A 46,130-nucleotide genomic window follows, 5' to 3' on the forward strand; every position below is an offset into this window, starting at 1 on the left:
ACAATAGCGCTCCGGGGCGATTCCGAAAGTCCACCTACCCATCTGGTTCTACAGCGATGGAGTTTAGGGCGCCTGACGCTCGACACAGACATGCACCAGATTATGGCCAAGGTGCAAGGGCGGTGGACTGGTGCCTTGTATTCCCGAAATTTCGAGAGTCATTGTGGTGTGCCCTATGCGTTCCTCGGCCGCCATCGCGTCCTCATCAAGCAGGGATCGAAACTGCATGAGCACTGCAGGGTGTTGGCCGAGCAAAAACGCTTCGTCAAGCTGGCGGATCTGGTCGACGACCTCCAACTGCATTCCCAAGGTTTCGATCCTGAATCGGTACGCGGCCTGGTCTAGATCAGCCAGGAAGGTAGGCGCCGAAGTCGGTAGCAGACTCTTGCCAATACTCGCTTTTGCCGCCGAGAGGAGACTTTTTCGAAGTGCAATCGAAGGGCTTCACTCATCCTGATCAGGGTATTCTGGCCTTAATGCAAGTTTCTGTCGTTGGTGAAATTGTGAGACTGAGCTCCATAAAGCGGTCGACAGTCCATTTCGATGCAGCTCTTGCTCTCATGCGCCTCTTCTTGGCATGGCATTGGATAGCAGCCAATTTGCAATCAGTTATTGCATAATGATGTTTTCTAATTATTTATGATCGAGTGGGAATAACCACACCGTTAGCACCCGCCAGTTTTTAGCCCGCGTTGAGCGGGCTTTTTTGTCTCTTCATCTTTATCAGGTGCGCACAGGTTTGCCCACGCACTACCAATACCCAGTATGCCGGCTGGCACGTCATAGGGAAACCACAAAAATCACTTAAAATAAAAAGCTTTGACAGCAATTACCTTTGCCGAAGAAATATTGTCAAATGCACCAAAAAAGATACAAATCTATTTGGCACAGCTGAAAAGGGAGGTGATAATTCCAAAATCACGACTTCTTTGGATCAATTATGTTTTCCTCCGGTTCACACAAACTCAAGCCTCTGTTATTGGGTTTTGTCTTGTCAATGATTGTGTTGCTGCTAGCGCAGTCTTGGGGGATTAGTTATCAACTCTCTAAAGTGGCGCAAATCAGTCAACACGAACACCAGTTCGCCAATGCTTTGATTCAAAACATGAAAGACGTACGTTTTCATGTGGTTCAAATTCAGCAGTTTCTAACTGATGTCAGTGCAACAGGCGACCGCGATGGCTTTTCTGATGCCAAAGAACACTACGGCAACGCCGTGAGTAAATTGCAGAAGCTCGCAGAAATCGACCCTCAACACGCGAATCAAGCCACAGAAGTGCAAAAAGCCTTAGACATCTTTTACCAAACAGGCCAAAAGATGGCCGAGGCTTATATTACCCAAGGTCAAGCAGCCGGCAATTCTTGGATGAAGCAACCACAAAGTGGATTTGACGACCGAGCAGAGCAACTCACCAAACATTTGGAAACCCTGCAAGCAGGCGTAGAAAAAGAAACCGAAAAGATCATTCAAGAGAGTCAGTCAGAGATTGAGGCTTCTCGAAACCTACTTTTAGGCAGTAATGTCACGTTGATCGCCTTGGTTTTGCTCGGTGGTTGGCTGCAATATCGCCGCGTATTTCACACCTTGGGCGGTGAACCGATTGATGTCATGCGCCGCACGGCAGACATTGCCGCCGGTGATTTGCGCCAGCCAACTGGGCAGTCAGAATACCAACAAAAAGATACCTTATTTGCCGCCCTATTTGACATGCAGACACAACTGCGCAAGATGGTTGGCCACATTGACGGATCCTCCAAAGACATGCGAGAACACGCCGACGTGTTAAGCAAATCGGTTTTTGCCGTTCAACAAGCCAGCCACACCCAAAGCGAAGCCTCGCGCGGCATTGCAGTAGCGGTAGAGGAGGTGTTGCAAAGTATCACTCAATTAGCGAATCAAATGCACGCTGTGCAATTGGAAGCACAAGACGCGGATAATGCGGTGGAAACCTGTGCTGGTTTCATTTCTGGAACAGCCGGTAATGTTCAGCATTTGGCCGAGGAAATTTTGGCATCGAGTCTCACCTTGGACAATTTACAGGCACAGGCCAACACAATTGTGAGTATTACCCAAACGATTCACGATATTGCCGACCAAACTAATCTGCTGGCGTTGAATGCAGCGATTGAATCAGCTCGTGCGGGTGAGGTGGGGCGAGGGTTTGCAGTGGTGGCTGATGAAGTAAGAAAACTGGCGGAAAAAACCAGCTCGGCGACGGTGGACATCAGCCGGCAAATTCAGGTCTTACAATCGGGTATCAGCCGAGTCGTCAGCGAGATGAAGAATAAGGTCAGCGTCACCGAAACAAGCGTAGCCCAAAGCCAACAAGCCACTCAATCTATTCTTGGGGTGAAGCAGAATGCTGAAAGTATTCGCGTACATCTAGACAGTATTGGTTTTACGCTCACCGAGCAAAAACAGGCAATTCAAGACATTGCGCAGCGAGCGGAGGTTATTTCGACGATGACTGAATCTAATCAGATGAGCATCGATCAAACCGCACAAGGGGCGAACGCACTCAATCAAAATGCCCAAAGTTTGCAACTCGCCGTTTCAGCTTTCAAACTTTAAAAAATCCAGCGGTATCATCCCCGCGCTAATTAGCCCGCGTTAAGCGGGCTTTTTTGTGTCCTTATTAAGGTGGACAAAATTTTGCTCGGATTTCAGCGACTTGTTATAAGATTTGCAATCACCTTAGAGTAGAGTATTACCCCACAAATTAAAAGATCTGAAACACCAAATTTATGCTGTGCGGTTTCGAAGTGCATGATCATTTTTTCAATCTCCTCTTTGCTATAATCCTTTGCACTCCTCAATTTCTTTAGCTCATCAGCAGATAGATTGTTTATATAGGATATTTTGATCTCAAAGGTTTCTTCTGGTTTCGATCGAAACGCTACATTTATTTCTTTTTCTGACAAGAAACTTTCTGCAATATGCACGTTATAGTTTCTGAGCATTTTCATTATGTGAAATAATGGGTTCGGCTGTTTATAAATAATGTAATTTTCGCGCTTTAGTTGTTTGAAGTTTTGCTCTATAAACTCATCTATTCCAGCAAACTCTGCTAGGGCGGCTCTAGTGTAGCCAGTTGATGATTGCACACCTATGTTTGAAGCCATATAAATAGCCGAGCAAAATCGATCATATAGATCACTGAATTCTTTTAGCCCCTCATCTGGTGTTGGAGTGCAGAGATAGCCATATTCCATTTTTGGAAATAGCGAATAGTCTAGATTCATGGCTTATAAAGTTTGAATTCACCGACCTGCACGGTTTTTCGCGCAGCTCCGGTGGAATGATAGATTAGAGATAGGATTTCTAAATTTGGAGCCAGCATTGCGTAGGGTGCATCACCCTGAAAGGGCGATGCGCCAATTACCCCAAATCAATCAGCTATGACCATCAAGAATGTTGGTGCGTCGCCCCTTTGGGGTGACGGCACCGTACAGGTAAATTAACCAATCTTACAGCTTTTAAGTAATTTTAAACTCAGCCACCACTTCACGCAGTCGGCTGGCGGTGTAGTCGAGGTGGCTACAGCGTTCTGCCGCTTGTTGCGCGGCATGAGTGTTTTGTTCACTTAACACACTCACCTCCTCAATTCGGTTCGCAACATCTTGGCTGGCTTGTGCCTGTTGCCCTGCGGCAGTCGCAATCCGTTCTGCCTGAACCGCGACCTGATCGGCAGCCGCTTCCACCTCATCCAACCCCGCGACACTGCTACGCATATTGCTCATGCCATCATCCACTTGCTGCACAGCAATTTGCATCATCTGTACCGCACGCTCCGTCACGGTTTGGATTTCGTCCACCATGCGAGTGATGTCTGCCGTACTGACCCCCGTACGCTCCGCCAAAGTGCGCACTTCATCGGCCACCACTGCAAACCCTCGCCCTACCTCACCCGCACGGGCCGCCTCAATCGCAGCGTTTAAGGCTAATAAATTGGTCTGATCGGCAATACCACGGATGGTTTGTGTAATGGCGCCGATTTGATCAATAGAACGATGCAATTCATCAATCGCCGAGCCCGATTCACTAACCGCAGTCACCACTTTTTCGGTGACATTCAAACTGCTCTTAATCGCCTCACTGCTGTGACGCACCAATTCCCGCGATTGTTGCGCCGCAGCGGCTGCTTGTTGTGCCCCATGTGACACTTCGACAATGGTTTGACTCAGTTCTTCTGTCGCAGCAGCAACCGCTTGCGTGCGGCCTTGTTGCTGGTGTGATTGGCTTTGCACCAAATCCATTTCATGCCTGAGCGATTCCACATGACCATCAATTCGGTGTGAAGCACGTGAAATACGCTCCAACACCGCTTTTTGTCGGGTTTGTGCCACGGCAAGATCACACAACATACGGCCAATTTCATCACGGCCACTGACATCAATAAACCGGCTTAAATCACCCTCGGCAATCCCTGCCAGCACATATTGGCTATTACGCATCCCCTGTGTCAGACGGCGTAAAATCCACAGATTGATTAACAACACTAGGCTAATTGATACGATGGCACCTATCGTCCCTAACCAGAAAATCCTCTCAAAATTGGTCTGTTCGTTTTGATGTAACGATTCGGTATGCTGTTCAAAATACTGCATCAAGTCACGATTAACATTAAACGCCTGTTGATAAATTGGATTCACCTTTTCCAATAAAATACGGTTGGCTTCTAAATAATTGTCTTTTTGTAAAGCTTGAAATGCAGGGCCAATACCTTCTTCAACATAGCGTTGGCGGATTGTGCTCCACTCACTGATTTTTTGTTTAGCGGTGTCATCTAGCGGTAGGCTAGTTAACTTATTGAGCAATTCGTCAATACGCTGACGGTTGGCCTGAATTTTTTCCAAGTGCATGGTCAAGGCATGGTCATGTGCCTTAGCAAAAGGATTAGTGGGTTCGTGTTGTAGCGAAAGCGCGATTTGACTGCGATTTTCGCCCATCAATAACACCACTTCACTGACCAAGTTGGATGGAACTAAGGCCTCATCATGCAGCGCACCTAAGGCTTGGTTGCTGTGTTGAATCCCCCACATACCAATACCCGTACCGGCAATTAACGACACTACCGATAGCGCAGTGGCAAACCATAGTTTTATCCGCAGTGGAATGGCAGCAAGACCACGCGCACTGCCCGAGAGTCGTCGTTTTGGATCGGCTTTCAACTTGGCATACAACGCCTCTGCCGCTGCGACATCATGTGATTTTGGGGCAGAGCGGACAGATAGATAGCCGGTGACTTCACCGTCTTTTCTCACCGGCACCACCACCGCCTCAACCCAATAGTGGTCACCATTTTTACAACGGTTTTTGACCAAACCACGCCAAGGGTAGCCTTTTTTTAATCGCCGCCACATTTGCTCAAATGCCTGCGGTGGCATGTCGGGGTGACGCACAATATTGTGGCTAGAACCTACCAATTCCTTTTTGTCAAAACCGCTAATTTCAACAAAGGCATCGTTGCAATCCACGATCTTACCTTTGAGATCCGTACGCGAAACTAGGTAACATCCAGTAGGGAATGGAATGTTTTTTTGGGTAATTGGTAAGTTAATTTTCATATTTGGTCACAGCAATGCGGGTGAGTACGCAGATTGAAAATGCGAAAAACACATATTAGTGCCTTAAAAGTGGATTGTGCAGATTTTTCGCAAAAAATTTTCTGCATTAAGCATGAATTATTCTCGCATTATGCAATATGCCCAAGACATGGTGCATGGCGCAATTGCACAACACTCTCTAAAATCGAAGCTTATTTTGTTCTCGGCTCGGACGATCATGCGCCTTCCTTCTCTTATTGTTGTAGCCGCTGTGTTGGTGTTAGCGGCTTGTTCGACTCCACCCAAACCACCGACCACGGTAACCCCTCAGGGACAGTCGCCACAGCCGCATTACCTACGCAGCCAATGGCAGATGTTACCCGGGTGGCAAAGCAGCGATTTCCGGTCGGCGTGGCCAGCATGGGTCGCCAGCTGTCGCGTGTTAGAAAAGCGCACTGGCTGGGAACAGGTGTGCCGTCAGGCGCAAGGCGTGGATAGCCGTGATGCTCAGGCGATTCGGGCCTATTTTGAAAGCCAATTTTTGCCGTACCGTTTAATGGATCAAAGTTATCGCCACACGGGTTTGGTCACTGGCTATTACGAGCCTTTGTTGCGTGGCAGTTTGCAACGCACCGCCGAAGCGCGCTATCCAATCTATGGCATACCCTCTGATTTGGTAAGTAAAGGCACCCAACGGGGACGGATTGAAAATGGGAAGTGGCTGCCGTACTACAGCAATGTTGAAATTGCCCAAGGTTTCGGCCCACGCTCCGAACAGGCCTTAGCATGGGTAACCGATCCCATTGAACTGTTATTTTTACAAATTCAAGGGTCTGGCCGAGTGGAATTGCCAGATGGTCGCCATTTGCGGGTAGGTTTTGCCGATCATAATGGCTTTGCTTATCAATCGGTTGGCCGTTGGTTGATTGATCGTGGTGAATTAAAACCGAACGAAGCCTCGATGCAAGGCATCAAAGCATGGGCACAAGCCAATCCCCAGCGTTTAAATGAATTGTTAGCCGCTAACCCGCGTTATGTGTTTTTCCGCCGTTTGGCTGATGCCCCAACACACCAAGGCCCGCCCGGTGCATTAGGTGTGCCGTTAACACCAGAGCATTCGGTAGCCATCGACCCCCGTTATACCCCATTGGGTGCACCGATTTGGTTAGATACCACCTTACCGCTGTCGAGTCAGCCGCTACAACGGTTGGTGTTTGCTCAAGACACCGGCTCGGCAATTAAAGGGGCGGTACGCGCGGATTTTTTCTGGGGATTTGGTGCCAAAGCGGGTGAGGTAGCTGGACGGATGAAACAACCGGGCCAGATGTGGACATTATTACCGCGTGGGGTCTTACCTCCGGCGGGTGTCGCAATTTATTAACGAATAAGGGAAAGGGCGTTATGCCGAGGCTGAAACAACTAATCACACTGATCGTCCTGTGGGGTGGGCTGCTGTTACCTGCTATGGGAACCACGGCAGAAGCACCACCACGACAGCTCTCAAGCAGTGATGTGGTACAGGCTCGGCAACAGGCATTAGCGCAAACCCTAGCGGTGAATGGTCTGTTAGAAGCCACCCAAAGTGCAGTGTTATATGCACAAGTGGAAGCTGTCGCAAAACAGGTGCGGAAACAAACCGGTGAGACCGTCTCAGCAGGGGAATCATTGGTGGTGTTCGAGGCGCGTGAATTGCAGGAAAAAGTGCGAGAGCAACAGGCGCTACTGGCCACCACAGAAGCGCGTTGGCAGCTTGCACAACAAAAATTGCTCAAGCAACAAGAGCTGTACCAACGTCAATTTATTTCGCATTTGGCACTGGAAGAATTTCAAGCAGAATTAGCCGTGCAACGCGCTCAGCGACAGGCACAACGCGCGCAATTGCAACGCGCACAACAAGAATTAAGTTACGCCGAGGTAAAAGCCCCTTTCGCTGGTGTGATTGCCGAACGCCATATTGAAGTCGGCCAATTGGCTGCCCGCAATAGCAAACTGTTTCATGTCGTGAACCTCGACCGTTTGCAATGGAAGGTCACCGTCCCTGCACAACATATTGCTGGCGTCAAAGTGGGACAACACGCTGAATTGCGTGTCGAAGGTGATTCCCGTCGCTATCAAGGACAGGTTGAGCGCATCAATCCGGTTGCGATTGCCGGCAATCGCAGTTTTCAGGTGTATGTCGCGGTCGAGAATCGCCATCACCATTTGCGAGTAGGGCAGTTAGCACGCGGTGAGTTGGTGTTGGCACAGGCCGCGCCAGCAGTCGTATTGCCCTTGAGTGCGATTCGACAACGACAAGGCGAACAAGGATGGGTCTTGCGGGTTCGGCAAGGTAAGGCAGAAAAACAGGCGGTAAAACTGGGTTTTACCAATCAACAGTGGGCGCAGGTTGAAGGGATTGCTGCTGGAGAGTGGGTGATTTTGCCGCAGGTGTTGGGTATTGCGCCTGCAACACCAGTGCGTTTGCCACAGCCTTAACCCTGAGAAAGTTGCCCTATGTGGATTACCCGCGTCAGTTTAAATAACCCCTATTTTGCTGCCATGTTGATGGCGGCATTGGTGGTCTTGGGGTTGTTCTCGTTGGCTCGCTTGCCAGTAGAAGAATTTCCAGACATTCGCTTTCCAATTGCTGTGGTCAGCACACAATACCCGGGAGCATCCCCGACAGTGGTGGAAAGTGAGGTCACTCGACCTTTAGAAGAAGCATTAAATACCTTGGCAGGGATTAAACACCTGCGCTCGTACTCGTTTGAAAGCTCATCGGTGATTGTGGTTGAGTTTGAGCTCAGCGTAGACCCGGCTACTGCGGTACAAGAGGTGCGCGATAAAGTGGCGACAGTCACTGGTCAGTTCCGCCGTGAAATTTCTAATCCAACCATCAATCAAGTCAACCCATCAGATAGCCCGATGATGACGCTGATTGTCTCTTCAGACAGCCTACCACCGCGTGAGCTGAGTACATGGGCCGATCAAGTGTTGCGCAAGCGTTTGCAAACGGTGTCTGGCGTGGGTGAGGCAAAGGTTGTCGGGGCGATTAAACGAGAAGTGCGAGTTGAAATCGACCCCATTCGCCTGCAATCGTACGGGCTAGACATTGCAACGGTAAATGATGCGATTGCACGAGCCAATCGAGATTTCCCAGCAGGTCGTCTGACAGGACAAGAACCCGAGATTGCTTTGCGGGTGGATGGTAAGTTAAAAACCGTCGCCCAGTTTGCCGAGATTGAACTGGTTTGGCGCAACGGCAGTGCCGTCTATTTGCGCGATGTTGCAACGATTCGCGATGGCGAGCAGGAATACCAGTCATTGGCGCTGATCAACGGTCAACGAGCCCTTTCTTTAGAAATTAAAGCGGCGAGAAGTGCCAACATCGTTGCCACTTCTGCAGCAGTGAAAGCGGCATTAGCTGAACTCAAAGCCCAATTACCAGCAGGGGTGATGCTGCGGGTGATGAACGATAAAGCGGATGATGTCCGTGATTCACTCACCACGGTGCGCGATACCTTGCTAGAAGGAACAGCGTTGACTGTCCTGATTGTGTTCCTGTTTCTCGGTTCGTGGCGCAGTACGGTGATTACTGGTTTAACCTTGCCGATTGCGCTGATTGGTACATTATTCGCGATTGCTGTGGCAGGGTTTTCCATCAATGTAATGAGTCTATTAGCACTGACTTTGTCGATTGGCTTATTGATTGACGATGCTATCGTGGTGCGTGAAAACATTGTCCGTCATGCAGGTTTAGGGAAATCTCATTTTCAAGCAGCCCTAGAAGGAACGGAAGAAATCGGGCTCGCAGTCTTGGCAACCACCTTCACCGTAGTAGCAGTTTTTCTCCCCGTGGGCTTTATGGGCGGCATTATTGGGCAGTTTTTCCAACAATTTGGTCTGACTGTGGTTGTAGCGGTCTTGATTTCGTTGTTGGTCAGTTTTTCCCTCGATCCAATGCTCAGTTCCATCTGGTATGACCCACACCGACACGGTGATGCCCACCGTGGCCCGCTAGGGCGTCTGCTGGATCACTTTGAAACGTCAATGGACAGTTTGGCCGAGCGTTATGCTTTGGCGATTGATTGGGTGTTACAACATCGTAAAACCACCTTAGCCGCTGCCACGGTGTTGTTATTGGGCAGTTTTGCGCTAGTGCCGGTGATTGGGGCTGAGTTTTTGCCCAAGTCAGACACCGGAAAAGTGACTGTTAAGTTTAAAACCGCTGCGGGTTCTAGCTTGGAATATACCGAACAAAAAGCCCGCCATGTCGATCAACTGTTACGGCAAGCCACTGAGGTAAAAGATATTTATATCAATATCGGCGGTGGGTTTGCTGAGGGTCGCAATCAGGCCTCTTTGCAAGTGATTTTGCATGATAAAGCGGCACGTGCCCGCTCTGTTTTTACCCTAATGGAAGTATGGCGACAGCAGCTACCTCATATCGCGGGGATTGAGTTGCAATCGGTCGCCGTGAGCGGCGGCCCGGGGGGAAATGAAAAACCGATTCGGGTCGGTATCCGTGGCCAAGATATGGCAACTTTAGAACGCATTGCTGTTGATGTGCGACAGCGTTTGCGCCAAATTAACGGCGTAACAGATATCGAATCCAGTTTAGATGCCGCTGAACCAGCCCTGTCATTGCGTCTACAGCGCGATGCTGCAGCCAGCCTTGGGATTGACATGGAACAACTGGGGCAAACGTTGGCAGTGTTATTGGCGGGTAAAGTGGTCTCGACTTGGGAAGCACCAGATGGCGAAAATTACGATGTGCGGGTCATCGTCCCCAAACCAGCACGACAGCCCCTGTTGTTGGAGGACATTCAAATTGCTGGACGCAGTTTAGGCGATGGCAGCCGTGAAATGGTGCCCTTGAGCACCGTCGCAACAGTGGTGGAAACACAGGTACCGCGTCAAATTAACCGCATGGATCAGGCTCGCGAGTTAACCCTCACTGCCAATATCCAAGGCCGAGATGCCCAGCATGTGTTTACTGAAGTGGCAACCTTGCTACAAAACTATCGTTTACCGACTGGCTATCAATTTGACCAAGGTGGCGAGAGTCAAGATTTACAAGAGTCGTTTTCGTATGCGGTTCAGGCTTTGGCTATCGGTGTCATTTTTATTTACATGATTTTGTGCGCTCAATTCCGCAGCTTCTTCCAACCGATCGCGATTATGATGTCGCTACCCTTGGCCTTTATTGGGGTGTTTTTAGCCTTATTGGTCTGGGGCAGTACCCTCAATATGTTCTCGGTAATTGGGGTAATTATGTTGATGGGTTTGGTGGCGAAAAATGGGATTTTGCTGATCGATTTCGTCAATCAGGCACGCCGTGAGGGAATGGATCGTCTAGCTGCCTTGAAAGCTGCAGGCCGAGTGCGTTTACGCCCCATTTTAATGACCAGTTTGGCAATGATTTTTGGCATGTTGCCCTTGGCACTTTCCCGCGCCAGCGGAGCAGAACTGAATGCTCCGATGGCACAAGCGGTGATTGGTGGGCTGTTAACATCCACTTTACTCACCTTGTTTGTGGTACCGGTGGTCTATAGCTATTTGGATACTGCCTCGGCGTGGTTGCGCAGCAAGTTTAGTCCTCCTCGCCAGCAAACATAACTTTATCCACTTCTTTTCGCGTCAGATGGGCGGCGAATAGCTCGATAAAGTGGTAAGCAAAACCACGTAAATAAGCATCACGTCGGATGCCAATGCGGGTGGTGGAAGGCTGAAACAGATGAGCAGCATCGATAAGGCGCAAACCGTGATCGCGCTCTGGCTCAAACGCCATTGCAGCGATAATGCCAATCCCTAAACCGATGTTGACATACGTTTTAATCACATCGGTATCGATGGCGGTTAGTACCACGTTAGGTTCCACCCCTGCGTCGGCAAAGGCACGATTGATTTTCGAGCGGCCCGTAAAAGCAAAGTCGTAGGTGATAATCGGCCAGCGGCCAATATCGGCTAACGTCAATGGTCGGTTGAGGGTCAATAACGGATGGCCTTCTGGTACGACAATGGCACGGTTCCATTGATAGCAAGGCAGCGCAGCCAACTCGGGAAACGAGGAGATTCCTTCGGTGGCAATCGCAAAATCAGCTTCACCCGTCACCACCATTTCACAAATTTGGGTTGGGCTGCCTTGTTTAATCGACAAACCCACTTCTGGATAGCGTTCACGAAAGCGGCGTACCGTTTGTGGGAGCGCGTAACGCGCTTGGGTGTGGGTGGTGGCAATAGTTAAACTGCCTTGATCTTCATGGGCAAATTCTTCACCTACCCGTTTCAGATTTTTGGCTTCTAGTAAAATTCTTTCGGCGATATGTAACACATGCTTACCGGGCTCACTGACTGCCACCACTCGCTTGCCATTGCGGATAAAGACTTGAATGCCTAATTCATCCTCTAGCAATCGGATTTGTTTTGACACCCCCGGTTGTGAGGTATGCAGTTTTTCTGCCGCTTCCGAAATATTGAGCCCTTGCTTATAGACTTCGACCAGATAACGCAGCTGTTGTAATTTCATCATGAGCCCCTTGCTGAATTTTTAATAACTAATTGTGCTTAAATCCTAACATAATCTTCTTTCATAGTTCTAAACTGCTTGCTTTAGACTGCGGCAAGATTTTATTTTGCGAGAAATTCAGCATGTCATTAGCCGCAAAAATTGCCATCGCACAACAATTGTTGGCAGAAATTGCCCAACACCATGCCCCCGCTGTGTTTGCCAATAGTTTGGGCGCAGAAGATATGGTGTTGACCGATCTTATCGCTCGTCAGCAGTTACCGATTCCAGCATTTTGTTTGGACACCGGCCGTCTGCCTGCTGAAACCTATGAATTATTAGCCAAGGTGCGCCAGCATTACCCTGATTTGGCGTTACAAGTTTATTTCCCAGACACCCATGCCGTTGAAACATGGGTAGCAACGCATGGTATCAATGGCTTTTATGATTCTGTTGATTTGCGCAAGGGCTGTTGTGAAGTGCGTAAGATGCAACCCTTACGCCGTGCCCTCGCCGGGCAACAAGCGTGGATTACCGGCCTCCGCCGACAACAATCGCCAACACGACAAGATTTGAGTGATCGCAGCTTTGATGCCGATCACGGGTTGATGAAATTCAATCCCTTGATTGAATGGACAGAACAAGAAGTGTGGGAATACTTGCGACAATACCACGTACCCTATAACGCCTTACATGATCGTCACTATCCCTCCATTGGCTGTGCGCCCTGTACGCGGGCAATTGCAGTGGGGGAAGATGTTCGCGCTGGCCGTTGGTGGTGGGAAAACCCAGAATCGAAAGAATGTGGTTTGCATGTGTCTTCTGCGCTGAAACGGCCTCGTTAAAACCGCGCTGTTTTGCATAAAGTGAGTTGCTATGTATCAATATGATGAGTTTGACCGCCGGGTCGTTCGTGAACGGGTGGCACAGTTTCGTGACCAAACCCGCCGTTTTTTAGCCGGTGAGTTATCTGAAGATGAATTCCGTGTATTGCGGTTACAGAATGGTCTGTATATCCAACGCCATGCGCCGATGTTGCGAGTGGCCATTCCTTATGGCGTGTTGTCCAGTCGCCAGTTACGGGAGTTAGCAGAGATCGCCCGTGATTTTGACCGTGGCTATGGTCACTTCACCACCCGGCAAAACATCCAGTTCAACTGGGTTGAGCTGCCTAAAGTACCCGATATTTTAGAGCGTTTAGCTGAGGTAGATTTACACGCCATCCAAACCTCGGGTAACTGTATTCGCAACACCACCACCGATGTCTTTGCCGGTGTAGCAGCGGACGAGTTTGTTGATCCTCGCCCGTGGTGTGAAATTATCCGGCAATGGAGCACCTTACACCCTGAATTTGCTTTCTTACCACGTAAATTCAAAATTGCCGTTGCAGGCAGTGCTCAAGACCGTGCTGCCACATTTGTCCATGATATTGGCTTGCACATGCAACGTAATGCGGCAGGTGAAATTGGCTTTAAAGTGATTGTCGGCGGTGGATTGGGACGGACACCGATGATCGGTGATGTAGTACGCGAATTCCTCCCTGCACCACATCTGTTAACGTATCTTGATGCAGTCTTACGTGTTTATAACCGCTTTGGTCGGCGTGATAACAAATACAAAGCGCGGATTAAAATCCTCGTCAAGGCAATGACCGTCGCAGCTTTTGCTGCCAAGGTAGAAGAAGAATGGGCGCACTTAAAAGATGGCCCAGCAACCTTAACGATCGAAGAGATTCAACGTGTTGCACAGGCTTTTGTTGTGCCGCAATATGAAACCTTGACTCAACCTGACACTGCCTTCCAAACCGCGCTAGCCGAGGTACCGGCTTTTGCCCGTTGGGTGAAACGCAATACCCATCTGCATAAACAACAGGGTTACCGTGCTGCAATTTTGTCCTTGAAAGCCACTGGCCAAGCCCCTGGCGACTTAGATGCAGATCGAATGGAGAAAGTGGCTGAGTGGGCACAGCAATGGAGCTTTGGTGAAATTCGTGTCAGCCATGAACAAAATCTTGTGTTGCCACACGTGGCCGAGCGTGATTTGTTTACTTTATGGCAAGCCGCAGACGCAGTCGGTTTAGCCCATCCGAATGCAGGTTTGTTAACCGATATTATCTGCTGTCCGGGGGGAGATTTCTGTAGTTTGGCCAACGCAAAATCGATTCCTGTCGCCGAAGCAATTCAGCGCCGCTTTGCCGATCTCGATTACTTGTTTGACCTCGGTGATATTGCCTTGAATATCTCTGGCTGTATGAATGCCTGTGGGCATCACCATGTCGGCAATATCGGGGTATTGGGTGTCGATAAAAACGGTGAGGAATGGTACCAAATCACCCTCGGTGGTCACCAAGGCCCCGATGCCAGTTTGGGCAAAGTCATTGGCCCATCCTTTGCTCGGGCAGCCATGCCAGATGTAATTGAAAAAATCATTCAAGTCTATGTCGAACGACGTGAACCGGAAGAGCGTTTCTTGGATACCTTCCGTCGTATTGGAATTGATGTGTTTAAGGAACGAGTGTATGCCAAAGCTAGTTAGACGCGGAATTGAGGTAGAAGAACAATTCACTTGGGTTGACGAAATCAACCCCGCCGAGGGTTTACCAACGGGGGCGATCTGGGTGCCATTGGTCAGTTGGTTAAATCATCATGCCGCTTGTTTAGCACATAGCGCCCCAGTCGGTGTTTATTTGCAACCAGAGGAAGATCCAGCGTTACTGCTCCCAACCTTGCAGCAAGTCAGCGCGATTGCAGTCTGCTTCCCTGCGTTTCACGATGGGCGGGGATATAGCACAGCACGCCTATTGCGTGAGCGTTATGGTTATACTGGCGAGTTGCGCGCCGTGGGTGATATCGGTCAAGATCAGGCTTATTATCTGGCACAAGTTGGTTTTGACAGCTTCGCCCCTCACGATGAAACGCGGGTGGCGGGTGTCTTGCGCGGTTTGCAAGACTTCTCAGATGGCTATCAAAGCACTTGGGCTCGTCCACTCCCCTATTTCTTACGCCGTCACGAAAAGCCGTGACATTTGTAAAAAAACAACAACTTTGCCCCCAAGATGATAATTTTTGCGCTCAAAGTGTTGTGTATAGGATACGTTTCGCGGCGCGCCCGAATTGACAAGGGTAGAGCCCAAAACCTATATTGGCCGCTAACTGCATAACAACAGTTTGGCAATGCCCTGTCTTTGCAGTGAGCGGGTTCTAGGCGCATCGCTAACACTCCTTAAATAAACAAGAGGCATATCGGATGAAAACTTCGAACAAATTGAAATTGACTAGCCTTGCTGGTGCGATGCTGGTAGCACTGCTGTCCGCACAAGCTCACGCTGTTAAGCCAGGCTACTTGGCCGATCAAGGCACCGATAGCGTGGTTCGCAACAGCTACAACGAATGCTGGCGCACCAGCGCATTCGACAAAGCCACCAACGGCTTGGTTGAGTGCGGTGATGCCGAGAAAAAAGCGGCTCCAGTGAAAAAACTGGTGAAAGAAAAAGTGTCTTTGAGCGCAGAAGTGCTGTTTGACTTCAACAAATCCACCTTGCGCGCTGATGGCCGTAAAGCCGTTGATCCTGTGATTGCCAAAATCAAAAGCAATGGCGCTGATTTGCAAGCGGTTGAAGTGGTTGGTCACACTGACTACTTGGGTTCCGATTCCTACAACAAAGCACTGTCCGAGCGTCGTGCTAATGCTGTGAAAAACTACCTGGTGGCCGGTGGTATTCCTGCAGATCGCGTGACTTCGGTTGGTAACGGTGAATCCGAAGCCAAGATGACCAAAGAGTGCCAAGCGAAATTCAAAAAACGTGCTGACCTGATTGCCTGCTTGGCACCAGATCGCCGCGTTGATGTTGAAATCTCCGCTATGCGCGAAGAAGCTGCAAAATAATCGACTGATTATTGCCCGCTTCACCACCCCGTCCCACTGGACGGGGTTTTTTATTGCTTCGATGCAGCATACAATCTGAGCCTTTCTCCCCGTGGCGTAATTTTTCTGATGCAGGTCTATTCTGGTTCTTCTTCTGCTATCGCCATCCCACCCTGTGCTTTGACGATTGGCAATTTCGATGGTGTGCACTTGGGGCATCAGGCGATGTTGGCACATTTGCGTGAGGCAGCGCATCGGCGAGGGTTGCCAACCGCCTTACTGACCTTTGAGCCACTCCCGCGTGAATTGTTTACCCCACTCGACCCGCCCGCCCGCCTCACCACCCTGCGTGATCGTTTAGCGCGGTTAGAGGCCATTGGCTTGGTGGATTATGTGATTGTGCAACGTTTTAATCGTGCTTTTGCAGCCCTCAGCCCACAGGCTTTTATTGAGAAAATGCTGTGCCAACAGTTACACACGCGTTATCTGTTGATTGGTGATGATTTTCGCTTTGGGGCGAAACGTGAAGGTGACTTTAGCTTACTCGCCGCACAACCTTCTTTTGAAACAGAAGCCATGCCAACCTTGGCACTAGAAGGTGAGCGAGTCTCAAGTTCGCTGGTGCGACAGGCATTGCAACAGGGCGATTTGGTATTGGCAAAACGCTTATTGGGCGCGGATTACCAGATTTCTGGTCGGGTGATCCACGGTAAGAAACTGGGCCGTACCCTCGGCTTCCCAACGGCAAATGTCAATTTGTTGCATCGCAAACCCGCATTGCAAGGGGTGTTTGTGGTGGAAGCAGAAACCACTTTCGGCTGTTTACGCGGGGTCGCAAGTTTAGGATTAAACCCCACCGTGACCTCTGCTATCTCGCCACGTCCAGACTATCACCTAGAAGTCCATTTCTTTGATTTTGCAGAAGATTTATATGGGCAACGCATCACCGTCCGCTTTTTGTCTAAGTTGCGTGATGAAGAAAAATACGACAGCCTAGAACAGCTGGTTGCCCAAATTACTCGCGATGCTGCTGCCGCTCGCGCCTTTTTCCATTGATCAATTGATGTACGAGAGCCCGCATGAGCCTTGATTACCGTAAAACTGTAAACCTACTTGATACGCCTTTTCCGATGCGTGGCGATTTAGCCAAGCGTGAACCCAACTGGTTAGCGCAATGGCAACAACAACAGCGTTATCAAAAGCTGCGTCAACATGCAGCAGGACGGCCTAAATTTATCCTGCACGATGGCCCACCCTATGCCAACGGTGATATCCACATTGGCCATGCCGTGAATAAAATTTTGAAAGACATGATTGTGCGTTCAAAAACCCTTTCGGGTTTTGATGCCCCTTATGTCCCCGGCTGGGATTGCCACGGTTTGCCGATTGAACATCAAATCGAAAAATTGGTGAAAGGCGATAAAACAGCTGTTGCTGCGGCACCAACCATTCACGCCAAAATCGTTGAATACCGCCAAGCTCACGGTTTAGATGCCAAAGCAACTGATTTGCCAGCATCGTTTATCCGTGAGTTATGTCGTGATTACGCCGCAATTCAAATTGAGCGGCAGAAAAAAGACTTTATCCGCCTCGGTGTATTAGGTGAATGGGACAACCCCTATCGCACCATGAGTTATCACTCAGAAGCCGGAGAGATTCGTGCCTTAGGGCAGTTGTTTGCACAGGGCTATTTATTCAAAGGCCTGAAGCCGGTGTATTGGTGTTTTGACTGTGGTTCGGCATTGGCAGAAGCAGAGGTCGAATACCAAGACAAACACTCCCCGACTATCGATGTCGGTTTTCCTTGCGCGGAACCAGAAAAACTAGCACAGGCTTTTGGTTTAGCGGCACTACCTGCTGAAAAAACCGCCTATATGGTGATTTGGACAACCACACCGTGGACGATCCCAGCAAACCAAGCGTTAAATGTGCATCCTGAATTTGACTATGTGTTGTTGGACACAGAACGTGGTTTAGTGGTGGTCGCGGCAGAGTTGGCAGCGTCTGCGTTAAAACGCTTTGGCTTGGAAGGCGAGGAAATCGCCCGTTGTAAAGGCGCGGCCCTCGATCATTTACGTTTCCAACATCCTTTCTATGACCGCACTTCGCCAGTGTTCACAGGTGATTATGTGACATTAGATGCCGGTACCGGTGTGGTGCACAGCGCGCCAGCTTATGGCCTAGAGGATTTTGACTCCTGCCGTAAACACGGAATGAGCAATGATGAGATTTTAAATCCAGTAACCAGCAACGGTACCTACGCCAGCCAATTACCCTTTTTCGGTGGTCAACACATTTGGCAGGCCAATCCGCAGATTATCGAAAAACTGCGCGAAGTCGGTTGTTTATTCTCGGCGGAAAAAATTGAGCACAGCTATCCGCACTGCTGGCGCCATAAAACCCCTGTGGTCTATCGTGCAACGACACAGTGGTTTGTTGGGATGGATAAACAGGTAGAAGGTCGTTCACTGCGTGAACGCGCGCTGCAAGGGGTAGAAAATACCGCTTTCTTCCCAGCATGGGGACAAGCCCGTTTACACGCGATGATCGCAAATCGCCCTGATTGGTGTGTGTCGCGTCAACGTAACTGGGGGGTGCCCATTCCGTTCTTTTTACATAAAGAAACGGGGCAACCCCATCCAAACACCCTCGCTTTACTGGAAGAAGTCGCCAAGCGGGTTGAACAAGGTGGTATTAACGCATGGTTTGAACTCGATCCTAAAGAACTACTCGGTGACGAAGCAGCACAATACGACAAAATGCGCGACACTTTGGATGTGTGGTTTGATTCTGGCACCACCCATTACCATGTCTTGCGTGGCACCCATGCCGAGCATCTGACCTACCCTGCTGATCTCTACCTCGAAGGGTCAGACCAACACCGAGGGTGGTTCCACTCGTCGTTATTGACCGGTTGCGCCATGGATGGTCGCCCACCTTACGACCAGCTGTTAACCCACGGTTTCGTAGTCGATGGTCAAGGCCGTAAAATGTCGAAGTCGATGGGGAATGTGGTTGCACCGCAAAAGGTCAATGACTCGCTTGGTGCGGATATTTTGCGTTTGTGGACCGGCGCGACGGACTATTCTGGCGAATTGGCAATTTCCGACACGATTCTCAAAGGCGTGACGGACAGCTATCGCCGCCTGCGTAACACGCTGCGTTTCTTATTGGCCAACTTATCTGATTTTTCTCCCGCAACCGATGCCGTGGCCATCGAGCAGATGCTAGACATCGACCGTTACGCACTGGTGCGCGCCAAACAGCTCTCTGAGCGTATCACGGGCGATTACTACCCACGCTATGCCTTCCACTTAGCAGTACAAGAAATTGTTGGCTATTGCTCAGAGGATTTAGGTGCGTTCTACCTCGACATCCTGAAAGACCGCCTCTATACCACCCAAGCCAACAGTGTGGCACGCCGTAGCGCACAGACGGCGCTGTGGCACATCACCCGCAGCCTATTGCTGCTGGTGGCACCTATTCTCTGCTTTACCGCAGATGAAGCGTGGGCAGTGTTAACGGGTGATGAGGAAGACAGCACGCTGTACCACACATGGCACGATATTCCACAACCAGCCGATGCCGAACAGTTAGCACAGGTTTGGCCTTTGGTACGTGCGGTGCGCGCAGCAGTGAACAAAGAAATCGAAGCACAGCGCGAGGCGGGTAAGGTCGGTTCATCATTGCAAGCTGAGGTCACACTTGTTGCCCCTGCTGCCGAATATGCCGCCTTAGCCACCTTGGCCGACGATCTCAAATTTGCTTTGATCGTGTCGCACACCCAACTGCTGGCAGGCGAGACCTTGCAAATCACCGTTACACCAACCAGCCACGAGAAATGTGAACGTTGTTGGCATCACACCGCTGATGTGGGACAACATGCCGAACATCCAACCTTGTGTGGTCGCTGTGTAAGCAATATCGCTGGCACAGGTGAGGTAAGAGCGCATGTCTGAGCTGCCCTCGGTAGCAACACCCCGTCAACCGCTACGCTGGTTCGGCGTGGCGGGGGTGTTATTGCTGTTAGATCAGGTGACCAAGCTGTGGTTTGACAGCCAGTTGCAATATGGTGAAGTGCGCGAGGTCATCCCGCATGTCTGGAATTGGACGTTGCTCTACAACCCCGGCGCTGCGTTTAGTTTCTTGGCAGATGCAGGCGGCTGGCAACGGCACTTTTTCACGCTATTGGCGCTTGCCGTGGCCGCCGTGTTGAGTTGGATGCTAGTCAAGGGTAAGCAAAGTCGCCTGATGGATGCCTCCTGTGCCTTGATTCTCTCAGGTGCCATCGGTAACTTGATTGACCGTGTGCTATATGGCCATGTGATTGATTTTATCCAGTGGTATTGGCAAGACTTCTATTGGCCAGCATTTAATATCGCAGATAGCGCCATCACCGTTGGTGCGGTATTGATGGTGTTAGATGGCTTCCGTTCTGGGAAAAATAAGGAATAAGGCGTGACAACTTCAATTATTCTGGCCAATCCCCGTGGCTTTTGTGCTGGCGTTGATCGCGCCATTGCAATTGTTGAACGGGCATTGGAACGCTTTGGTGCACCGATTTATGTGCGGCATGAAGTGGTGCACAACACCTTTGTGGTAGAAAACCTCAAGCAAAAAGGCGCTATTTTTATTGAGGATTTGGCAGAAGTACCAGAAGGATCCACGCTGATTTACTCAGCCCACGGAGTCCCTCTATCTGTCCGCCAACAGGCAGCTGAACGAGGTTTGCATGTGTTTGATGCCACCTGTCCTTTGGTGACCAAAGTGCATGTAGAAGTCAAAAAGATGCGTGAAGCCGGTTGTGAAATCATTATGATCGGTCATGCCGGCCACCCTGAGGTTGAGGGAACGATGGGGCAATCTGAGGGAGGCATGTATTTGGTTGAAACCGTGGCGGATGTGGCAGCTTTACAAGTCAACGATCCAAACCAATTAGCCTACGTCAGTCAAACCACCTTGTCTGTCGATGAAACGGCAGAAATTGTTGCCGCTTTGCGTGCACGCTTTGCGGCCATTCAAAGCCCGAAGAAAGACGATATCTGTTACGCCACACAAAACCGACAAGATGCGGTAAAAGCATTAACGCAGCAATGCGACATTGTGATTGTGGTTGGTTCACCGACCAGTTCAAATTCGAATCGTTTGCGTGAAGTCGCCGCCAGTCGCGGTGTAGCTGCCTATATGGTCGATCAGGCAGACGAATTACAAGCAGAGTGGTTTGTCGGTAAACACTCGATTGGATTGACTGCAGGGGCCTCTGCGCCTGAGGTCTTAGTGCAATCAGTGATTGCGCGGATGCAAAGCTTGGGCGTTGCGCAGATTACAGAATTGGATGGTGTCGAAGAAAACACCGTATTTGCACTACCAGCAGGATTACGCGAGGCATAAAAAAACCCGCCAGAAGGCGGGTTTTTCTCATGTCTGGAAAAGCTTAGGCAGTCTGAATATTGGAAGCCTGTTTTCCCTTAGGGCCTTGAGTCAGCTCGAAAGAAACACGTTGGCCTTCTTTCAGCGTTTTAAAGCCGTTCATGTTGATTGCCGAAAAGTGGGCAAACAGATCTTCACCACCGTCATCCGGAGTGATAAAACCATAACCCTTAGCGTCGTTAAACCATTTGACGGTACCAGTTGCCATTTGAAACTTCCTATCAATACAAAAACAGGGCGGTGGGATCCCCAAATAACACAGGTTAGAGCAGCATAAAAAGGGCAAGCCCTGTTTGTGTTGCAGACCTCATGCAATCCACCTGTGGGACGTTGTACGCGACTCTTGCCAGCCCGTCAAGTCATTGTGCATGATAATTTTGTGATTCCCCCGCAATCCCTTGAAAACAGGCAATATAAGGCCAAGATTGAAACTCGATCAGACAGGAAAGCAGTACGATGTCTAACCCACAATATCAAGACAATGTTGGCCTTGCGCCAGAAAAACAAAAACTACGACCACCACCGATGTATAAAGTGTTGTTGTTGAACGACGATTACACCCCTATGGACTTTGTGGTACAGGTTTTGCAGGAAATCTTTCATTTGGATCGGGAACGTGCCACACGTGTCATGCTCCAAGTCCATAATGAAGGCAGCGGTGTTTGCGGTGTGTTTACACGTGACATTGCAGAAACTAAGGTGATGCAGGTGCATGAAAGTGCACGCGCCCATCATCATCCCCTTAAATGCGTCATGGAGGAAAACAAATGATCGCCCAAGAACTGGAAGTCAGCCTGCATATGGCCTTCATGGACGCTCGGCAAAAACGCCATGAGTTCATCAGTGTGGAACATCTACTGTTGGCCATGCTAGATAACCCCTCGGCTGCGGATGTGCTGCGGGCATGTGGGGCTAATCTTGAGCAGATGCGGCAACAACTGACTCAATTTATCGAAGAACACACCCCGAAAGTGGAAGGGGATGATGAGGTAGAAACTCAACCCACCTTGGGTTTCCAACGCGTTATCCAACGTGCCATTTTGCATGTGCAATCCTCCGGCAAAAAAGAAGTGACCGGTGCCAATATTTTGGTCGCCATTTTTGGCGAGAAAGATTCACATGCAGTGTACTTCCTGCATCAACAAAACATCAGCCGTCTGGATGTGGTGAACTTTATTGCTCATGGTGTGAGTAAACAAAAATCCCCTCCGCCGGCCGAATCGCGCAACCACGACGATAACGAGCAAGAACAAGAAGGCAGCAGCAGCAACAGCCCGCTCGATGCCTATACGCAAAACCTCAACCAACAGGCGTTAGCAGGCAAAGTAGACCCACTGATTGGTCGCGATCACGAAGTCGAGCGCGTGATTCAAGTGTTGTGCCGTCGGCGCAAGAACAATCCTTTGCTGGTTGGTGAGGCAGGGGTCGGTAAAACCGCGATTGCCGAGGGTTTAGCGCGCCGTATCGTGCGTAACGAAGTGCCTGACGTATTACGTGAGGCAGTGGTCTATTCGCTCGATATGGGCGCATTGCTGGCCGGCACGAAGTATCGCGGTGATTTTGAACAACGTCTGAAGCAAGTGATTAAACAGCTGACGGAAGACGAAAACGCCATTTTGTTCATCGATGAGATTCATACCCTGATTGGAGCTGGTGCAGCGTCAGGTGGCACACTCGATGCCTCTAACTTGTTAAAGCCTGCTTTATCCAGCGGCCTGCTGCGTTGTATTGGCGCAACAACATATAACGAATACCGTGGCATCTTTGAAAAAGATAACGCGCTCTCCCGCCGTTTCCAAAAAATTGATGTTGTCGAACCCACAGTGGAACAAACCATTCAGATTCTCAAAGGACTGAAATCGCGTTTCGAAGCCCATCATGGGGTGAAATATACCGCGTCGGCCTTGAGTTCGGCAGCAGAGTTATCGGCACGGTATATCAACGATCGTCATTTGCCAGATAAAGCCATTGACGTGATTGATGAAGCGGGCGCCGCACAAAAAATCTTGCCTAAGTCACGGCAGAAGAAAGTGATTTCAAAGCATGAGATTGAAGAAATCATTTCTAAAATTGCGCGTATTCCAGCAAAAACCATCTCAAGTGATGACCGCAACACCCTGAAAACACTTGAGCGTGATCTTAAATCGGTGGTCTTTGGACAAGACAAGGCGATTGAAGCCTTATCATCGGCCATCAAAATGTCACGGTCTGGATTGGGCAATCCAAGCAAACCGATTGGAGCATTCTTGTTTAGTGGCCCAACTGGGGTCGGTAAAACGGAAGTGGCCAAACAGCTGGCGTATATCTTGGGCGTGGAGCTACTACGCTTTGATATGTCAGAGTACATGGAACGCCACGCGGTCAGCCGGTTGATTGGTGCCCCCCCCGGCTATGTTGGGTTTGAACAAGGTGGCTTGTTGACTGAACAAATTACCAAACATCCTTACTCAGTATTGTTGTTGGATGAAATTGAAAAAGCCCATCCAGACATCTTCAACATCCTGTTGCAAGTGATGGACCACGGTACATTAACCGACAACAATGGCCGTAAAGCCGATTTCCGCAACGTGATTATTATCATGACCACCAACGCTGGGGCGGAAAGCCTATCTAAAGCCACCATCGGCTTTACTAACAGTCGTGCGGTCGGTGATGAGATGGTTGATATTAAGCGTCTGTTTACACCCGAATTCCGCAACCGCCTAGATGCGATTATCTCGTTCCGGATGTTGGATGAAGAAATTATTCTGCGAGTGGTAGACAAATTCTTGATGCAGCTTGAGCAGCAATTGGCAGAGAAGAAAGTGGATATTCACTTCTCAGACAAACTCAAACGCTATCTGGCACAGAAAGGTTTTGATCCACAGATGGGCGCACGGCCAATGGCGCGTTTAATTCAAGACTCGTTACGCAAAGCTTTGGCTGATGAGCTGTTGTTTGGTCGTCTGGTAGGCGGAGGTGAAGTCACCGCAGATTTGGATGACAACGAACGGGTGATTTTGCACTTCCCCGAAGCACCACAGTCAGCAGCACCCTCGGTGGAAGAAGCAGCCATCTAACGCAACACAAGCGCAACAAAAAAGCCCACCAATTGGTGGGCTTTTTTGCTGTCTGGCGAATTAAGCAGAGGCTTTTTTCGCTGGCAGTTTTTCTTTGATACGAGCGGATTTACCGGAACGGTCACGCAGGTAGTACAGTTTGGCGCGACGCACATCACCACGGCGTTTCACTTCGATGCTTGCCACCAGCGGGGAGTAAGTTTGGAAGGTACGCTCAACGCCTTCGCCGGAGGAGATTTTACGCACGATAAAGGCGCTGTTCAGGCCACGGTTGCGTTTTGCAATCACCACGCCTTCGTAAGCCTGCAGACGCTCACGGTTGCCCTCTTTCACCTTCACTTGCACGATCACGGTGTCACCGGGGGCAAATTCAGGGATGGTTTTACCCAAACGAGCGATTTCTTCTTGTTCCAGTTGCTGAATCAAGTTCATGTTTTCAGTCCTTTTTTGTGGAATCTTGTTCCTGCTGATACTGTGCCAGCAGCCGAGATTCCTGTTTACTTAAAGTGCGTGCTAACAACAAATCAGGCCGTCGTTCTGCTGTACGTCCAAGCGATTGTTTTAATCGCCATTGGGCAATAGCAGCGTGATTGCCTGACAATAAAACTTCGGGCACAGCTTCCCCGTTGTACACTTCGGGGCGCGTGTAGTGTGGGCAGTCGAGTAGACCGCTGGCAAAAGAGTCTTGCTCTGCCGACTGATTGTCGTTAAGCACACCAGGCAGACGCCGCAAAATGGCATCCATTAACACCATGGCTGGCAGTTCCCCTCCCGACAACACATAGTCACCGATAGAAATTTCTTCATCGACATCTTGTGCAATCAAGCGTTCATCTACCCCCTCATAGCGCCCTGCCAATAGAATCAAACTCGGCAAAGTGGCCAGTTGGCACACCTTACTGTCTGTCAGCGGTTTACCTTGGGGAGAGAGATACACTACATGGGATTGTGCCGCAGTGGCGGCATATTGCCGTGCACGAGCAGCTTCAATCGCTTGATGTAATGGGTCTACCATCATCACCATCCCTGGCCCACCCCCATAAGGGCGATCGTCGATGGTGCGGTAGTTATCATGCGCGAAATCACGCGGATTCCAGCTATGGAATGACCAAATTTTTTGTTCTAGCGCGCGACGGGTAATTCCATGCGCGGTAATCGCGTCGAACATCGCTGGAAACAGCGTAATGACATCAATGTGCATCGAGGTTTCGCCAATCAATAATCAGCTTGCCAATCGACGACGATAGTGCCCGCTTGGATATCGACTTCTAGTACATAAACAGCAACAAAAGGAATCATGATTTCTTGTTGTTCACTGTCTTCAAGCACTAGAACATCATTTGCGCCGGTTTCAAACAGCCGTGTGACCTTACCTAAGGTTTGACCCTCGCGGTTAATCACACTCAGGCCGATTAAATCTGCCCAATAAAACTCACCTTCCTCTGCGGCAGGCAATGCAGCACGTGGAATGGCAATCAAAGAACCCCGCAAGGCAAAAGCCTGATCGCGGTCGTTGATGCCTTCTAGCTGTGCTACGACGGCTTTCGGCTGAACAGCCCCGTCGAGAAAGGTATAGCGTTGCCATTGGCCGGGTTGACCTAACCACCATTCTGGGTAGTCGAATAAGCTGTCTGCGTATTCGGTTTCAGCGTGGATTTTGAGCCAACCGCGCACACCAAATGCACCGGAGACATAGCCCATGACGACCATGTCTGTATCAGGTGCTGGATTTTTCATCATCTGTGCTGTCATGCCGAATTAGGCAGCAGCTTTCTTTTCAAACTCTTTGACGATTTTGGCAGCAGAGTCAGACAACTGTGCGCCAACACCGAGCCAGTAGTTCAGGCGATCGAGAGCGATACGAGTACGTTCTTGTTTCTCGTTAGCGACAGGGTTGTGGAAACCGATGCGCTCGATAAAACGACCATCACGACGGCTGCGAGAGTCAGCGACGATGATGTTGAAGAAAGGACGATCTTTAGCACCGCCACGGGCAAGACGAATTACGACCATTTTTCAAAACCTTCCAAAAACCGATTGCGTAAAAGCCGAACATTCTACACAGAAAGTCCGGCTGCCGGCAAACGATGTTCGCACAATTAGTCCTCAATCAAGACCTTAGTGACCCAAGTCAGGGCACGATCTTCTGGATGAGGGTCGATTTTGAAGCCTAATTTACCCATTAGCTTCAACATGCCTTTGTTATTGGCCAACACTTCGCCGTACATGATTTTCAAGCCCTGCTGGCGTGCAGCGTCAAATAGACGCTCCATCATAATCACGCCAATACCGCGCCCTTGCCAATCATCGCCAACCACCAGCGCAAATTCACATGACTCATTGTCTGGATTCATAAAGTAACGCGAGGCTGCTAACTGTTGCGTTTTGCCCTCAATAGTCGCCACCATCGACAGCGCCATCTCACGGTCGTAGTCCAACTGGGTGAAGCGTACCAACACCGGACGCGACAATTCTTTAATGCTCGACATATAGCGATTAAAGCGGCTTTCCTCTGACAAGCTGCGTACAAACTCCTGCTGCATATCGGCATCTTCTGGACGCATCGGGCGGATCATCACTTCGGTTCCATCACGCAAGGTCATGTATTCCACTAAATCAGTGGGGTACGGCATGATGGCCATATGACCGTAGCGACGGCGGTTGCCTTGTGGCGCACGAACAATAATTCGTGCATCCAATGCTAAAACCCCCTGTTCGTCGGCAATCAGCGGGTTAATTTCCATTTCATAAATGGCGGGCAATTCACACACCATTTCCGACACTCGCAACAAAGTCGCTTTTAGTGCCTCGCGGTCGATAGCAGGCATGTTCTTGAAACTGCCGAGGATACGATTCACGCGAGTGCCATCAATCATGCTGTTGGCCAAGTAATCATTCAGCGGTGGCAAGGACAATTTGCGATCGTCTAATGCTTCTGCCGCAATACCCCCTGCGCCGAAGGTCAATACTGGGCCGAAGGTATTGTCATGGGTACAGCCCAACATCAGTTCACGACCGTATGGGCGTTTTACCATCGGTTGCACCATGATGCCGTTGATGTTGGCATTCGGCATTTTTTCACGGGCACGTTCAATAATCGCGCTGAACATGGCACGCAATGCAATTTCTGTGCGGATATTCAGCTCGACACCGCCGACATCCGATTTATACAAAATATCGGGTGAGTCAATTTTCAACACCACTGGATAGCCGAAGGTTTGTGCCAATTCCACTGCTTCATCAGCCGTCCGTGCCAAACGGGCTGGATTGGTTGGAATGTGGAAGGCTTCTAGCACCATCTTCGATTCAATCTCACTCAATACCTCACGCCCTTGGTTCATTGCGGTTTCGATAATCTCGCGGGCAGCATGGATATTCGGTGGGGTCGCTTCTTCTTTGAGTGGTCCGGGGGTTTGTAATACCAACTGTTGGTTATGATGGAAGGCTGCCAAAGCACGGAACACTTCAATAGCAAATTCAGGCGTCCGGAAATGGGCAATTTTTTCACGGCTGAACACTTCGCGACTGGCTGCCACACGGGCATCGCCTAACCATGACATAAACAGCGGTTTTTGAATTTCTTTTTGCAGGCTGGCCATCAACTCAGCGGTGGCGAGATGATCTGTACCTGCTTGAGGGGTAAAGATCACCAAGATGCCATCGACGTTTGGATCTTGTGCCGCCACTTTGACTGCGGTACGGAAACGGGCAGGGCTGGCATCACCGATGATGTCGATTGGATTACCCCGCGACCAATCTCGCGGCATCTCGTGATCGAGTTGGGCGAGGGTTTCAGGACTGAGTTGAGCCAGCGGTACGCCGTTGGAAATGGCACTGTCTGCCGCCAAAATACCGGGGCCAATACCATTGGTCACAATCGCAATGCGACCACCTTGCGTACGATAATTGGCCGCCAGCACACGGGCGGCAGTAAATAATTGGGCAATGGTATTCACCCGCAGCACACCGGCGCGGGCCAAAGCCATATCAAATACGTCAGCATCATCAATCAGATGGCTCGATTCGGTGATACCGTTGAGGTGGGCATCACTGCGTCCCGATTTAATCACCACCACAGGTTTACTGCGCGCAGCGGCGCGTAGCGCACTCATAAAGCGGCGGGCATCATGGATATGATGGGTGTGAATCAAAATCCCCTGCGTGTTATGGTCGGCCACCAGATAATCGAGGATTTCACCAAAGTCGATATCCGACCCTTCCCCCATCGACACCACACTTGAAAAGCCCATTCCTTTGGCATCAGCCCAATCGAGCATGGCGGTACACAACGCGCTGGATTGTGCCACTAAAGCTAGGTTGCCACTCTTGACACGGCCAGCGTAGTTACTTGCGTTCATGCCAATGATCGGACGCATCAAGCCCAAGGTATTGGGACCGAGGACACGAATACCATATTTGCGTGCGCTGGCAACGGTTTCTTCGATCACTTCGGCTTCAAGCGGCTCAAAGTCGCCAAACTCTTTCACCAAAACAACGGCTTTGACCCCTTTTTTACCACAGTCTTTCACCACCGCTGGCCAAGTGCGGACTGGCGTAGCAAACACCGCCAAATCAACTGGCCCTTCGATCATCCGCACCGAAGACACCGCAGCAATACCCGCCACCAACTTGCGGTTGAGGTTAACTGGGTAGAGCTTGCCTTTGTAGCCAGAGACTAAGATGTTGGAAAAAATGGCCTGACCAATCGATCCGGCGGTGTCGCTGGCACCCACCACTGCAACCGCTTTTGGCGCAAACAGAGGGGTGAGATAGTGAGGTTTCATGATGTTTATTCCCGTATGAAGGTGGCTGGGGTGCGGGTTGCGTGTCCAGCCAAGTTTTTCGATTGTGCAATGCAGCAATTATGCGCTGAAAATAGAATTGATCACAAAAATGAATACCGCTTTGCCGGCTTTTGCCTAGCCGTGTTGTCGCTTTTTTGCTATGTTTGACCGCTTTATTTCGTCTTATTCCGCACATCGATACGTCGTCTGGCGGCATTTCAGGAGCTTCTTCATTATGAGCAAACGCGTTGTCACGCTCGCCCACTACTACACCACTCCCGAGATTCAAGGCATGGCCGACAAGGTGGGTGACAGTTTGGAACTCTCGCTCTTTGCCCGCGATGCCCAAGCAGACATCATTGTGTTTGCTGGCGTGCGTTTTATGGCGGAGACCGCCAAAATCTTGAACCCGCAAGCCGAAGTGATCTTGCCGGATGCAGGTTCCACGTGTTCTTTGGTGACACAAACCGATGTCAATGCCTTACGCGCTTGGCGTGAAAGACATGGTGATTATGTTCATGTCTCGTATATCAATTCTTCTGCCGAACATAAAGCTTTATCCGACTGGATTGTGACTTCACGCAATGTTGACGATATCATTGCGCATTTGTATGCCGAAGGGAAAAAAGTCATTTTCTCACCTGACCGCAATATGGGCGCCTATTTGAATTATCAATATGGGTATGATATGCCTTTGTGGAGTGCGGTTTGTGAAGTTCACGACAAATTTAATGAAGCAGCCTTACAAGCCGCTTTTACGGAAGTCGAAGGTCCGTATTCTTTAATTGCCCACCCAGAGAGCCCCTTGCCTGTGCTGAAACAAGCGCACTATGTCGGTTCAACCTCTGGTATGTTGAATTGGGTAAAAGCCTATCAAGGTGCGGTGACAGCACCGATTTTTGTCGCCACCGAAGATGGTATTTTGTTCAATATGAGCCAAGCACGCCCTGACCTAGATTTGCGCCAAGCGCCGATTTACGCTGGTTGTCAGTGCAATTCCTGTCCTTACATGAAGATGAATACCATCGAAGCGGTGCGTCGGGCACAAGCAGGTGAGGGCACACGGATTGATTACCTCAGCGCTGAACAGATGGATGCGGCCCGATTGCCAATTGAGCGTATGCTGGAGTTCAGCCAGCGCTATTACGCCTAACAGAGCAAAACATGAATATCTTAATTAGCAATGATGACGGTTACTTTGCACCCGGTATTGCTGCGTTGGCCGAGGCGATGCAAGCCTTTGGCCATGTTACCGTGGTGGCACCGGAGCGTGACCGCAGTGGCGCCAGCAACTCATTGACCTTAGATCGCCCGTTGTCGTTGCGTAAAGCTCCCAATGGGTTTTTCTACGTCAATGGCACCCCCACCGATTGCGTGCATTTGGCTGTCACGGGGATGTTGGATCATCTGCCAGACCTCGTGCTGTCGGGGATCAACCACGGTGCCAATATGGGAGATGACACGCTGTATTCCGGTACTGTCGCAGCGGCAACCGAAGGATTTTTACTCGGCGTGCCGTCAATTGCGCTATCACTGACCGGCAAACCTGGTGAGCATCTGTCTTCGGCAGTCGAAATTGCCTCTCGCTTGGTGCGGCGCATCCAAAATCGGCCACTCCCTGCACCAGTGTTGTTGAATGTCAATGTGCCAGATCGACCGTGGCAGGATATTCAAGGGGTGGAAATCACCCGTTTGGGCCGTCGTCATCATGCCGAGCCCGTGATCAAAACACAGAACCCGCGTGGTGAAACAGTCTATTGGGTGGGGCCGGTAGGCAGTGCTCAGGACGCAGGCCCAGGGACAGATTTCCATGCAAATGCAGCTGGAAAAATTTCAATTACTCCGTTGCAAATTGACCTAAGCGCCTACGCGCAATTAGCAACACTTGAGGCATGGTGGGATGAATCTGATTCGTAATGGTATTGGCATGACATCAGAGCGCACACGGTTGCGCATGATTGAACGACTGCGCGACCGAGGAATACAAAATGAACAGGTACTACAAGCCATGTTCAATATTCCACGTCATGTCTTCGTTGAACCTGCGCTAGCAAGTCGTGCTTATGATGATGCTGCCTTACCATTGGGACAAGGACAGACCATTTCTCAGCCCCATACCGTGGCGCGAATGAGTGAGTTGTTGTTGGCGTCTCCGCTGAAACCGCGCAAGGTATTAGAAATTGGTACGGGTTGCGGCTATCAAACCAGTATTTTGTCCTGCTTAGTGGATGAGGTTTTCTCTGTCGAACGACTGGGGACATTGTTAGAGCGCGCCCGTGCCAACCTAAAAGCCCTCAACATTCGCAATGCCCGTTTGGCTCATGCCGATGGTCAAGCCGGTTTGATTGAGGCCGCACCCTATGATGCGATTTTAGTCACAGCGGCCAGTCGTGATGTGCCAGCGGCTTTATTGACCCAATTAAAACCCCAAGGGCGAATTATCATGCCGTTGGGGGATGCCACACAGCAGCATTTATGGGTGATTGAAGAGATAGACCGCCAACAACGTCGCACCCGTTATGATCCAGTTCGCTTTGTGCCCCTATTAGCGGGACGTGGCTAGGGTTCCCTGCGGCTTTGTGACACACAAGCCGCCAGTAGCGCATAAAACAACCCTATTATCCAGCGTATTGCGCCAGTGATGGGCTGACGCTGAAACCCTCCCCAGCAGTCAGTTGGGGAAGATGTCATTCAGGATGATTTTGCATGTCTTTTTTCCCTTCTCGTCATCTTATGCGATGCCTACCTGTGGTGGTAATCGGGCTGTCTGCTTGTTCAAGTTTGGTGCAAGAGCCCGCCCCAATCGTGCATAAAAATCGCCCAGGGATGGAAACTTCTCCTGTGGTTGCCACACCGTTACCGATACCGAGCCAAAGTGCAGCAACCGTTTATCAACCGCCGCCCTCTGGCCAAATACAAGTCCTCTCCGCACCACCGGCAGCACCACTGCGTACCCCCCCTCAACCGCCGGTCAAACCTATTGTGCCAACCACACCGGTTGCTGTCGCCAAGCCAACGCTGGGTGAAGATGAGCTGCCGCCAGAAACCTATGTCGTCAAGGCAGGGGACAACCTATTTCGTATTGCTTTAAACAATGGCTTGGGCTATCGCGAGCTGGCCGAATTAAACGGTATTGCCGATCCAGCCGAGATCAAAGTGGGTCAAGTGTTGCGTTTGCGAAACAACCAAGAACTCTTTAATCAAGCCCGTCCGGTGGTGGATCACGCTAAACCCCCTGCGGTTGCTGTCAGCGAACCTTCTGCTGTGCCAAGCAGTCGTACAGGGCAACAGAGTGAGACACAAAAGACCTATCCAAAAGCAGTGAAACAGCCGTATTCTGCCCAAGCAGCAGCTCAGGTTGGCGAAAAAGCGGAAGGCAAAGCAATGAGCCCAGCGAAGCCAACCGAAGTGGCCAAAGCAGAAAAACCGGCAGAGAAGACTGCCGCAGAAAAACCCTCGGCAGCGGTAAGTAGCAGTAAAGTTGCCGAGGCAAAAACCGATAGTAAAACAGAACAAAAAGATTCAAAATCACTTGAAAAAGAGAAAAACACCAGCACTACTACTAAAGCCGAAGTCGCACCCGGCAACTTGAATGCAGAATGGATTTGGCCGGTGCAAGGCAAGTTAATCGCCTCGTTTAATGAAAACAATAAAGGCATTGATATTGCAGGGAAAAGTGGCCAGCCTGTGTATGCAGCAAATTCGGGCAAAGTGGTGTATAGCGGAACCGGTTTACGTGGCTATGGTAAGTTAATCATCATTAAACACGATAAAACCTTCCTCTCCGCTTACGCACACAACCGTCATTTGCTGGTCAAAGAAGGCGACGATGTGAAGAAGGGCCAGAAAATTGCAGAGATGGGGAATACGGACGCTGATCAGGTAAAACTGCATTTTGAAATCCGCCGGTTTGGCAAGCCGGTCGACCCTATCACCTATCTGGGCAAGCCATAGCCAAGTGTGGAAACATCGACGTTTCCCGCTGGCAAGATGATGGACTTACGAGGGGGAAACATCATGAAAACCGAGGCAATAGCATACGCTGAAGAACAAGAAGCCTTTGATACTGCATTGTTGACAGCCGACGATGTCGCTGCGGATGCGTTGATCGACACAGCGGCGTTAGAAGTAGATAACGCCCTGTCCGATCAAGAAGAGGTCACGCGGGTGGCGTATGAGGACAGCGCAGATGTCACACAGATTTATCTGAATGATATCGGCGCCAATGCTTTGCTCAGCCCAGAAGAAGAGCGCGATTTATCACGGCGAGCTCATCAAGGCGATCATCAAGCCCGACAAAAGATGATCGAACACAATTTGCGTTTGGTGGTCAACATCGCTAAACACTATGTCAACCGTGGTTTAGCGTTGTTGGATCTGATTGAAGAAGGCAATATTGGCTTGATGCATGCCTTAGATAAATTCGATCCCGAGCGCGGTTTCCGCTTCTCCACTTACGCCACATGGTGGATTCGACAATCGATTGAGCGTGCCATCATGAATCAATCGCGCACCATTCGCTTGCCGGTTCATGTCATTAAAGAACTCAATACCTACTTACGCGCCAGTCGCCATTTCGAGGCACAAGAAGGGCGAGAGCCGACAGTAGAAGAAATTGCCCATCTGGTCCATAAACCTGCAGAAGAAGTGCGGCGGGTGTTGAATCTGAATGAGCGGATGGCTTCGCTAGACGCACCACTGGATATCGACCCGATGCTCTCAATTGGCGAATCGATCCCAGATGAACAAGCCGAAGCGCCCGAAGACTTATTGCACAATGCTGAAATTGAACATTACGTCCAAGATTGGCTGCGGCAATTGACTGAAAAACAAAGGATGGTCATTGAACGCCGCTATGGGTTAAATGGCCATGACTTGAGTACCTTGGAAGAACTGGCCAGCAGTTTGAACCTTACCCGCGAGCGAGTCAGACAAATTCAAATTGAAGGACTCGAAAGCCTGCGCCGTATTTTGCGGAGGGGTGGGGTGTCGCGAGATATGTTGTTTTGATGATTGATTGAAGACTCATCAGCACAACCGTGTTTTGCAAGCAAAGGCAACGGGCACAAAGCGCGTTGCCTTTTATTTAATTCCAGGTTTAGATCAAAATTGCGTGCAGAAATGATTGCATTCTCCTCACAATAAGCGCACAATTTATTGGAAAGTCATAAAAATTAAGACGCTGCACTTTCCAGAGGAGACTGGCCTTGTTGAGCTGGATCAAGAACGGGCTGCAAAGCGGCCTGACTGCCTATATCACCCATTCTGACTGTATGTTGCACAATGTTGGCGACATGCACCCCGAATGTCCACAACGTTTGGTTGCGATTCGTGACCAACTGATGGCGTCACAAATTTTCGATAGCCTACATGAAGTCGAAGCGCCAGAAGTGACCGACGAGCAACTGGCTCGTGTGCATACCCCTCGTTACTTAGAATACCTCGAGATGAGCCAACCGCTCACCGGTACTTTTCGAGTCGATCCCGATACGGCATTAATGCCCAATACCCTGAAAGCGGCCCGACGTGCTGCCGGTGGGGTGGTGAAAGCGGTCGATATGGTGTGCCAAGGTCAAGCACCTAATGCATTCTGTGCCATTCGCCCACCGGGGCATCATGCCGAATCGTCAAAGGCGATGGGGTTTTGCTACTTCAATAACATCGCGGTTGGCATTCGTCATGCCTTAGCTGTTCATGGTTTGGAACGTGCCGCAGTGATTGATTTTGACGTCCATCATGGTAACGGCACAGAAGAAATTTTCCGTGACGATCCACAAGTGATGATGGCCTCGATTTTCCAACATCCTTTCTTCCCCTATTCCGGCGATGTGCCAATGGGGCCGAATATGGTCAACATCCCGATGAAAGCGGGCAGCACTGGGGCTGACTTCCGTGATGCAGTGATGGATGGATGGTTACCCCGTTTACGCGAATTCAAACCACAAATCTTGTTTATTTCTGCCGGTTTTGATGCCCACCGCGAAGACGATATGGGCATGATGGGATTGGTGGAAGCCGACTATGAATGGGTTACCCGTCAATTGTTGAAATTTGCAGATGAATACTGTGAAGGTCGGGTGGTGTCTGTGTTGGAAGGGGGCTACGACCTGTCAGCCCTTGGGCGCAGCGTAACGGCCCATGTCAGAGTATTAACCGACATTTAACGTCAAACGGGAGAACGCAGTTTCTCCCGTTTTTCTTTGCTTTTTCTTCATGACATAAATGAAAAATCAGCATGGTTTTATGTTGTTAGTGGTTTTGCTGCCGTTATTTCTGTTGGGGCTTGGGGCGGTGATGGCCGATTTACGCGACTGGCGAAACCATGAACAGCAACAGCAAAGCGCTTTGTTACAGCAAGCGAAGGCCGCGGCCCTTCACTATCTTATCGGGGGAATGACCAAATCAGAAGCCAGCCCCCCTGGTGATCCTATTCGCCCAGATACCTTACGGGGTTCTGGTTTATTTGAAGGTGAGCCTGATTCGATTATTGGCAGTATTGATGAAAGCTGTCCTCTTACCCCCGCCATCAATTTCTGTATTGGTGCGTTGCCGTGGCGACCATTAAGCCTGCCCCCTCCCTCCGCAAACCGTATGTTGTGGTACGCCACCTCCCGCGCATTGTTTAACTATCCCTCGCCCAATCTAAGCCGACTGAAAAACCACATTGAACAACAGCGTCTATTAAGCGTAATCGACCGCAATGGCCGTCATTATCAACATCTCGTCAGTGTCTTTATCCTCGCCGGTACCGCCTTACCACAGCAACAACGCCCCACTTTTCCTGCTGCTCAAACCCTGTTGCCAGATATCGCGCGACACTATCTCGAAAGCCTACCCGCTGCCAATCTAGGCCCACTGCCAGTGCTCACCAGTGGTGAAAAAAACTACCGCAGTCATCCACTACGCTTTACCAATGCCAGCAACGACCAATGGATTGCAATTGATGTCAACGAATTGGCCACTGCAATGGCCTCGCGGATCAGCCACGAATGGGCATGGCACTGGTTGAGGTTTGAAATTCAACGCAAAAGCAACCGGCCAAATTGTTTAGAGCCCGTTGATAACACGACACCGAGTTCGCTATGGCCAACTGATATTGCAACATTCAAAAAGGCTGCTGAGCGGTGGGGCACATTCTGTTACCCCTATGACCATAAAAGACCTTGGTTATCGAAGTGGGCAGATGAAGTCGCCAACATCGAATCGAATGGGCCACAGCTCACCCTGCAATTTCATCATTGCCCGCAGCTGAAATTTCGATGGCGGTGGGTAGCCGCAGCGGGGGCGTCCGCAGCGCACATTGAGCATCAAATTGAGTCGGTGAATGGAGCAGGGCAATGTCAACTCGTCAACGTGGTTTCACCTTAATTGAGCTGGCGATTGTGCTATCGCTACTGGGGCTATTGTTTACTTTACTCACACCGTGGCGTAGCTATTGGCAGTACCAAAAATATCGTGAAGCTGAACGCGGTTTAGAAGCCGCAATCGCAGCACTAGAAGCCCATTTGCTTTTACACCGTAGCCTACCTTGCGCAGCCAATGAGACTGGGGCAGAAGACTGTAGCAAAACGGCGGGAGAGCTACCGTGGCGAACACTCGGCTTACCTCGTTATGACCCGTGGCAACGACCTTGGCATTATCAGGTGGCAACCACGCTCATCAATGGTAAAGAAATCAGTGTGCAAACCGCTTCTGATATCGCTATTTCTGTGAAGGATGCTGAGGAAGATGTGATTTTGGCAGACAACCTTGCCGCGATTGTCTGGCATACCGGTGCCAAAGCCGACAGCGACAGCGACAGCGACAGCGACAGCGACAGCGACAGCGTCCCCAATGAATTGCGTATCAGCAAAACCTTATTGCCATTGTCTGATCACGACAACCGCGCTCGCTGGCTAACGGTGGCAACAGTAAAAAATCAATTAGCAAAGCAAGGTGTTTTAACCACAACCATGAAATAGACAGGAGGACATAATGCAACGGCAGCGTGGTTTTACTTTGGTTGAGTTATCAATCGTGTTGGTGGTGATTAGCCTGATTTTGGGGATGGCCTTTAAGGGCCGAGATTTAATCTACTCGGCAGAAATTAAGGCCGTACAAGCCACCAGCACCAAAATTTTGGCTGCGAGTAATCTGTATAGCGAGCGATACGGTGTGAATCCGCCGCATAGCACAGATGGTGAAAAAAATAAGCCTAATTCATTGTTGTATGAATTAATGGATAAAAAGTTATTGAGTGCAGGGGATATTTCAGATGCCTTAGGCGGTAAGTGGGTGAGCCAAAAGGGAACAGGAAATAATGATAATTTGGACAAAGACCGTGTATATGCCGGTTTAGAAGGTGTACAAACAGCCACCATTTGCACGCTTGATAATCGAATTGACGATGGGGAACCGAATGAGGGCTCAGTACGTTCAAATGCTACTGCTGGCGCTGTGGGGGCAAGCAGTTATCAGAAGACAGATGATTGCAGCAAAGTCAGCGGCAGCAATCACCTCTATTTTGAGATTTATTAGTCAGGGTCATGGTGCATCAACCTTTTAGGGTGATGCACCCTAATCGTACGCGGTACGGTGCCGTCACCCCGCAGGGGCGACGCACCATGTAAACGACCAGATTACAATTTCACCGCCAAAATCACGCATAACACCGCCAAAAGAATGGCAATTAACCATAACAATCCATTACGGCGTTTTTCAGTCATCAACAAATGATGATACGCACTCACCATCATGTCACGAGCCTCATTGACTTGTAGCGCTTCATCAAGCTTGCGCGGCAACTGCGGCAACAACGTGGCCCATTGCGGTGCTTCTTGTTTCAGCTGCTTAACCATCCCGCGCCAGCCCATTTGTTCATTCATCCACCGCGTCAGGAAAGGCTTTGCTGTTTCCCACAAATCAAGATCAGGATCGAGCTGCCGTCCTAATCCCTCAATATTCAACAGCGTTTTTTGTAACAAAACCAACTGTGGTTGAATCTCTACATTGAAGCGGCGGCTGGTTTCAAATAGCCGCAGTAACACCAAACCAAAGGAAATTTGACTCAACGGTTTTTCAAAAATGGGCTCACATACCGTCCGTACCGCTGCCTCTAATTCTTCTGCCCGTGTGTCTTTCGGCACCCATCCCGACTCAATATGCGCTGTGGCCACGCGGTGATAATCGCGGTTGAAAAAGGCTAAAAAATTCACCGCGAGATAATGTTTATCGTATTCGGTAAGGCTGCCGACGATGCCAAAATCGAGCGCAATATAACGCCCATCATCGGCAACAAAAATATTCCCCGGGTGCATATCTGCATGAAAAAAGCCGTGACGGAACACTTGGGTAAAGAAAATCTCCACCCCAAACCGAGACAACTTTTGCAAATCGACACCGGCCTCGCGTAAGCGATCAATTTGCCCCACCGGAATGCCACGCATCCACTCAAGTACCAACACCTCACGGGTGCAGTAGTCAAAAAACACCTCTGGTACGATCAACTGTGTCGAACCAGTGAAATTGCGGCGCAGCTGTGACGCATTGGCGGCTTCGTGCATCAAATCGAGTTCATCATGCAAATATTTGTCAAACTCGGCTACCACCTCTCGCGGTTTCAATCGTTTGCCATCGGCTAAGTAACGCTCAACCAAACCAGCGAGGGTTTTTAACAAAGCCAAATCTTGCTCAATGATCGCTTTAATCCCTGGGCGTAACACTTTCACCGCCACTTCACGCCCTGCCGAACCATCGGCTTGCCGCAGGCGCGCATAATGCACTTGCGCCACCGACGCACTGGCAATAGGCGTGCGATTGAATTCGGCAAAAATCTGGTCGAGTGACCGACCCAAATTACGCTCAATTTGTGCTACGGCAACATCACCCGAAAATGGCAACACGCGGTCTTGTAGCTTGGCCAGCTCGTCAGCATAGGCCGGTGGTAATAAATCGCGGCGGGTAGAGAGCACCTGCCCAAACTTCACAAAAATCGGCCCCAAACTCTCAAGCGCCAGCCGGACTCGCTCGGGAAGCGGTTTCTCAATATCACGAGCGGGTAAGTGGCCTAAGAGACGGCGAACTAAACTTAATTTCGGGTGATGAGAAAAAAGTTCGTCTAGGCCGAAGCGATAGAGGGTGAGAAAAATTTTACGAAAACGGGCTAAGCGCATGCAGGATCCGAGGCGAGAAGGGTTAAGAATCTGACAAACGGCGGTCGAGTTGTTCGAGACGTTTTTCTAATCGCGCTGTGGCATCACGCAATTCATCGACCTCACGGCCCCATGCCCGTACTGCCGTTTGATTGGCCAATACCGACTGTTCATCACGTAAATACTCGACCACATTTGCAACTAGCCGCTGTTGTAGGTCTTTTTGATATTGCCAGCCCTGCTGTAATCGACGCTCGATACGACTTGCAGGGACATCGCCCAGCCAGTGCGATAACTCCTCGCTGAGATCCCAACGTAGACCCGCGAGGATTTTTGCCACTGCTAACGCTAAATCGTGATCTCCAGCTAAAACAGCATCGTGATGGGTTAAGGTTTGTCCAGAAACGCGCTTAAATAGCGCCGATGGGTTGAGCGTAATGTGGGCTTCTGGCTCACCCTGAGCCTGTGCCAAAAACCCCTCACTCATCACCACCCCACTCACCTGAAACACAGGGAGCTGCAAAGCAATGCGTCGCCCAGCAAAAGCAGCCAGCGCATGGCGACGTTCAGGGTGTTGTTTTAGCAGATGATTAAACGCAGCAAGTGGCAGCGAGATCACAGCTTATATCCTTTATGTAGGGCAACGACACCAGCAGAGAGATTGTGATAGTCCACCCGCACAAAACCGACTTCTTCCATCATGGCTTTTAAAGTCGCTTGGTCGGGGTGCATCCGAATCGACTCCGCCAAATAACGGTAACTTTCAGGATCATCGGTGATCCATTTCCCCATCAACGGCAGGGCTTTAAATGAGTAGAGATCATAAAATGGCGTCAGGGGTTTCCACACTTTGGAAAACTCTAACACCAAAACTTTCCCCCCCGGCTTAAGCACGCGCAGCATTTCTGCCAATGCAACCTCTTTATGCGTCATGTTACGCAAGCCAAAGGCCACGCTGACACAGTCAAAGTAATGATCGGGGAAAGGCAGTTTTTCCGCATCACATAAAGCCACTGGCAGGGCATAGCCTTCATCTAACAAGCGGTCACGCCCCACAGTGAGCATCGAACTGTTGATATCGGTTAACCAGACTTCTCCCTCGGCACCAACCCGTTCACGCCAACCGCGAGATAAATCCCCCGTTCCCCCTGCAATATCCAACACCCGTTGTCCACGTCGCACCCCTGAGGTTTCAAGCGTGAATTTTTTCCAGACACGGTGGATGCCGGCTGACATGACATCGTTCATCACATCGTATTTTTGTGCCACTGAATGAAACACTTCAGCAACCTTACGCGCTTTTTGCGATTCTTCCACAGTTTGGAAGCCAAAGTGAGTTTGCTTATCCATAGCTAGCTATCCATCAAAAATTTAGGCATCACGGCTGGCACCAGCTTGTGCCAAACGGTCGAGATATTGTTGCCAATAGTCGGCTTGGTGTTGACCAAGGCGATAGAGATAGTCCCAATCGTACAAACCACTGTCATGGCCGTCTGAAAAGACCAATTTCACTGCGTACTGTCCTACAGGCTCTACTGCCACGATATTGACATCGCGCTTGCCGGTTTGTAGCACTTCTTGCCCCACGCCATGACCACGTACTTCTGCCGAAGGCGAATAAACCCGCAGATATTCACAGGGCAATGCAAATTGTGCGCCATCAGAAAACACCACGCGCAGTTGGCGTGCCGTTTTTTGTAGCACGATTTCGGTCGGGAAACATGAGGATGACATCATTGCAATCCTTAAGGACGATACTGCAAACAATCTGGATGGGCGGCATCGGCACAGCGTTGTAACAACATGGCATCGCCATAGCTAAAGAAGCGATATTCTGCCGCTACTGCATGCTGATAGGCCTGCCGAATGGTCGAGATCCCTGCAAAAGCAGAGACCAACATCAACAAAGTTGATTTCGGTAGGTGGAAGTTGGTTAACAAGGCATCCACGACACGGAAAGGGAAACCGGGGGTGATAAAAATATCGGTTTCACTGCGGCCACTGGATAACACACCCTCACGGGCAGCCGATTCAAGCGCCCGCAACGAGGTGGTGCCAACAGCCACAATCTTGTTACCACGCTGTTTTGCTTCTGCAATCGCCGCCACCGTTTCGCTTGGAATGTGGTAACACTCACTGTGCATGTGGTGTTGTGTGATGTCTTCGACTCGCACTGGTTGAAAGGTTCCAGCCCCGACATGCAGGGTGATCCAGCATAACTTGATGCCCTGTGCTGCCAATTGTGCTAACAAGGCTTCGGTAAAGTGTAAGCCTGCCGTCGGTGCGGCCACAGCACCTTGTTCACGGGCAAACACGGTTTGATAACGGCTTTCATCGTCGCCATCAGGGGTGCGCTCGATATAAGGTGGCAGAGGCAGACGTCCCGATTGTTCCAAGATATGGTAGATATCTTCTTCACCGGCAAAGCGCAGTTGGAACAATTCACCCACTCGCTGCTGCATGTCAGCCTGCCAACCGCCTTGAAAGTGCAGTTGGCTACCCACTTTCGGCGATTTGGAAGAACGGATGTGGGCTAAGACAGTATGGGAGTCTAACACTCGTTCAACCAAAGCCTCGATTTTGCCGCCGCTGGCTTTCTCGCCAAACAAACGCGCTTTCATCACCCGAGTATCATTCATCACTAACACATCACCTGCTTGCAAAAAGGACGGCAGGTCAGTGAAACGGTGGTCGGATAGTGCGCCTTGTGGAACAGACAATAAGCGGCTTCCGCCACGTTCTGTCGGCGGATGTTGTGCAATCAGGGCTTCAGGAAGGTCGTAATCGAATTCAGAGATGTGCATGGCGCAAACAAGAAAAAAGTAGGCCTCGATTATAGCAGTGGCGCGGCTTCGCGGCCGATGCGCTGCAACATTACATTTGGGTAAATCGCAAACAAATAGCGTACAATACTAGACAGTTCGTAAAACTTTAACGCAAAATCGCTACATGAAATCCACCGAAGCGCCCGACATGCCGTCACAATCGCGTATTCTGGTCTTGCATGGCCCAAACCTCAATCTGTTGGGGACGCGGGAACCACAACACTATGGAGCGGACACGCTCGATACCATCAATGCCCGGCTTATTGCACGTTGCCAAGCGGCAGGCTTTGCCTGCGACACGCTACAGAGCAACGCCGAATATGTGCTAATCGAGCGCATTCATGCCGCACGTACTGACGGCACGGACTTCATCCTGATCAACCCGGCGGCCTTTACTCATACCAGTGTGGCATTGCGCGATGCGCTTGCTGCAGTCAGCATTCCCTTCATCGAAGTTCATCTATCCAATGTTCACGCCCGTGAACCCTTTCGCCATCATTCCTACTTTTCCGATTTAGCGGTAGGGGTGATTTGTGGCTTGGGCGCACAGGGCTATGAATTGGCACTGGATGCGGCGCTCGCTCGTCTGCGACAGCGCTAATTTGCCACACGGCTGACACTCGGCCCTCGCCTCTACCCAAGGATCACCATGGATCTGCGTAAACTGAAAAAATTGATCGACCTCGTCGAAGAGTCTGGCATTGCTGAACTTGAAGTGACAGAGGGCGAAGAGAAAGTGCGAATTACCCGCGTACAAGCAGGCGGGCAGACCACCTACTACGCACCCCAGCCCATGGCACAACAAGTGGCCGTTGCGGCTACGCCTGTTGCCGCTGCGCCTGCGACCCCTGCCCCAGCGGCAGCGCCTGCACGTGATGATAAAACCTTGGTCAAGTCTCCGATGGTGGGGACGTTCTATCGCTCGGCCAATCCTAATTCCAAACCGTTTGTTGAAGTCGGACAGTCGGTGAATGTCGGTGATACCCTCTGTATCATCGAAGCCATGAAATTGATGAATGAAATTGAATCCGATCGCGCTGGTGTCGTCAAAGCGATTTTGATTGATAACGGCCAACCGGTCGAATATGGCGAACCCTTGTTCGTCATCGAGTAAATCAAGCCAGTCTGAACGGGGTCCCCACCCCGTTTTCCTTTTGCATTACGATCCTTACTTGATACGACTTCCGCCATGTTCGAAAAAATTCTCATCGCCAATCGCGGCGAAATTGCCCTGCGTATTCAGCGCGCTTGTCGCGAAATGGGCATCAAAACTGTGGTCGTCCATTCCGAGGCCGACCGCGAAGCAAAATATGTCAAATTGTCTGATGAATCGGTGTGTATTGGCCCTGCACCTTCGGCACAAAGCTATTTGAATGTACCCGCTTTGATTGCCGCAGCCGAGGTAACCGATGCCCAAGCGATTCACCCCGGCTATGGCTTCCTCTCGGAAAACGCCGACTTTGCCGAGCGTGTTGAACAATCGGGCTTTGTCTTCATTGGCCCTCGCCCCGACACCATTCGCTTGATGGGTGACAAGGTATGTGCCAAACAGGCAATGATTGATGCCGGCGTGCCATGCGTGCCGGGTTCGGATGGTGCCTTGCCTGATGACCCTGCCACGATTGTCAAAATGGCGCGCAAAATAGGCTTTCCGGTGATTATCAAAGCTGCCGGTGGTGGCGGTGGCCGAGGGATGCGCGTGGTGCATTCTGAGGCTTCGTTATTAAACTCGGTCAACATGACCCGTACCGAAGCCGGTGCCGCTTTTGGCAATCCAACGGTTTACATGGAAAAATACCTCGCCAACCCTCGCCACATTGAAATTCAAGTGTTGGCAGATGAGTATGGCAATGCAATTTTCCTTGGTGAGCGCGATTGCTCGATGCAGCGTCGTCACCAAAAAATCATTGAAGAAGCTCCCGCCCCTGGTATCACAGACGAACAACGCCGCCACATTGGTCACGTCTGCGCCGAAGCGTGTCGCCGCATTGGTTATCGTGGCGCCGGTACTTTTGAATTTTTATTCGAAAATGGCGAGTTCTACTTTATCGAAATGAACACCCGTGTTCAGGTCGAACACCCAGTGACCGAACTGATTACGGGCATTGATATTGTCCAAGAACAAATCCGCATTGCCGCTGGCGAAAAATTGCGCTACTCGCAAGAGCAAATCAAGCTCAAAGGGCATTCTATGGAATGTCGGATTAACGCTGAAGACCCGTTTAATTTCATTCCTAGCCCGGGCCGGATTGAAAGCTATCACCCTGCCGGTGGTCCGGGGATTCGCATTGACTCGCATATCTACCAAGGCTATGTGGTTCCACCGCATTACGACTCGATGGTCGGTAAGCTGATTTCTTATGGTGATACCCGCGAGCAAGCGATGGCGAGAATGCGTGTTGCCCTGTCTGAAATGGCTATCACGGGGATTAAAACCAACATTCCGCTGCATCAAGAGTTATTTATGGACAGCGCCTTCCAACGCGGTGGCACCAGTATCCACTATCTGGAAGAACGCTTATCCCAGTTGAAAAAGGCGCCACAATGAGTTGGCAACAAATCCGCATTGACGTCCCCTCGGAAGTTGCCGAGGCATTGACCGATGCTTTGATGGAAGAGGGGGCCTTGTCTGCTGCGATTGAAGATGCCTTTGCTGGCACCGAACAAGAGCAGCCGATTTTTGGCGAGCCCGGCGAACCGGTTGACCAACTGTGGACCCACAGCCGGTTGGTGGTGTTATTTGCCGCAGACGCTGATGTTGCTGCCCCGATTGCCGCTGCTGCCGCTAGCTGTGGTATCCCGACACCAACGACATGGCAAGTCGAACATCTGCAAGAACAAGACTGGGTGCGCGCCACACAAGCACAATTTGATCCCATTCGTATTTCTGATCGGTTGTGGATTACCCCCAGTTGGCATGAGGCGCCTTCGCCAGAAGCGGTCAATTTAGTATTAGACCCCGGTTTGGCCTTTGGGACGGGGAGTCATCCGACAACCCGCCTGTGTTTAGAATGGCTAGACCGCGAATTACACGGCGGAGAAACCGTGCTCGACTATGGTTGTGGTTCGGGTATCTTAGCGATTGCGGCCTTGAAACTTGGCGCAGCCCAAGCATGGGGCGTGGATATCGATCCCCAAGCGATTCAGGCCAGTGGCGATAATGCCGCACAAAATGCGGTGACAGCTTCGTTTTGCCTACCCGATGCCTTACCGGCCATCCAAACCGATGTGGTGATTGCCAATATTTTGGCGAACCCGTTACGGATGTTGGGGGATTTACTGGCTTCTCACACCGTAAAAGGTGGGCGTATTGTGTTGTCGGGGATTTTGCAAGAACAAGCCGACGAGATGAATGCGCTGTACTCACAGTGGTTTGAGATGACTGAACCAGTGTTCTCTGAAGGCTGGAGTTGTCTCTCTGGTGTTCGACGTTAATTTTCTGTAGCAAGCAAGACTGAGATCATGGCTTATATTACCCAGTGCCCTCATTGCCAAACCCGCTTCCGACTGACCGATGCCCATCTGGATGCCTACGGTGGACAGGTGCGCTGCGGTAAATGCCAACAGGTATTTGACGCTCGGCAATCATTACAATCTGACCCTGTGGTGAGCACACCAGCGCCTGCACCAGAACCGGCCCCTGCTCCCTCGCCACGGCCTGCACCTACACCGCAGCCAGACTCGGTGTTGCCGCCGGCAGACAGTGCCAATATGGCGCGTGAAGCCGAGCATTTGGCTAAAGTGTTGGCAGATGCCGAAAAAGCACGGCAAGCGTTAAACCAAAAACCGGCCAAACTCACCGCCGACGATCAACCGGCAGTCGGCAAGCCCGTATTGCCGAGCGATCAGGACATCGACCGCTTTAATGCCGAGTTCGATCTCACATTGCCTGAGTTTGATATGTTGCCGGATGTGGGGAAACCTGCTGCGTCGCCAGCGCCGGCACCGGTTGCTACGCCGGCTCCGGTGGCGCCGCCACCCCCTGCTGCCCCGCTGGTTGCACC

At 50.4% G+C, this 46,130-nt stretch carries 43 protein-coding genes (1 of these 43 only partly in view); 29 read left to right on the forward strand and 14 right to left on the reverse strand.

Annotated elements, in window-relative coordinates; all coding sequences use genetic code 11:
* Positions 1 to 345: the 3' end of an HD domain-containing protein gene (locus ACTBZS_RS00305; RefSeq protein WP_463042953.1), read on the forward strand. It extends 2,424 nt beyond the left edge of the window; the window shows 345 of its 2,769 coding nt (coding positions 2,425-2,769); its start codon lies off the left edge, out of view; it ends in the stop codon at positions 343 to 345.
* A gap of 595 nt (positions 346 to 940) precedes the next feature.
* On the forward strand, positions 941 to 2,572 hold the full coding sequence (locus ACTBZS_RS00310; RefSeq protein ID WP_463042954.1) for a methyl-accepting chemotaxis protein: 1,632 nt from the start codon (positions 941 to 943) through the stop codon (positions 2,570 to 2,572).
* Between the two features lie 92 nt (positions 2,573 to 2,664).
* Here ACTBZS_RS00310 and ACTBZS_RS00315 read toward each other — a convergent pair whose 3' ends face one another.
* Both ACTBZS_RS00315 and ACTBZS_RS00320 read right to left on the reverse strand, forming a co-directional pair.
* Entirely contained in the window at positions 2,665 to 3,243 is a 579-nt protein-coding gene (locus tag ACTBZS_RS00315; protein ID WP_463042955.1) for a hypothetical protein, read from the reverse strand.
* A 234-nt stretch (positions 3,244 to 3,477) separates the two neighbouring features.
* Positions 3,478 to 5,568 (reverse strand): methyl-accepting chemotaxis protein, encoded by a 2,091-nt coding sequence (locus ACTBZS_RS00320; RefSeq protein ID WP_463042956.1) that lies wholly within the window; start codon positions 5,566 to 5,568, stop codon positions 3,478 to 3,480.
* Positions 5,569 to 5,680: 112 nt separating this feature from the next.
* On the opposite strand from ACTBZS_RS00320, the gene mltA reads away from it, so the two are divergent.
* From mltA to ACTBZS_RS00335, 3 genes are read left to right on the forward strand one after another with little or no spacing between them, the layout of a single operon-like run.
* Positions 5,681 to 6,928, forward strand: coding sequence for a murein transglycosylase A (gene mltA / locus ACTBZS_RS00325; RefSeq protein WP_463042957.1), 1,248 nt, complete (start codon positions 5,681 to 5,683; stop codon positions 6,926 to 6,928).
* Between the two features lie 20 nt (positions 6,929 to 6,948).
* Positions 6,949 to 8,022, forward strand: coding sequence for an efflux RND transporter periplasmic adaptor subunit (locus ACTBZS_RS00330; protein WP_463042958.1), 1,074 nt, complete (start codon positions 6,949 to 6,951; stop codon positions 8,020 to 8,022).
* Between the two features lie 18 nt (positions 8,023 to 8,040).
* On the forward strand, positions 8,041 to 11,145 hold the full coding sequence (locus ACTBZS_RS00335) for an efflux RND transporter permease subunit (protein WP_463042959.1): 3,105 nt from the start codon (positions 8,041 to 8,043) through the stop codon (positions 11,143 to 11,145).
* Here the strand turns inward: ACTBZS_RS00335 and cysB are convergent.
* On the reverse strand, positions 11,120 to 12,055 hold the full coding sequence (gene cysB, locus ACTBZS_RS00340) for an HTH-type transcriptional regulator CysB (protein WP_460430964.1): 936 nt from the start codon (positions 12,053 to 12,055) through the stop codon (positions 11,120 to 11,122). The genes ACTBZS_RS00335 and cysB overlap by 26 nt on opposite strands.
* A gap of 122 nt (positions 12,056 to 12,177) precedes the next feature.
* Here cysB and ACTBZS_RS00345 point away from each other — a divergent pair, with 122 nt between their 5' ends.
* The 8 genes from ACTBZS_RS00345 to ispH all read left to right on the forward strand — a co-directional run bounded on the left by ACTBZS_RS00345 (position 12,178) and on the right by ispH (position 21,289).
* A complete protein-coding gene (locus ACTBZS_RS00345; protein WP_463042960.1) occupies positions 12,178 to 12,879 on the forward strand; it encodes a phosphoadenylyl-sulfate reductase in 702 nt (233 codons plus the stop codon).
* A 31-nt stretch (positions 12,880 to 12,910) separates the two neighbouring features.
* Positions 12,911 to 14,569, forward strand: a complete 1,659-nt coding sequence (locus tag ACTBZS_RS00350) for a nitrite/sulfite reductase (RefSeq protein ID WP_463042961.1) — start codon at positions 12,911 to 12,913, stop codon at positions 14,567 to 14,569.
* Complete coding sequence (locus tag ACTBZS_RS00355; protein ID WP_022652743.1) at positions 14,553 to 15,056, forward strand: DUF934 domain-containing protein; 504 nt, start codon at positions 14,553 to 14,555, stop codon at positions 15,054 to 15,056. The genes ACTBZS_RS00350 and ACTBZS_RS00355 overlap by 17 nt, the downstream gene beginning before the upstream one ends.
* Before the next feature lie 224 nt (positions 15,057 to 15,280).
* On the forward strand, positions 15,281 to 15,919 hold the full coding sequence (locus ACTBZS_RS00360; protein ID WP_463042962.1) for an OmpA family protein: 639 nt from the start codon (positions 15,281 to 15,283) through the stop codon (positions 15,917 to 15,919).
* Between the two features lie 108 nt (positions 15,920 to 16,027).
* Complete coding sequence (locus tag ACTBZS_RS00365; RefSeq protein WP_463042963.1) at positions 16,028 to 16,954, forward strand: bifunctional riboflavin kinase/FAD synthetase; 927 nt, start codon at positions 16,028 to 16,030, stop codon at positions 16,952 to 16,954.
* 23 nt (positions 16,955 to 16,977) lie between these two features.
* The gene (gene ileS / locus ACTBZS_RS00370) at positions 16,978 to 19,857 is read left to right on the forward strand and encodes an isoleucine--tRNA ligase (protein ID WP_463042964.1); all 2,880 of its coding nucleotides are present in this window, start codon (positions 16,978 to 16,980) and stop codon (positions 19,855 to 19,857) included.
* Complete coding sequence (gene lspA, locus ACTBZS_RS00375) at positions 19,850 to 20,353, forward strand: signal peptidase II (protein ID WP_022652746.1); 504 nt, start codon at positions 19,850 to 19,852, stop codon at positions 20,351 to 20,353. Before ileS ends, lspA begins: the two co-directional genes overlap by 8 nt.
* A gap of 3 nt (positions 20,354 to 20,356) precedes the next feature.
* Positions 20,357 to 21,289: a 4-hydroxy-3-methylbut-2-enyl diphosphate reductase gene (gene ispH, locus ACTBZS_RS00380; RefSeq protein WP_463042965.1), complete on the forward strand. Its 933-nt coding sequence runs from the start codon at positions 20,357 to 20,359 to the stop codon at positions 21,287 to 21,289.
* Between the two features lie 43 nt (positions 21,290 to 21,332).
* On the opposite strand, the gene ACTBZS_RS00385 is transcribed toward ispH, so the two are convergent.
* Entirely contained in the window at positions 21,333 to 21,536 is a 204-nt protein-coding gene (locus ACTBZS_RS00385) for a cold-shock protein (RefSeq protein WP_027405071.1), read from the reverse strand.
* A gap of 248 nt (positions 21,537 to 21,784) precedes the next feature.
* Here ACTBZS_RS00385 and clpS point away from each other — a divergent pair, with 248 nt between their 5' ends.
* Together clpS and clpA are read left to right on the forward strand one after the other, a co-directional pair.
* A complete protein-coding gene (gene clpS / locus ACTBZS_RS00390) occupies positions 21,785 to 22,099 on the forward strand; it encodes an ATP-dependent Clp protease adapter ClpS (RefSeq protein WP_463042966.1) in 315 nt (104 codons plus the stop codon).
* The gene (gene clpA / locus ACTBZS_RS00395) at positions 22,096 to 24,387 is read left to right on the forward strand and encodes an ATP-dependent Clp protease ATP-binding subunit ClpA (RefSeq protein ID WP_460430906.1); all 2,292 of its coding nucleotides are present in this window, start codon (positions 22,096 to 22,098) and stop codon (positions 24,385 to 24,387) included. The genes clpS and clpA overlap by 4 nt, the downstream gene beginning before the upstream one ends.
* Before the next feature lie 60 nt (positions 24,388 to 24,447).
* Here the strand turns inward: clpA and rplS are convergent, their stop codons facing one another.
* The 5 genes from rplS to ACTBZS_RS00420 form a co-directional block, all read right to left on the reverse strand.
* Entirely contained in the window at positions 24,448 to 24,819 is a 372-nt protein-coding gene (rplS, locus tag ACTBZS_RS00400) for a 50S ribosomal protein L19 (RefSeq protein ID WP_460430905.1), read from the reverse strand.
* A 4-nt stretch (positions 24,820 to 24,823) separates the two neighbouring features.
* On the reverse strand, positions 24,824 to 25,588 hold the full coding sequence (gene trmD / locus ACTBZS_RS00405) for a tRNA (guanosine(37)-N1)-methyltransferase TrmD (protein WP_463042967.1): 765 nt from the start codon (positions 25,586 to 25,588) through the stop codon (positions 24,824 to 24,826).
* Between the two features lie 14 nt (positions 25,589 to 25,602).
* Entirely contained in the window at positions 25,603 to 26,124 is a 522-nt protein-coding gene (rimM, locus tag ACTBZS_RS00410) for a ribosome maturation factor RimM (protein WP_463042979.1), read from the reverse strand.
* 21 nt (positions 26,125 to 26,145) lie between these two features.
* Positions 26,146 to 26,400 (reverse strand): 30S ribosomal protein S16, encoded by a 255-nt coding sequence (gene rpsP / locus ACTBZS_RS00415; protein WP_460430903.1) that lies wholly within the window; start codon positions 26,398 to 26,400, stop codon positions 26,146 to 26,148.
* Between the two features lie 86 nt (positions 26,401 to 26,486).
* Positions 26,487 to 29,171 carry a bifunctional acetate--CoA ligase family protein/GNAT family N-acetyltransferase gene (locus ACTBZS_RS00420; protein ID WP_460430902.1) on the reverse strand — a complete coding sequence of 895 codons (2,685 nt, stop codon included), beginning with the start codon at positions 29,169 to 29,171 and terminating at the stop codon, positions 26,487 to 26,489.
* Between the two features lie 235 nt (positions 29,172 to 29,406).
* On the opposite strand from ACTBZS_RS00420, the gene nadA reads away from it, so the two are divergent.
* From nadA to ACTBZS_RS00465, 9 genes are all read left to right on the forward strand, one after another.
* Positions 29,407 to 30,324, forward strand: coding sequence for a quinolinate synthase NadA (gene nadA / locus ACTBZS_RS00425; RefSeq protein ID WP_463042968.1), 918 nt, complete (start codon positions 29,407 to 29,409; stop codon positions 30,322 to 30,324).
* A gap of 11 nt (positions 30,325 to 30,335) precedes the next feature.
* The gene (surE, locus tag ACTBZS_RS00430) at positions 30,336 to 31,088 is read left to right on the forward strand and encodes a 5'/3'-nucleotidase SurE (protein WP_460430829.1); all 753 of its coding nucleotides are present in this window, start codon (positions 30,336 to 30,338) and stop codon (positions 31,086 to 31,088) included.
* Positions 31,072 to 31,734 carry a protein-L-isoaspartate(D-aspartate) O-methyltransferase gene (locus ACTBZS_RS00435; protein WP_460430830.1) on the forward strand — a complete coding sequence of 221 codons (663 nt, stop codon included), beginning with the start codon at positions 31,072 to 31,074 and terminating at the stop codon, positions 31,732 to 31,734. Before surE ends, ACTBZS_RS00435 begins: the two co-directional genes overlap by 17 nt.
* Before the next feature lie 143 nt (positions 31,735 to 31,877).
* Positions 31,878 to 33,125, forward strand: a complete 1,248-nt coding sequence (locus ACTBZS_RS00440) for a peptidoglycan DD-metalloendopeptidase family protein (RefSeq protein WP_463042969.1) — start codon at positions 31,878 to 31,880, stop codon at positions 33,123 to 33,125.
* A gap of 63 nt (positions 33,126 to 33,188) precedes the next feature.
* Positions 33,189 to 34,181, forward strand: a complete 993-nt coding sequence (rpoS, locus tag ACTBZS_RS00445; RefSeq protein ID WP_463042970.1) for an RNA polymerase sigma factor RpoS — start codon at positions 33,189 to 33,191, stop codon at positions 34,179 to 34,181.
* A 197-nt stretch (positions 34,182 to 34,378) separates the two neighbouring features.
* Complete coding sequence (locus tag ACTBZS_RS00450; protein ID WP_460430833.1) at positions 34,379 to 35,335, forward strand: histone deacetylase family protein; 957 nt, start codon at positions 34,379 to 34,381, stop codon at positions 35,333 to 35,335.
* Positions 35,336 to 35,393: 58 nt separating this feature from the next.
* On the forward strand, positions 35,394 to 36,539 hold the full coding sequence (locus ACTBZS_RS00455) for a hypothetical protein (RefSeq protein WP_463042971.1): 1,146 nt from the start codon (positions 35,394 to 35,396) through the stop codon (positions 36,537 to 36,539).
* Positions 36,509 to 37,132, forward strand: a complete 624-nt coding sequence (locus ACTBZS_RS00460; protein ID WP_463042972.1) for a prepilin-type N-terminal cleavage/methylation domain-containing protein — start codon at positions 36,509 to 36,511, stop codon at positions 37,130 to 37,132. The genes ACTBZS_RS00455 and ACTBZS_RS00460 overlap by 31 nt, the downstream gene beginning before the upstream one ends.
* 13 nt (positions 37,133 to 37,145) lie before the next feature.
* Positions 37,146 to 37,688 (forward strand): type II secretion system protein, encoded by a 543-nt coding sequence (locus tag ACTBZS_RS00465; protein WP_463042973.1) that lies wholly within the window; start codon positions 37,146 to 37,148, stop codon positions 37,686 to 37,688.
* Between the two features lie 101 nt (positions 37,689 to 37,789).
* Here ACTBZS_RS00465 and ubiB read toward each other — a convergent pair whose 3' ends face one another.
* Genes ubiB through queA form a run of 5 tightly spaced genes read right to left on the reverse strand, consistent with a single transcriptional unit; the run spans position 37,790 to position 42,105 of the window.
* On the reverse strand, positions 37,790 to 39,322 hold the full coding sequence (ubiB, locus tag ACTBZS_RS00470) for a ubiquinone biosynthesis regulatory protein kinase UbiB (RefSeq protein ID WP_463042974.1): 1,533 nt from the start codon (positions 39,320 to 39,322) through the stop codon (positions 37,790 to 37,792).
* A 22-nt stretch (positions 39,323 to 39,344) separates the two neighbouring features.
* A complete protein-coding gene (locus ACTBZS_RS00475; RefSeq protein WP_022652781.1) occupies positions 39,345 to 39,920 on the reverse strand; it encodes a ubiquinone biosynthesis accessory factor UbiJ in 576 nt (191 codons plus the stop codon).
* Positions 39,917 to 40,651, reverse strand: a complete 735-nt coding sequence (gene ubiE, locus ACTBZS_RS00480) for a bifunctional demethylmenaquinone methyltransferase/2-methoxy-6-polyprenyl-1,4-benzoquinol methylase UbiE (RefSeq protein WP_022652780.1) — start codon at positions 40,649 to 40,651, stop codon at positions 39,917 to 39,919. Before ubiE ends, ACTBZS_RS00475 begins: the two co-directional genes overlap by 4 nt.
* A gap of 21 nt (positions 40,652 to 40,672) precedes the next feature.
* Positions 40,673 to 41,038: a gamma-butyrobetaine hydroxylase family protein gene (locus ACTBZS_RS00485; RefSeq protein ID WP_460431158.1), complete on the reverse strand. Its 366-nt coding sequence runs from the start codon at positions 41,036 to 41,038 to the stop codon at positions 40,673 to 40,675.
* An 8-nt stretch (positions 41,039 to 41,046) separates the two neighbouring features.
* Positions 41,047 to 42,105, reverse strand: coding sequence for a tRNA preQ1(34) S-adenosylmethionine ribosyltransferase-isomerase QueA (queA, locus tag ACTBZS_RS00490; protein ID WP_463042975.1), 1,059 nt, complete (start codon positions 42,103 to 42,105; stop codon positions 41,047 to 41,049).
* A 145-nt stretch (positions 42,106 to 42,250) separates the two neighbouring features.
* Here queA and aroQ point away from each other — a divergent pair, with 145 nt between their 5' ends.
* The 5 genes from aroQ to ACTBZS_RS00515 form a co-directional block, all read left to right on the forward strand.
* On the forward strand, positions 42,251 to 42,727 hold the full coding sequence (gene aroQ, locus ACTBZS_RS00495) for a type II 3-dehydroquinate dehydratase (protein ID WP_463042976.1): 477 nt from the start codon (positions 42,251 to 42,253) through the stop codon (positions 42,725 to 42,727).
* A 48-nt stretch (positions 42,728 to 42,775) separates the two neighbouring features.
* The gene (gene accB, locus ACTBZS_RS00500) at positions 42,776 to 43,240 is read left to right on the forward strand and encodes an acetyl-CoA carboxylase biotin carboxyl carrier protein (protein ID WP_460431160.1); all 465 of its coding nucleotides are present in this window, start codon (positions 42,776 to 42,778) and stop codon (positions 43,238 to 43,240) included.
* A 75-nt stretch (positions 43,241 to 43,315) separates the two neighbouring features.
* Entirely contained in the window at positions 43,316 to 44,674 is a 1,359-nt protein-coding gene (gene accC, locus ACTBZS_RS00505; RefSeq protein WP_460431161.1) for an acetyl-CoA carboxylase biotin carboxylase subunit, read from the forward strand.
* Entirely contained in the window at positions 44,671 to 45,561 is an 891-nt protein-coding gene (gene prmA, locus ACTBZS_RS00510) for a 50S ribosomal protein L11 methyltransferase (protein WP_463042977.1), read from the forward strand. Before accC ends, prmA begins: the two co-directional genes overlap by 4 nt.
* A gap of 27 nt (positions 45,562 to 45,588) precedes the next feature.
* Positions 45,589 to 46,130: MJ0042-type zinc finger domain-containing protein (locus ACTBZS_RS00515; RefSeq protein ID WP_463042978.1), on the forward strand; the 542-nt coding region annotated here is incomplete at its 3' end.

This window comes from Aquaspirillum sp. (assembly GCF_055136605.1).

What these genes read in the sequence shown, in the direction of transcription:
- ACTBZS_RS00455 (WP_463042971.1), top strand. Translation starts at nt 35,394, where the DNA reads ATGAAAAATCAGCATGGTTTTATGTTGTTAGTGGTTTTGCTGCCGTTA.
- ACTBZS_RS00310 (WP_463042954.1), top strand. Translation starts at nt 941, where the DNA reads ATGTTTTCCTCCGGTTCACACAAACTCAAGCCTCTGTTATTGGGTTTT.
- mltA (WP_463042957.1), top strand. Translation starts at nt 5,681, where the DNA reads ATGAATTATTCTCGCATTATGCAATATGCCCAAGACATGGTGCATGGC.
- ileS (WP_463042964.1), top strand. Translation starts at nt 16,978, where the DNA reads ATGAGCCTTGATTACCGTAAAACTGTAAACCTACTTGATACGCCTTTT.
- rplS (WP_460430905.1), bottom strand. Translation starts at nt 24,819, where the DNA reads ATGAACTTGATTCAGCAACTGGAACAAGAAGAAATCGCTCGTTTGGGT.
- queA (WP_463042975.1), bottom strand. Translation starts at nt 42,105, where the DNA reads ATGCACATCTCTGAATTCGATTACGACCTTCCTGAAGCCCTGATTGCA.
- ubiB (WP_463042974.1), bottom strand. Translation starts at nt 39,322, where the DNA reads ATGCGCTTAGCCCGTTTTCGTAAAATTTTTCTCACCCTCTATCGCTTC.
- accB (WP_460431160.1), top strand. Translation starts at nt 42,776, where the DNA reads ATGGATCTGCGTAAACTGAAAAAATTGATCGACCTCGTCGAAGAGTCT.
- rimM (WP_463042979.1), bottom strand. Translation starts at nt 26,124, where the DNA reads ATGAAAAATCCAGCACCTGATACAGACATGGTCGTCATGGGCTATGTC.
- cysB (WP_460430964.1), bottom strand. Translation starts at nt 12,055, where the DNA reads ATGAAATTACAACAGCTGCGTTATCTGGTCGAAGTCTATAAGCAAGGG.
- ACTBZS_RS00355 (WP_022652743.1), top strand. Translation starts at nt 14,553, where the DNA reads ATGCCAAAGCTAGTTAGACGCGGAATTGAGGTAGAAGAACAATTCACT.
- ACTBZS_RS00330 (WP_463042958.1), top strand. Translation starts at nt 6,949, where the DNA reads ATGCCGAGGCTGAAACAACTAATCACACTGATCGTCCTGTGGGGTGGG.
- ubiE (WP_022652780.1), bottom strand. Translation starts at nt 40,651, where the DNA reads ATGGATAAGCAAACTCACTTTGGCTTCCAAACTGTGGAAGAATCGCAA.
- lspA (WP_022652746.1), top strand. Translation starts at nt 19,850, where the DNA reads ATGTCTGAGCTGCCCTCGGTAGCAACACCCCGTCAACCGCTACGCTGG.
- clpS (WP_463042966.1), top strand. Translation starts at nt 21,785, where the DNA reads ATGTCTAACCCACAATATCAAGACAATGTTGGCCTTGCGCCAGAAAAA.
- nadA (WP_463042968.1), top strand. Translation starts at nt 29,407, where the DNA reads ATGAGCAAACGCGTTGTCACGCTCGCCCACTACTACACCACTCCCGAG.
- surE (WP_460430829.1), top strand. Translation starts at nt 30,336, where the DNA reads ATGAATATCTTAATTAGCAATGATGACGGTTACTTTGCACCCGGTATT.
- rpsP (WP_460430903.1), bottom strand. Translation starts at nt 26,400, where the DNA reads ATGGTCGTAATTCGTCTTGCCCGTGGCGGTGCTAAAGATCGTCCTTTC.
- ACTBZS_RS00485 (WP_460431158.1), bottom strand. Translation starts at nt 41,038, where the DNA reads ATGATGTCATCCTCATGTTTCCCGACCGAAATCGTGCTACAAAAAACG.
- trmD (WP_463042967.1), bottom strand. Translation starts at nt 25,588, where the DNA reads ATGCACATTGATGTCATTACGCTGTTTCCAGCGATGTTCGACGCGATT.
- ACTBZS_RS00365 (WP_463042963.1), top strand. Translation starts at nt 16,028, where the DNA reads ATGCAGGTCTATTCTGGTTCTTCTTCTGCTATCGCCATCCCACCCTGT.
- prmA (WP_463042977.1), top strand. Translation starts at nt 44,671, where the DNA reads ATGAGTTGGCAACAAATCCGCATTGACGTCCCCTCGGAAGTTGCCGAG.
- ACTBZS_RS00335 (WP_463042959.1), top strand. Translation starts at nt 8,041, where the DNA reads ATGTGGATTACCCGCGTCAGTTTAAATAACCCCTATTTTGCTGCCATG.
- clpA (WP_460430906.1), top strand. Translation starts at nt 22,096, where the DNA reads ATGATCGCCCAAGAACTGGAAGTCAGCCTGCATATGGCCTTCATGGAC.
- ACTBZS_RS00345 (WP_463042960.1), top strand. Translation starts at nt 12,178, where the DNA reads ATGTCATTAGCCGCAAAAATTGCCATCGCACAACAATTGTTGGCAGAA.
- ACTBZS_RS00385 (WP_027405071.1), bottom strand. Translation starts at nt 21,536, where the DNA reads ATGGCAACTGGTACCGTCAAATGGTTTAACGACGCTAAGGGTTATGGT.
- accC (WP_460431161.1), top strand. Translation starts at nt 43,316, where the DNA reads ATGTTCGAAAAAATTCTCATCGCCAATCGCGGCGAAATTGCCCTGCGT.
- ACTBZS_RS00435 (WP_460430830.1), top strand. Translation starts at nt 31,072, where the DNA reads ATGAATCTGATTCGTAATGGTATTGGCATGACATCAGAGCGCACACGG.
- ACTBZS_RS00320 (WP_463042956.1), bottom strand. Translation starts at nt 5,568, where the DNA reads ATGAAAATTAACTTACCAATTACCCAAAAAAACATTCCATTCCCTACT.
- rpoS (WP_463042970.1), top strand. Translation starts at nt 33,189, where the DNA reads ATGAAAACCGAGGCAATAGCATACGCTGAAGAACAAGAAGCCTTTGAT.
- ACTBZS_RS00315 (WP_463042955.1), bottom strand. Translation starts at nt 3,243, where the DNA reads ATGAATCTAGACTATTCGCTATTTCCAAAAATGGAATATGGCTATCTC.
- ACTBZS_RS00360 (WP_463042962.1), top strand. Translation starts at nt 15,281, where the DNA reads ATGAAAACTTCGAACAAATTGAAATTGACTAGCCTTGCTGGTGCGATG.
- ACTBZS_RS00350 (WP_463042961.1), top strand. Translation starts at nt 12,911, where the DNA reads ATGTATCAATATGATGAGTTTGACCGCCGGGTCGTTCGTGAACGGGTG.
- ACTBZS_RS00465 (WP_463042973.1), top strand. Translation starts at nt 37,146, where the DNA reads ATGCAACGGCAGCGTGGTTTTACTTTGGTTGAGTTATCAATCGTGTTG.
- ACTBZS_RS00440 (WP_463042969.1), top strand. Translation starts at nt 31,878, where the DNA reads ATGTCTTTTTTCCCTTCTCGTCATCTTATGCGATGCCTACCTGTGGTG.
- aroQ (WP_463042976.1), top strand. Translation starts at nt 42,251, where the DNA reads ATGAAATCCACCGAAGCGCCCGACATGCCGTCACAATCGCGTATTCTG.
- ACTBZS_RS00460 (WP_463042972.1), top strand. Translation starts at nt 36,509, where the DNA reads ATGTCAACTCGTCAACGTGGTTTCACCTTAATTGAGCTGGCGATTGTG.
- ACTBZS_RS00420 (WP_460430902.1), bottom strand. Translation starts at nt 29,171, where the DNA reads ATGAAACCTCACTATCTCACCCCTCTGTTTGCGCCAAAAGCGGTTGCA.